Genomic DNA, 55565 nt, shown 5'->3' with positions numbered 1-55565 from the left:
TGGGCATTGAAATGGCCGGGACTTTTCTCGATGCCCATGCCTTCGCGTTTCAGGCAGCCCGCGAAGTTTTCCAGATCGTGATCGGTCTGGAAGCCGAGCAGGTCATAGGAGGAAAGGCCCCGCATGATCTCCTCATGCACCGGCATGGCGAGCACGACGTCCGCCGGCGGCCAGGGAATGTGCAGGAAGAAGCCGATGCGGTTCTTCAAGCCCATCTGCCTAAGTTCCGCCGCCAATGGTATTAGATGATAATCGTGAACCCAGATGATGTCGTCGGGCTCGACAAGCGGTGCAAGCCGATGGGCGAAGAAGCGGTTGACGCGGAAATAGCCGGTCATTTCCTTGCGAGCATATTCGGCGAGATCGAGCCGGTAATGGCAGATTGGCCAGAGCACGCGATTGGCAAAGCCTTGATAATATTCCTCGACATCGGTCTGCGTCAGATCGCTGAGTGCATAGGTGATATTGCCGTCCTGCGTCATCTGCAGCGGCTCGGGCTCGATGTCGCCGCTCGATTTGCCGGACCAGCCCATCCAGATGCCGCCACGTTCGGCAAGAGCAGCTTGCAGCGCCACGGCAAGGCCACCCGCGGCTGCTGCGCCCTTGTGATCGGGTACGGAAACGCGGTTGGAAACGATGATGAGACGACTCAACGGTAACTTCCTTTCGAGAAGGCTAAAGCAATTCCAGGAAAAGTGCGCAGCGGTTTTTCGTTCGGAATTGCGGGAAACTAAGAAGCTGGAGGGCGCCGAAGTGATCGACGGATTACTTGACGAGCGTTCCCAGCACGTCCCTTAAACGCGCAGGTGAGCCAATGGATGCACGCGCCAGCGTTTTTCCGTTGGCATCGCCGATGCGCACGGATTGGCCGCCGAGACGGTTGGCAGCGGCAAACATCGTCTCGTCGGTCACGTCATCGCCGATCGCAACCGGGCGGCGTCCCTCAAAGGGGGCTTCGGCAAGAAACGCCTCGACGGCATGTCCCTTGCTGGCGTGCGCCGGGCAGATTTCGATCACCATCTTGCCGCGTTGAAGGTTCCAGTCGGGACCGGCTTCCTCCAGATGGCGTTGCATGGCTTCGCCGATTTCGGCCTCGTATGCGGGTGCATGGCGGAAGTGAACGGCGACCGCGGCCCCCTTGTCCTCGACGATGGTACCGGGCCAGGCCTGGGCCTCGTATGCAATGGTCTGCTTCATCGCTTGGAAGGCGGGCGGAATATGCGCACGCCGCAGCCGGCCCGCCGCATCGCGCCGTTCCGCGCCATGCAGGCCGGCGACGGGGAAGCGGAAAGGGGCAAAAAGGGGGTCGACGAATTCGATGGCGCGGCCCGTCACCAAGGCCAGCGCGCCGCCGAGCTGGCGGGAGAGCGCATGAAGCGTGCCAGGCAGATAGTCGGGCACGACGATCGCTTCCGGCCTTTCGGCGAGATCGAGCAAGGTTCCGTCGATATCGAGGAACAGCGCCCAGTCCTGAGGATACAATGAGAGTGCGGTAAGGGCCGGCTCGTTCAGCGGCCTCGGCTTGGCTTCACCCTGTTCGGGCTGTTCCTGAGAAGACATGCAGGGTTAGCTAAGGCGCTCTTCCCATTTGGCAAGGAAAAAAACGAACGGCTGGAAATCAAAAGGGGCCGCCTGAAGCGACCCCCCATGAGCTTTGGCCCGTAACTGGCCTGAAGCGACAAACGCTTCGGGAAGGTGGTGGTTAGAGCGAGGGCTGCCTCGCAACGTTCACAACCATTTCCATGCCGTATACAAAGACCGAAATCTCACTAGACATTGGATCACCTTCCTTTCGTTACGTTTCAGACAGGCTAAACGTAGCTTAAATTTGACCCGATGCAAGAGGCATGGTCTTGGAAAGCTTCACACTTGTTGTCGCAGTGAAATGCCCATGCCCGGCACATCCCAGCGAAAAGCCCTATGACATCGGGCTTCACGAAGAAAATGTTTCGATGCGGAATGTGATCGGACGAAGCGTCAAATATCTGTCGTCTTGCGCCGCAGGCGATGGAAAATTAAGACTTTATTACCCATTCCGCATAAACAATCGTCCAAGATTTGCCATTCTCCCGCGGGACAGGAATACAGCGGGAATCGGAGTATAAAGACGCATGTGTCGCTGGGCAGCCTATCGTGGAGACCCCCTCTATCTGGAGGAGCTGGTGTCTTCGCCCGCCCACTCCCTGATCGAACAATCCCATTGCGCCACGCGCGCCAAGACGGCAACCAACGGTGATGGTTTCGGCATCGCCTGGTATGGCGATCGGCCGGAGCCGGGCCGCTATCGGGACATCCTGCCGGCCTGGTCCGATTGTAATCTGAAGAGCCTGGCGCGGCAGATCAGCTCGCCGCTCTTTCTCGCCCATGTCCGCGCCGCAACAGGCGGTGGCACGCGGCGGGACAATTGCCATCCCTTCGTCTTCGAAAACTGGTCGTTCCAGCACAACGGCCAGATTTCCAACTTCGATCGCCTGCGCCGGCCGATGGAAGCCATGCTCGACGACCGGTTGTTTCATGCCCGCAGCGGCACAACCGATTCCGAGCTCTTGTTCCTGCTGGCGATGCAGTTCGGTTTGGCGACCAATCCGATTGCGGCGATCGCTCAGACCATCGGCTTCGTCGAAGGGCTGTCGTTGCATCGGACTGGCTCGGTGCTGGTGCGCTTCACGGCCGCCTTCTCCGACGGAAAGTCGCTCTACGCCATCCGCTATGCGACCGACCGCAAGGCGCCGACGCTCTATGCCTCGCCAGTCGGCGCGGGATACTGCCTCGTGTCGGAGCCGCTGAACGACGACATCGATGCCTGGCGCGAAATTCCAGATGGCAGCGCCGTCATGATCGATGAGACCGGCGTCCATGTCACGCCCTTCCAGCCGGAAGAGCGCGCATCCGCAGAGCGTCCGCCGATAGCCGCTATCCGTGCGTAAACTGAGCCGCTATCAGCGTCGCCAGCCGCACGGCCACTTCATCCTTGTCGAGGTCGGGCCACTGCACGACCCCGTCATGGCTGATGATCTTCACGCGATTCCGCGTGCCGCCCATGATGCCGGTTGCGGGTGAGACATCGTTGGCGACGATGAAGTCGGCGCCCTTGCGCTCCAGCTTGGCGCGGGCATTGCTCTCGACATCCTGCGTTTCGGCGGCAAAGCCGATGACGAGTTTCGGCCGCTGCGTATGGTGGCCGACCGTCTTCAATATGTCGGGATTTTCCGTGAGCGCCAGCGTCGGGATCGACTCGCCCGGATGTTTCTTGATCTTCTGGTCCGATGCGGAGGCGACGCGCCAGTCGGCGACCGCCGCCACCATGACAGCGATGTCAGCGGGAAGGGCTGTGAGCACCGCGTCGCGCATCTCGTCCGCCCGCTCGACATGGATGACGTTGAGGCCGACCGGATCGGGTATGGTGACGGGGCCGGATACGAGGGTGACATCGGCGCCGAGTGCTGCAAGCGCTGCGGCAATTGCATGGCCCTGCCGTCCCGACGAGCGGTTGGCGATATAGCGCACGGGATCGATCGGCTCATGCGTCGGACCGGAGGTGACGACCGCCTTCTTGCCGGCAAGCGGCTTGGCGCCGTCATCCAGCCGCCTCTCGGCCGCCGCGACGATATCGAGCGGTTCCGCCATTCGGCCCGCGCCGCTCTCGCCGCTCTCGGCCATTTCGCCGGTCATCGGCCCGACGAAGGCGATGCCGTCGCTGCGCAGCGTCTCGACATTGCGCTTGGTCGCCGGATGAGCCCACATCTTCGGGTTCATCGCCGGCGCGGCAAGGACGGGCTGGTCCGTGGCAAGCAATATGGTCGAGGCCAGATCGTCCGCCAGCCCGTTTGCCATCTTGGCGAGCAGATCGGCGGTAGCAGGCGCGATCAGCACCAGGTCGCAGTCGCGCGCCAGCCTGATATGGCCGATATCTTGCTCGTCCTGACGTGAAAACAGATCGGTGAAGACATGGTCGGCGGCAAGCGCGCCGACGGCAAGCGGCGTAATGAACTCCTGCGCGCCTGATGTCATCACCGGCCGCACGCTCGCGCCGCGCTCGCGCAGCCGGCGGATGAGATCGAGGCTCTTATAAGCCGCAATGCCGCCGGAGATGATGAGAAGGATGCGCTTTCCTGCGAGAACCATGCCTGAACCCGTCGCCTGTTCTTTTGCCGATAAGCCTAAGCCTTTGGCGTGTCATAGGCAATCGCGGCGTGCTTCGTTCGAGGTCGACGTGTCGGTGATTGCGACGCAAATGATCCGTCTTGTTGGTATTCCAGGCAGGCGATCACACCGGCATCACCTACTTGTCATTTGCGTGGGTCCTCCGGCTCGACAAATCTGAGCGCGTTAACGATCGAAGGAGTAACGCCTTGAAACTGATGAAAGTCGCGATGATCGCCCTGCCAATCATGGCCGCCGCCATGCCGGCTTTTGCCGAACGTGCTTATTCCCCGCAAGAGCAAAAGAACAAGGAGATCGTTCTGGATTTCTACCAGAAGGCGCTGAACGACAAGGACTTCGACGCGGCTTCCAAATACCTGGGCAAATACATCCAGCACAACCCTCTTGCCGCCGATGGCCCCGAAGGCCTGCGTGGCTTCCTCGACTACCTGAAGAAAAACTATCCGCAGTCGAAGAGCGAGATCAAGCGCGTGATGGTCGACGGCGATTACGTGATCCTGCGCGTCCACGCCATTCGCCAGCCGGGCGATCGAGGCAGCGCCATCGTCGATATCTTCCGGGTCGAGGATAACAAGATCCAGGAACATTGGGATTCGGTGCAGCCGATCCCAGAGACATCGAAGAACAGCAATACGATGTTCTGAGTGGAAGGCCGCAAGGAAAACAGATCCACGGCCCGTCCTTCTCTATTCAAATCATTTCTGCGACATGATCCCGCAACCAATTCATGTTTGCGGGATCATGTCCGTGTTCCGAAGTTGCCGATGCCGGGCGGTCAGGTACGCGTGATCGATAGGCCGCCGTCGACGAGCGAAGCCGTGCCGCTGACGAAGCTTGCGTCATCGGAGGCGAGATAGAGGACCGAGCGAGCAATCTCTTCGGGACCGGCGACGCGCTTCAGCGCATGCAGATTGGTTATGAAGGCCTGCTTTTCGGCCGTGTCGTTCATTTCGCGGTACATATCGGTATCAACAGCGCCCGGCAGTACGGCATTGACGCGCACATTCTGCGGCCCAAATTCGGCGGCCAGCGTTTGCGTCAGGCCGATCAGGCCGGATTTGCTGGCGGCATAGGCGGCAACGCCCGGGAAGCTGACGGTGTGGCCGACAAAGGTCGACGTGAAAATCACAGAACCACCGCCGTGCTTGATCATTTCGCCAATCTGGTGCTTGGCCGCCAGGAACGACGCGGTGAGGTTGATCGCCAGCGCTTCGGCAAAGCCTGCCTCTGAAACCTCGGTGCTCGGGCCGGCCTCGCCGAGCGTGCCGGCATTGTTGAAGGCAATATCGAGCTTCCCGTAGCGCTCGACCGCAAGGGCGACCAGCGCCTTGTGGTAATCTTCCGAGCGTACATCGCCGGCCAATACGGCTGCCTCACCGCCGGCGCCTTTGATCTCAGCGGCAAGGCTTTCCAGTTCTGCGATGCGGCGAGCGCCGACGATAACCTTGGCGCCTTCGGTGGCGAAGAGCTTTGCCGTGGTGCGGCCGATGCCGGAGCTGGCACCGGTGACGATTGCGACTTTTCCATTCAAGCGGTTCATTGTTCCATCTCCTGTGTGAGGACGTGTCTTTCGGTTTCTCCGATACGTGGAAGATGGCCTTTTCCGATCGTTCGGATTAGTCTGTAAAAAGAGGAATTCGAATTCGGAGTTTCCGAACGATGCTGAAGATCGATGGGATCGTGACGTTCGTAACCGTAGCCGAGGCCGGCTCGATCAGCGAGGCGGCGCGACGCCTGCGCCTGTCGAAATCCGTCGTCAGTGAACGGCTGTCGGAAATGGAGAAAACGTTGGGGGCAACCCTGCTTCACCGCACGACCCGCAAGCTGACCCTGACGGAGGATGGCGCCGCTTTTCTGCAGCGCGCGACCCGCATCGCGCAGGAGGTGCGCGAGGCTGCGGCCGATCTCGCCGAGCGGCGCGGCACGTTGATGGGGCCGCTGCGCATCGCCGCGCCTGTCGCCTTCGGCCGCCTGCATCTGGGGCCGGCTCTCTATCCGTTTCTTGCCGAGCATCCGAAAATCGAACTGACGCTTGATCTTGACGATCGCCGGGTCGATGCTGCTTCGGATGGCTATGACGCAATTATTCGTAATGGCTTGATTGCCGACTCGCGCCTGATCGCATGGAAGCTCGCCCGCAGCCGCCGCCTTCTCGTGGCTTCGCCGAATTATCTGACACGCCGCGGCAAGCCCGCTTCGCTCTCCGATCTTGAGGACCATCGCGGTATTTTTTACACCAATCGCGGCGTCGCAGACTGGCGTTTCCAGGGACCAGACGGTGCTATGGTCATCCGTGCGAAGCTGGCTCTGGGCGTCAATAACGGCGATGTTCTCCACGACGCCGCGATTGCCGGGCTCGGCATTGCCTTGCTGCCGGCCTTCATCGCGGGGCCTTCGGTGAGGGAGGGGCGGCTCGTCGAAATCGATGTCGGCTATCGGCCGGAGCCGGAATTCATCTTCATGGCCCATCCGGAAGGGCGCAATCCCTCGGCCAAGCTCCGGGCGATCGCGGATCATCTGAAGAAGGCCTTCGGCGATCCGCCCTATTGGGAACGGGAGTAATTCCAGCAAAAGTATGAAGCGGCTTTGCGTCGGGAATTACTTGAAAACAAATAGCTGGCTAATTACGCAATCAGGTTCATGAGATTGGCAATGACCGGCGATCGTTGCGCCTTGAGGCTGGCAAGGCCGAGCCGCGCCACCACCGGCGGCCCGTCGATCTGTCGATAGGCGACGCCATCGAGCTTGATCTGCGCGATCGAAGCGGGAACGATGGAGACGCCGAGATTGGCGGCGACGAGATTGACGACGGAGGGGATTTGCGGTGCCTCCTGCGTCACCACCAGGTCGAAGCCCGCCTCGCGGCAGGCGGCGACAATATCGTCATAGAGGCTGAGCCCCACCATGCGCGGGAAGAGAATGAAGGGTTCACCGGCCAGTGCCGCGATCGGCACGCGCTCCTTTTTCGCCAGCGGATGATGAGCCGGCAGCGCGATCAGCATCGGCTCATCGGCAAAACGCTTCAGCCGCACGTCTCTCGGATCTTCAAGGCCCGGGCGGATGAAGGCGGCGTCGATCTCGCCTCGTATCAGCCGCTCCATCAGCGCATTGGTATTCATCTCGGTCAGCGACAGCCGCACCTCCGGCCAGTGTCCCCGAAACTCGCGAATGGTCGCCGTGACGATGGTGTTGAAGGCGGAAGAGGCGGTGAAACCGAGCGAGAGGCGGCCGATTTCGCCGCGATTGGCGCGCTGGGCGGCAAGCTTTGCCTTTTCAGCCGCATCGACCGCCATTCTCGCTTCGGTGAGAAAGGCTTCGCCGGCCACCGTCAGCTCAGCTCCATGCGGCACGCGGTGGAACAGCTGCGCGCCCACCTCGTTTTCCAGGTCCCGGATCTGCTGGCTGAGCGGCGGCTGGCCGATGCCGAGCTTGGCGGCCGCACGGGTGAAGTTTCCCGCTTCCGCGAGCGCCAGAAAATAGCGGATATGACGCAGCTCCATCGCTATCTCCAAAAGCTATTGAGATCGCCTGTTCCATATATTGGACTAATAAGGCGGACCTGACTAGATTTCAGGGCAAGAAAGGTTGGGTGCCCCATGTTTCGCGCCGCTGGAAAGCAGGCAACCACTGCTTCCGAAGTTCTGTCCAGTCCCGAATTGACGCTCGTCAGGAGCGAGCCGCCTGCCGATCCTCGCCAATTCCTGACGCGCGGCACGCCCGCCTTCCGCCGCGCGACCATCGCGCTGTTTCTCTCGGGGTTTGCCACCTTCTCGCTGCTCTATTGCGTGCAGCCGCTGATGCCGATCTTCTCGGAGGATTTCGGCGTTACGCCGGCTGCAAGCTCGCTGTCGCTGTCGCTTTCGACCGGCTTCCTGGCTTTTGCGATTTTTGGCGCCGCCGCCGTTTCCGAAAGCCTCGGCCGCCGCAGCCTGATGTTCATATCGCTGCTGGGCGCGGCGATCTGTACGCTCGTCTGCGCGGTGTCGCCGAGCTGGCATATGCTGCTCGTCGTCCGTGCGCTCGAGGGCATTTTGCTGGGCGGTGTCCCGGCTGTCGCCATGACCTATCTGGCCGAGGAGATCGAGCCACGCGGCCTTGGTGGCGCCATGGGCCTCTATATTGCCGGCAACGCCTTCGGCGGCATGGCCGGCCGTGTGGTCACCGGCACGATCGCCGAATCCTTGAGCTGGCGGCCGGCGCTCGCAGCCGTCGGCATTCTCGGCCTGATCGCCGCCGTCGGCTTCCTCTATCTCCTGCCACCGTCGCGCAATTTTACTCCGCGCAAGGGCTTCGATGCCGCCTTCCACGCAAAGGCCTGGGGTGGTCATTTCCGCAATGCCGCGTTGCCTCTGCTCTTTGCCATCGGCTTTCTTGTCATGGGCTCCTTCGTCACGGTCTATAATTATGCCGGCTTCCGCCTCGTCGCCGATCCCTATGACCTCAACCAGACCGAGCTTGGCCTTATCTTCACTGCCTATCTCTTCGGTATCGTCGCCTCCTGGGTCGCTGGTCTTCTCGGCGATCGCATCGGCCATTTCGCCGTGCTGCCGGTCGGCGTGCTGATCGCGGCACTCGGGGCGGCGGTGACGCTTTCCAGCTCCTTGCCGCTGATCATTCTCGGCATCGTTCTGGTGACGATCGGCTTCTTCATGACCCATTCCGTCGCCAGCGCATTGGTGGGACGGCTGGCCCATGGTGCTAAGGGGCATGCCTCGTCGCTCTACCTGCTGGCCTATTATCTCGGTTCCAGCATTGCGGGCTCCGTCGGCGGCTATTTCTGGCTTGCCGATGGCTGGAATGCCGTGGTTGCCTTCATCCTCGTGATGCTGGCAATGTGTCTCGTCAGTGCCCTTGCCATCGCTAGGCTAGCGCGCCGTTAAGGCAGGAGGCAGCCATGATCCGCATCGACCATCTCGATCATCTCGTGCTCACGGTTGTGAGCATCGAACAGAGTTGTGATTTCTATGCCCGCGTCCTTGGCATGGGCATCGAAACCTTCGGGGAGGGCCGCAAGGCTCTTACCTTCGGCAACCAGAAGATCAATCTGCATCGCGTTGGACATGAATTCGAGCCCAAGGCGAAGCAGCCGACGCCGGGCTCCGCCGATCTTTGCTTCATCAGCACCACGCCGCTGGATGACATCGTCGCTCATTTGCATGCCGAGGGCGTCGCCATCGAGGAAGGTCCCGTCCGTCGGGCCGGCGCGACCGGCCCCATTCTCTCGGTTTATTTCCGCGATCCGGACAACAACTTGATCGAAGTGTCCAACAGTCTCTCCTGAGATCACACCGCCCCCTATACGGATTGCTCCTTATGAGGTCCGCCTCTGAACGCGGCTGCTTGACTCCCGAATTTTCGACCTATATTAAACCATTAAGTTAATTAACTTTCTGGTTTATCAGGCGGCATGGACACATTAAGCATGACCCTTTCGGCCCTTGCCGATCCGACACGCCGGGCGATCCTGGCGCGCCTGGCGAGTGGCGAGGCGTCCGTCTCTGAACTGGCCGAGCCTTTCGACATGTCGCTGGTCGCCGTGTCCAAGCATCTGAAGGTGCTGGAAAAAGCTGGCCTGATCTCGAAGGGCAGGGAGGCGCAGTGGCGCCCTTGTCGGTTGGAGCCCAAGCCACTCCGGCAGGTGGATGACTGGCTGGAGAGCTATCGCCAGTTCTGGAACGACAATCTCGATCGCCTCGAAGCCTATGCGGCACTATTGCAAAAGGGAGGAGCGGATGACCCCAGCACATGAGGGCGGCAGCATGCGCCCGCCGCGCGAGATCGTGCTGACCCGCGACATTGCCGCGCCGCGCGCCCTGCTGTTTCGCCTCTGGACGGAGCCGGAACATCTGATGCGCTGGTGGGGGCCGCAGAACATGACGGCGTCATCCGTCTCCGTCGATCTGCGGGAAGGTGGTGCCTGGCGGCACTGCATTCTGACGCCGGAGGGCAGGGAATATTGGAGCCGCGGCCGCTATCTGGAGATCGTTCCGCCCGAGCGTCTCGTCTTCACCTTCGCCTGGGAAAATCAGGACGGCAAGCCCGGTCACTCCATGCAGGTTACCTTGGAATTTCATGAGCTTGGCGAGAAGACGCGCCTCGTCTTCCGCAAGGTCGAGCTGCCCGATGATACCGAACTGAAGCTGCAGACCGGCGGCTGGGAGCAGGCTCTCGACAAATATACCGCCTACGCAGAAGCCACCTCAAGGGAAGGATGAGAGTGATGAAGAAGACCTATCATGGAAGTTGCCATTGCGGCGCCGTCAGCTACGAGGCCGATCTCGATCTGCAGGGTGGCACCTTCAAATGCAATTGCTCGATCTGCAAGAAGAAGCGCAATTGGCTGGCGGTGGCAACACCGGCCGATTTCCGCCTGACCTCGGGCGATGACAACATCGGCGAATACCAGTTCGGCCCGCGCATCCTGCATCATCTCTTCTGCAAGACTTGCGGCATCAGCTCCTTCAACTGGGGTGAAAATCCCGCACTCGGCGGCAAGTTCTATGCGATCAGCATAAGCTGTCTCGACGACACCACCGATGAGGAATTAGCCGCCCTTCCTGTGGGATATTTCGACGGCCGCGACGATCGTTTCGATCGCGCGCCGGAGGAAACGCGCTATCTTTAGAGCAATTCCAGGAAAAGTGCGCAGCGGTTTTCCGTCCGGAATTGCGAGACAACAAAGAGCTGGAGCGGTCCTGCGATTCCGTGAAAAGCTGAACCACTCTAGCCGCTCGGCGAGGACTCCCAGTCCTCGAAACGTAGCTTGTGAACGCGCTCAAATTCCCTGACGTTATGCGTTATCAGGATGAGATCGCGGGCGACTGCCTGGCCCGCGATCAAAACGTCATAGGCGCCGATCGGCGTGCCGAGGGAAGCAAGGCTTGCCCGGATTTCGCCGGCTATCCGGGCATCTTCCCTATCGAAATCCAGTGTCTCGAACTGCAAGCCATCGACTCGCGCAAGGTTCTCGGCAACACGCTGACCCTTATAGGCACCATAAAACAGCTCGTGCGCGACGATGGCCGGAATGGCGAAATCCTGCGGCTTATGTCTGCGAAGTTCGCTCACGAAGCCGGGATGCCCTTTCATCAGAGCGATGACGGCATTGCTATCGAGCAGATACTTCACTTGAAGATATCCAGTTCGGGGCGTTGCTGCTCAGCCGGCTCTTCCTCGGTCGCTTCCACGAAATCCTGATCGACCGATCCTGTCACGGCTTCCAGCCAATCCCAATCTTCGGCGATCGGCTCCAGAATGATTGCTTTTCCCTGCCGTCGGATGCGCACTTCTTCGCCGTCGAAGCGGAATTCCTTCGGCAAGCGCACGGCCTGCGAGCGGCCGGACCAGAAGATTTTTGCGGTGTCCATGCCATAACTCCTTTGAGATATGACATTGATATATAGCAACTGCAGTGTGATTTCAATTCGAGGATGTCATGAGGCCGCCTTTGTCGCCAGCCAAATGACGTGGCGCGCGCCGCTCTTGCCATTGGCGCGCGTATTGACCATCTCGGCGGCAAAACCGCTGTCGCGCAGCCGCCTTGTAAAGCGTTCGTCAGGGCCAGAAGACCAGACCGCTAGCACGCCGCCCGGGCGCAACGCATCGCGAGCCGCCTTCAGGCCTGGATAGTCGTAGAGGCCATCGTTGGCTTCGGAGGTGATACCGTCGGGGCCGTTGTCGACATCGAGCAGGATGGCGTCGTAAGTCGCCTTGCTGGCGCGGATCAGCGGCCGCACATCGCCCTCGTGAATGGCGACGCGCGGGTCGTCGAGGCAGCCGTCGAAGACCGCTGCCATCGGCCCGCGTGCCCATGAAACGACTGCCGGAACCAGTTCTGCGACCGTGACTTTGGCGTCTGCATCGAGTTCTCCGAGTGCCGCCCGCAGGGTAAAGCCCATGCCCAGGCCGCCGATCAATATGTGCGGCGCCTTCCGGCCCTTGATCTTCTCGCAGGAAAGCGTGGCTAGTGCCCGCTCGGAGCCGCTCAGGCGGCTGTTCATCAGCTCGTTGGTGCCGAGCATGATCGAGAATTCCTGGCCGCGCTGCTTCAGCCGCAGCTCGCCGCCGCCAGGGATTTTCGCAGTGTCGAGCAGGGTCCAGGGGATCACAGGCAACTCTCCAAAGCAATTCCAGGAAAAATGCGCTGCGGTCTTCCGCCTGGAATTGCATGTAAGATAGATCGTTTCGAATTGCGCGGGACCATAGTCTTTCAAAGCGGGTAAGAACAGATGCGCCTATCCCAGACGGATATAGGGCACATCCTTTTTCGCGACTTCGTCCAGTGCTTCCTCATACCCGGCATCGGCATAGCGCATGACGCCGAGCGCCGTGTCGTTGGTCAGCGCGTGATCGAGCCGCTCGTCGGCGGGGGGCGTGCCGTCGGCGACCACGGTGACGCCGCAGCTCGTCATGTAGCCGGCATAGCCGCCGCCGCCGGAATGGACGACGACGAGATCGGCCATGGACGAGCAGAGCATCATCGCGTCGATCAGCGGCCAGTCGGCGATGGCGTCGGAGCCGTCCTTCATGCCTTCGGTCATGATGTTCGGATGCGCCATCGCGCCGGCGTCGAGATGGTCGCGCGAAAAGGCGATCGGCCCCTTGAGCTCGCCGCTTGCCACAAGTTCGTTGACGCGCCGGGCAAGCGCCGTGCGCTCGCCATGGCCGAGCCATGCGATACGCGCCGGCAGCCCTTCGAAGGGCACATGCTGACGGGCAAGCTTGATCCAGTTGGTGATGATCTTGTTGTCCGGGAACATTTCGAGCAGCAGATCGTCGATGCGGGCGATATCGCTCTCCTCGCCCGAAAGCGCCATCCAGCGGAACGGGCCGATGGCGCGGCAGAAGAGCGGCCGCAGATAGGCTTCGGTGAAGATCGGGATATCGAAGGCGTTGGCAACGCCGCCTTCCTTCGCCTGGGTGCGGATCAGATTGCCGTTGTCAAAGACTTCGGAGCCTTTTTTCTGGAAGTCCAGCATGGCCTTCACATGTTCGACGATCGAAGCGCGGCTTGCCGCCATGAGCTGACCCTGGCCGTCGTCGCGGAGATCCCTAACCTGCTGCACGGTCATGCCCTTCGGCACATAACCATAGACGAGGTCGTGGGCCGAGGTCTGGTCGGTGACGATATCGGGCACAATGCCGCGCCGCGCGATCTCAGGGTAGATCTCGGCCGCATTGCCGACGAGGCCGACGGAAAGCGCCCGCTTTTCCTTGACCGCAGCGTCGATCATCGCCAAAGCGGAATCGAGATCGGGCGCGATTTCCTGCAGATAGCCGATTTCCTGACGCTTTCGGGCGCGCTCCGCATCGATGTCGACGCAGAGGATCGCAGCACCCGCCATGCGGCCGGCGAGCGGTTGCGCGCCGCCCATGCCGCCGAGGCCGGCCGTCAGGACGAAACGGCCGAAGAGATCGCCGTCGAAGCGGCGCTCCGCGATGCGCATGAAGATTTCGTAGGTACCCTGGATGACGCCCTGGCTGCCGATATATTGCCAGGCGCCGGCTGTCAGACCGCCCCAGCAGATCAGGCCCTTGCGCTGCAGCTCGTAGAACACCTCGGCCTTCGCCCATTGCCCGACGATGTTGCAATTCGCCATGATGACGAGCGGTGCCTTGTCATGCGTACGGATGAGGCCGATCGGCTTGCCTGATTGGATGAGCAGGGTTTGGTTCTCATCCATCTCGGTCAGCGCCTTCACGATGCCCTTGTGCGCCGCCCAGTTGCGCGCCGCCTTGCCGAGGGCTGCGTAGACGACGAGATTATCCGGATCTTCGCCGACCGAGAGCACGTTTTCGAGCAGGCGCAACAGGGCCTCCTGCCGCCAGCCCTTGGCACGCAGTTCCGGACCACCGGGAATGGGGAATTTCGGGTGACGTGGATTGGCTTTCGGCATGGATTTCCCTTCCCTGTTTTCATTGTTGTTTCGGCGGCCCGGCTATTTCGGCGGCAGGCCTTCGACGAAGTCCAGCGCGGCCAAAAGCAGGCGCTTGCGCAGCATGTCGTTGCCATAGGCTTCCGGCCCGGCGCGCACCCATCCCTGCATTTCGCGGCCGCGTGACAGCATGGGTTTGATATCAGGCTGCTCCAGCGCCCAGGTATCATTGCCCTTGCCGAGGCGGACCAGCATCCCGTCCTCGCGAGCGCCGCAAAGCAGGTGGCCGTTGAGCAGAAAGGCCCAGCCGCCGAACATCGTTTTCTCGCTGAGCCCGGGCCGGTGCCCGAGCTCTTCTCTCAGCAATTCTTCGAGACCTGCGTCACGCGCCATCTGCGCCTCCCGAACTTCTCAGCCTTTCTTGCCGGCCAGAGCGTATTTCGCGATCTCGATCCCCATGGCCTTTTCGACGGAGGGATAGACTGTGGGGTCGAGCACGCTGGCAGACAACGGAATGATACCCATCGGCACATGCAGGATGAAAACCTTCATGCCCTCGTGCAGCTGGCCGACGCTCAAGGGCTCGCCTTCCGGCGATAGCGTCGTGATGACGGAGGGGAAGGTCGCGAGCCGTTTGCCGTCGGCATCCTCGACGGCCATGTATTCGTTCATCACGTGCATGACCACGGTCTTGTCGCCGCTGCCGACCGTGACGGTGCCGATGTCGAAGGCTTCCTTCGTGTAGACGACATCCTTCCTGGTGATCGTACCCTCGGCCAGGATATGGCCGCCGGTGGTCCTGCAGATGGCGTCGATGACGGCGCTGCCGCCTTTCTTTTCCGCTTCGATGATGGCTTCGCCGAGGGAAAGCGCCATCGAAATGCCGCCGAGCGCCGCATGCGTACGGACATAGGAAGCCCGCAGCGGATTGCGGCAGGAAGCGATGAAGCCGCCGGACTGGTCGGATGCCGCGCGCAGGATCGGCGAGATCTTCGCCGTCGCGCCCTTGACGACCAGCTCGATATAGCGGTTCTCGGCGCGATTGCCGCCGACGGCGGTCTGGATCATCTGCTCGGGTGAGCTCGCCATGCCGATCGAACCCATGTCGCCCGTGGGATGAGCGCGGATATCGCCGACCGCGTCCACGACCTTCGTTCCGAGGATGGCCGATGGCAGCCAGCCGTTCAGCGTCGAGGACTTGCCGTTCTGGCCGATGATCAGGCCGGAAAGCTTCTCCCCGAGTTCGTCCTGCAGCAGTTGTGCGGCCTTGACGTAATCAATGCCCTGCATTTCCCAGGGGGTCGTGGAGGCCGGCGCGCCGATGGCGGCGGCCGTCGCGATCCAGTCGTTGTCGTTAAGCTCGTCGATCGACACCAGCTCCGGCTTGCCGACATTGACGGCCGCATAGCCGAGCATGCGGCCGTGATCGGCCCAGCCGCCACCGCCGGCGGCATAAACCGAGCCGCCCTTGACGGCCGCTTCCACATCCTTGGCAACGAGTACGCGTCCCATCGGCTACTCCCGGTTCTGTTTGAGGTTCTTGTCCATGTCGCGCACCGCTTCGAAAAGAACGGCGGCGCCCATGGCGATGTCGTCATTCTCGGCCCATTCCTCGGCGCAATGGCTGCGGCCTTCCTTGCAGGGCACGAAGATCATGGCGGCAGGCGCAACCTTGGCGATCCAGGCCGTGTCGTGGCCGGCGCCGGAGGCCATGCGGCGATGCTTTGCACCAACCGTATCGCAGGCGCGCTCGAGCGTTTCGAGCAGCGCCGGAGTGCCCGGCGTCGGCATATTGTCGGAGACGCGCAGCGGCGGGTTGATCGTGACGCCATAATCGGCGGCGATGGTCTTCACCTCGCCGTCGATCCAGGCGAGGAAATCTTCCATGTCGCTGCGGATTTCGGCTCGTCCGTCGATCAGCAGCACGACCTTCGAGGGCACGACATTGGCCGCGTTCGGCTCGATACGGAATTCGCCGACCGTCGCGGCAAAATGACCCGGCGTCTTTGCCTGTTCGGCCGCGCGGCTCCTGATATCAAGTACGAGCTGCGAAGCTGCCACGAGCGCATCCGCGCGGCGATCCATCGGCGTCGTGCCGGCATGATCGGCGCGGCCTTCCACAGTGATTTCGATGCGGGTGATGCCGGCGATCGCGGTGACGATGCCGATATCCTTGTTCTCGGCTTCCAGCACCGGACCCTGTTCGATATGCAGCTCCAGGAAACCGGCAAGATCTGGACGCTTCTGGGAGAGCAGCACGGCGGGATCACCGCCGACTTCGGCAATGCCCTGCGATAACGTGCGGTCGCCGCTCACGCGGGAGAGCCACGCCTCGGGGATCTGCCCGGTCATGCCGCGGCTGCCGATGCAGGAAACGCCGAAGATGCTAACTTCCTCGGCCAGGAAATCGACGATCTCCAGATCATGGTCGAGCTCGATGCCGCGATCCTTCAAGGAGCGCGCCACTTCGAGCGCCGCGATCGTACCGGCGATGCCATCAAAGCGGCCGCCGTCGGGAACGGTATCGGAATGCGAGCCGACAAGGATGGTGCCGAGGCCGGGCTTTGTGCCCGCGCGCCGGCCGATCAGATTGCCGGCAGCGTCGATCCGCGTCTCAAGTCCAGCCGCCTTCATCCGTGCGTCGATATAGGCGCGTCCTTCCAGGAAGAGCGGCGAGAAGGCACGGCGCGTCCAGGGGTGGCCGGGGTCGGTGATCCCTGCCAGCGCATCGATATCCTCGGCGATACGGTCGGCGTTGACGGGCAGGTTGTGGCGCTTGGCGTCGGACATCAGGCAGCATCTCCGGCAAGAATTTGGCGAGGCAGGGGGCGGACGAAACTGCCGGAGCCGGGTTCGGCCAGCACCTTCTGTCCCTCGGTAATTTGTTTGCCTCTCAGATAGGCGGCGGACACCGTCCAGGGCAGGCGGATGCCATTATAGGGGCTCCAGCCGACGACGTTATTGCCGCTTGCGGCGGCGTCATAGACCGTTTCGCGCGGTTCCAGCACGACGATATCGGCGTCCTTGCCCGGCGTCAGCGCGCCCTTGACATGATCAAGGCAGAAATGCTTAGCCGGGTTTTCGGCCATCAGCTTTGCCGCCCAGGTCAGCGGCACGCCGCGTTCCAGAGCACCCTTGACGAAGAGCGGCACCATGACCTCCAGTCCCGGTACGCCGGATGCGTTTGCCAGCATATCCGGATTGGTCTTGCGGTTTTCCGACCAGCTGACATGGTCGGTCGAGACCAGCCAGACATTGCCTTCCGCCACCTTGCGCCACAAGGTTTCCACTTCGGCGCGCGGGCGGATGGGCGGATTGATTTTCGCCTTGCCGCCGAGGCGCCGCACATCGCTTTCTTCGTCGAGCGTCAGATAATGGATGCAGCATTCGACCGTGGCTTCGAAGCCGTCGCGGCGATAGGCGCGGGCGATGTCATAGCCGCGGCCGAGCGAGCAATGCACGACGTGCGCCGGACAGCCGGTATCCGCACCCGTCTCGAAGATTGTGTGCATGGCGAGCAGCTCTGATATCGGTGGGCGGGAAAGGCCGTGGGCGCGATAGTCTGTGACGCCGCTCGCCTTCACCTGCTCCATATAGGTGCGGACCGCTTCGTCATCCTCGTTGTGGACGCCGGCGGTGAGGCCAGTCGGGGCGATCGCGGCAAAGCAGGCATCGAGCAGGGCGGGCGGGATGCGTGGAAAGCGTTTCGGATCGGTGCCGAAGGTGGAGAACTTGAAGGCGGAAACGCCGGCCTCGACCATCTCGGCAATGCGCGCCGGGCCTTCTTCCGGATCGACCGTACCATAGAGAGCAAAGTCGACACGCGATTGTGGCGCGGCATGATCGATCTTCCTCTTCACCGCCGCTGCCGAGCAGACGAGATTGCCTTCGTCATAGGGCATATCGACAATGGTGGTGACGCCGCCGGCCGCCGCCGAGCGGGTCGACCAGATGAAATCCTCCTGATCCTTCTGCGAGAGGGAATGGACCTGCGCGTCGATCGCGCCGGGCAGGATCAGTGCCTTGCCGAGCAGATGCCGCTCGCGTGCTTGCGGCGGCACGCCAATGCCGATCTCGGCGATCTTGCCGTCGCGAACGGCGACGTAGCCGGCTTCCACGATACGATCAGGCAAAACCACGGTGCCTTGCAGGACAAGATCGAAATCGGCCATGTGCATTCTCTCCGCCGGTCGGTTGGTTCAGTCGGTTGGTTCAGTCGGTTGGCTCAGATGGCAACGGTGTCGTGATAAAGCCGCTCTTCGACCCGCTCCAGCGAGCCCAGCGCGAAGAAATCATCATAGGCGAGGATCGGCTTGTGGGCGATCATTTCCGAAACGAAGGCCTCGGAGGCCAGTTCCTCCTCGATCGCTTCGACTTCGGCCGAGAGGGGACGGTCGACCACATAGAAATCCGCATGCTTGCGCACGACCTCGTAGAGCATGCGCGCCACGCCCTCCGGCTTATCGCCGAGAATGTCCATCGCCTGTGCCGAAAGCAGCGCTTCCAGAGCGGCCAGGCGCTTTAGCGCCCGCATCTGCCGTTCGAAGCGTTCGATGACCAGCGGCAGGAAGGCAGCCTCGTCCTCCATGCCGGCCGCCACGACGAGCGACTGCGCCGAGACCGGATTGGACATGGAAAGAACGCGTGAGAAGATCTCGCCGGCGAGCTTGATGATCGGGCCGAAGCCTGTCGCGATCCGACCTTCCGGCACGAGATTGACCGGCAGGCCGCGCCGTTGGCCGTTGCCGAGCAGGACACAGCGATTGAAGGCATTGCGCGCGGCATGGGCCATGCAGATGAGCGCGCCTTCGAGCAGGATGGTGACGTCGAGCGGCAGCGAGCCGCCTGACGTCATGACGCGTCCGTCGACGATGACGGGATTGTCGTCGGAACGGCCGGTGGCGGCGAGAATCTTGTGGCCGGCGGTCAGCAGGTTCTCAATGACGGCGCCGAAGACCTGGGCGATCATGCGCAAGCTCAAGGGGTCCTGCACATGGGTGGCGACCGGCCATGGCCATTCGTCCGAGGCGTTGCAGAGCCAGGCGCCGATCAGCGCTTCCCGCGCCGTACCGACATGGCGCACGGATATCCAAGGATCGCGCGATGCCCCAAGCGCACCCGAAGCCATCATGCCGGTGGCGAGCAGCACGCGGATCGAGGAGGCGGCGTTGCGGGTCGTCTCGGCCGCAGCCGCGAAACTGACGGCATTGACGCTGAGCGAGGCCAGGCTGTCGCGTGGCAGCATCCTGACCGGCATAATCCCCGCGGCATCGAAGGCATCGGCCGCCTGCATCCGTCGGCCGCGATAGACCGCTTCGCCGACGCCGGTCAGAACCGCGCCGATCTGGCCCATCAGACCGATATCGGCACAGCCGATCGAGCCGGTGCGCCGAACGACGGGAATGACATCGGCACCGAGCAGCTGCAGATAGGCATCTATCAGCTCCTGCGAGCATCCGACCTTGCCGGTGAGCGCGGTATTGATCCGGATCGCCATCGCATTGCGAACGACCGACATGGAGAAAGGCGCGCCCGTGCCGAAATGATGGGCGCGCACGAGCCCGAGATTGAAGGTATCGAGATCTTCCGGCGACCACTCCACATCCTTCATGGCGCCGACGCCGGTGGTGGAGCCATAGACCGGCATGCCGGATTGGATCGTGCTTTCAAGAACGCCGCGCGCGAGCCGCACCCGGGCCATGCCGCTTTCCGAAGCCGAGGGCACCACGCTGCCCGAGCCGATCCGCACCAGATCGCTGAAGCCTAAGGGTTGGCCGCTGAGTTCGATGCCGGCTTTCCGATGCTCCATGTCCGTTGTTCTCCTTTTTCGCAAGGCTATGCGAGCCTTGTCGCCAATGGGATATCCCAAATGGCGAACACCTCGATAGGTGCGCGTGCCGATGAATTCTCGGACGAGTCAGGCCGACGCGCAACTCTGTGTTTGCACGTATATATAGGCTCGGAGAGGCAAAGAGCGGACAGAGAAGGGAAGGAGTCCTTCGCCGATCAGCTTAGATGCCAGGCGATATAGAGCAGCGTCAGCGCGATCACCCACAATGCGAAACGGCCGGAGCGGCTGTGCTTGGCCTCGGCCTTGCCGATTGCCTCGGCGGTCTGTGGGTCGAAACGCAGGCCGTTTTCGCTCATGGCGAGAAGTTCGTGATGGAACTTCTCGGTCTTGGCGGCGATTTCCGGCACGGCTTCGGCGAGCTTCACGGCTGCCTTCACGCCATCCCGCAGGTCCGTCATGATCCGTTTCGGGCCGAGATTGGTGCGGATCCAGTCGCCGACGACCGGTTCCGAAGCCTTCCACATATTGAAGCGTGGATTGAGCATGCGCGACACGCCTTCGACCACGACCATGGTCTTCTGCAGCATGACGAGTTCAGGCCGTGTTTCCATATCGAAGAGTTCGGTCACTTCGAAGAGCAGCGTCAGAAGCTTGCCCATGGAGATCGTCTCGGCCGGCTGGCCGTGGATCGGCTCGCCGATGGCGCGGATGGCCTGTGCAAAACTCTCGGTATTGTGATGGGCGGGCACATAGCCGGCTTCGAAATGCACCTCGGCCACGCGAATATAGTCGCGGGTGATGAAGCCGTAGAGGATTTCGGCCAGGAAACGCCGCTCCTTCCTGCCGAGACGGCCGACGATGCCCATGTCGACGGCGACGATCGTGCCGGTGGGATCGACGAAAAGATTGCCGGGATGCATGTCGGCATGGAAGAAGCCGTCGCGCAGCGTGTGACGAAGGAAGGACTGGATCAGCGTGTCGGCAAGCACGTTGAGATCGTGGCCGGCGGCCTTCAGCCCCTCGACGTCGGACATTTTCACGCCGTCGATCCACTCCATGGTGATGACGTCGCGCCCAGTCCTTTCCCAGTCGACCTTCGGAACGCGGAAACCCGGATCCTTCCCGGTGTTCTCGGCAATTTCCGAGAGGGCTGCCGCCTCCAGCCGCAGATCCATCTCGACCTTGGTGGTCTGCTCGAGCGTCTTGGTCACCTCCACCGGCCGAAGGCGGCGGCTGGAGGGCATGAAGCGCTCCTGCAGCCGCGAGACGAGATACATCGCCTTGATATCGTTTGAAAAACGCTGACGAACGCCCGGCCGGACCACCTTGACGGCAACGCGTTTGCGGCCCTCGGCTGTCTCGATTTCGGCCGGATGCACCTGTGCAATCGAGGCGGCGGCGATCGGTTCGCCAAAATTCACGTACAGATCGTCGATCCGGCGGCCAAGCGAGGCCTCGATTGCCGCTGTCGCCGTATCATGCGGAAAGAAGGCCATGCGGTCCTGGAGCTGCGACAAGTCATTGGCCATGTCGACGCCGACGACATCGGGGCGGGTCGCCAGGAACTGGCCGATCTTCACATAGGACGGCCCGAGCCGCTCGACCGCCTTGGCAAGCCGGTCGCTGCGGGCCTGGCTCTTCGCCTTCCTGCGGGCAAAGATACTGACGAAGGATTTGGCAAGGCTGATGGAGGGCGGCAATCCCTCCGATGGCAGCGCCATGACCACGCCTTCGCGCACAAGCACCCAGCCGACCCGGACGAGGCCGAAATATGCGCTGAAAGCACTCATAGCGTCTCAAGGTCTCGAAGAGCGGAGGCCGTCAGCCGCATTGCATGGCTCGACATCATGCTTCAGAGCTTCCAGCCGGAGTGCAGCGCGGCGATGCCGCCGGTGTAGTTGGTGAAGCTCACGCGGGAGAAGCCGGCTTCGCGGATCATCGTTGCGAAGTCCTGCTGGTTCGGGAACTTGCGGATCGATTCCACCAGATACTGATAGGGCTCGGCCTCGCCCGTGATCGCCTTGCCGAACTTTGGAATGGCGTTGAAGGACCAGGCGTCGTAGACGCGGTCGAGCAGCGGCAGATCGACTTCGGAGAATTCGAGCACGAGCAGCCGGCCGCCGCGCTTCAGCACGCGATAGGCCTCCTTCAGCGCGACATCGATATGCGGCACGTTGCGGATGCCGAAAGCGATCGTATAGGCGTCAAAGGAGTTCGGCTCGAAAGGCAATTCCTCGGCATTCGCCTCGACGAAGGTGAGGTTGTCTGAAAGCTTCTTCTTTTCCGCGCGCTCGGCGCCGACGGCAAGCATAGAGCCGTTGATGTCGAGCACGGTTGCATGCGCCAGCCGGTTCGAGGCCTCGACGATGCGGAAGGCGATGTCACCCGTGCCGCCTGCAACATCGAGGGTCTTGTAACTCGCGTCCTTTCGCGGATTGAGCGCCGATATCATCGCGTCCTTCCAGGCGCGATGCATGCCCATGGACATGACGTCGTTCATGACGTCGTAGCGCTTGGCGACCTTGTGGAACACCTCGTTGACGAGGCCCTGCTTTTCGCCATCGGCCACTTCGCGGAAGCCATAGGATGTTTCCATGCCGCCATCGGCGGAGGTGCGGCTTTCTGCCATCGGCTCAACTCCGTTACACTGCAGCGCCGCGCGTCATATGCGACGCGCAAAGGTCGCTGCAGCATTTTAAATCTGCTGCATAATTTAATCCTTAAATCGACTCCGATTTAAGGAATTACGCAGTATCCAGCGGCGGGCCATAGCGAAATCGCGTTTGCCACGCTATCTCATCAGCCTGATCACCAGCCGCGATGTCTTGGGCTATAGCTCAGATCATAAGCGGTTGAAACATAAAGATGGATAGCCATGCCGGAATTACCAGAGGTCGAAACCGTCAGGCGGGGGCTCGCGCCTTCGATGGAAGGCGCCGTTCTGAAGGAGCTGGAGCTGCGCCGCAACGATCTGCGCTTTCCGTTCCCGATCGATTTCGCCCGCATGGTTTCGGGGCGCGGCATCACGTCGCTGTCGCGCCGCGCCAAATACCTGCTGATCGATCTCGACGATGGCAAGACGATCATCGCCCATCTCGGCATGTCCGGTTCGTTCCGGGTCGAGGCGGGCGCTGCGGCCGAGGCGCCCGGAGCTTTCCATCATCCCCGTTCGAAGGACGAAAAGCATGATCATGTCGTCTTCCATCTGATGGGCGGCAGCGGCGATGCGCGTGTCATCTATAATGACCCGCGCCGCTTCGGCTTCATGGACATCGTCAGGCGGGCCGACATGGCCGGCCATCCCTTCTTCCGCGATCTCGGCCCGGAACCCACAGGCAATGAATTCGATGCCGATTATCTGGCTAAGCGCTTTGCCGGCAAGGCGCAGCCGCTGAAGAGCGCGCTGCTGGATCAGAAGAATATCGCCGGTCTCGGGAATATATATGTATGCGAGGCGCTTTGGCGTTCGCATCTGTCGCCGCTGCGTGCCGCTGGCACGCTGGTCACCGATAGCGGTAAGCCGGCGAAAGCGCTGCTGACGCTGGTCGAGGCCATCCGCGAGGTCATTGCCGATGCGATCGCCGCGGGCGGCTCGTCGCTGCGCGATCATATCCAGACGGACGGATCGCTCGGCTACTTCCAGCACTCCTTTTCCGTCTATGATCGCGAAGCCCAGCCTTGCGGTACGCCCGGCTGCGGCGGTACGGTCAGTCGCATCGTCCAGGCGGGACGCTCTTCTTTCTATTGCGCCTCCTGCCAAAGCTGATTGAAGGCCAAAGCTGATTAAAGGGAGAGACAGATGGCTTACGAAACCCTCATCGTCGAAACTCATGGGGCTGTCGGCCTTATCAGGCTCAATCGGCCACAGGCGCTGAACGCGCTGAATTCCACCGTGCTCACCGAGCTGAAGCAAGCCTATGCCGCCTTTCACGAGGATGATGCCATCGGCGCGATCGTGCTGACCGGTTCGGAAAAGGCCTTCGCCGCCGGTGCCGATATCAAGGAAATGCAGTCGCTTGGTTTCGTCGACGCCTACAAGAATGATTTCTTCGGCGGCTGGGCTGATATCGCCAACGCCCGCAAGCCAGTCATCGCGGCTGTCGGCGGCTTTGCGCTCGGCGGCGGCTGCGAGCTGGCCATGATGTGCGATTTCATCATTGCCGCCGAGACCGCCAAGTTCGGCCAGCCGGAAATCACCCTCGGCGTTATCCCGGGCATGGGCGGTTCGCAGCGGCTGACCCGCGCCATCGGCAGGGCAAAGGCTATGGATCTGGTGCTGACGGGCCGGATGATGGATGCGGCTGAAGCCGAGCGTTCGGGCCTGGTGGCGCGCGTCGTGCCGGCCGACAAGCTCTTGGACGAGGCAATGGCCGCCGCCGCCAAGATTGCCTCCCATTCCCGTCCGTCCGTGCTCATGGCCAAGGAAGCGGTCAACCGCGCCTTGGAAACCACCCTCGAGGAGGGGTTGCGCTTCGAGCGCCGCCTGTTCCATAGCCTGTTCGCCACGGAGGACCAGAAGGAAGGCATGGCCGCCTTCATCGAGAAGCGCAAGCCGGAGTTCAAGAACCGGTGAGGCCGTGATTTCGGAAATGCGCGGGTTTGGCGAGAATCCGCGTTGACGCCGGGGCTCATTCCGGCTATATGCCCGCCACAGTTTGGAAAGCCGCTCTGGTTTTCCGCAATTGCTCCCGCATTGCTGGATGAGGTGGCCGCAGGGCCCGCGCTGCAACGATGGAGTTTTGTTCGAATTCTAAGAGAGGCATACATGGCCAATACTACCTCGGCGAAAAAAGCGACCCGCAAGATCGCCCGCCGCACCGATGTCAACAAGGCTCGTCGCTCGCGCGTTCGCACGTTCGTTCGCCAGGTCGAAGAAGCCATCGCATCGGGTGACGCAGATCGCGCAAAGACAGCCTTCGTCGCTGCCCAGCCGGAACTGGCTCGCGCGGCAAAGAAGGGCGTGCTTCACGCCAATACGGCTTCCCGCAAGGTTTCGCGTCTTGCTAAGCGTGTGAAGGCCCTTTCGGCCCCGACCGCGTAACTTTCTCTTAACGATTCCGTCGTTAGACTTGAGCCCGGCCTTGTGCCGGGCTTTTTGAGTTTGGCCAAAAAATTGCCGTATTGCCAAAAACGACCGGCCGATCATGTCATTGGCGTGACAGAAATACGCCTTTTAAAACAAGGGCTTACAGCAGGATATCTCAGCGCTGGGTGATCTGCATGACGCATTGCCGGCTCACAAGTGAGTCAAGGGATTTTTTATTTTTTTTGTTTTGAAAGCTGTGGGAATCGCGTTTGTCGGGAATCTCTTTGATTCAACAGCGATTCTTTTTTGAAGGGCTTGTGACAGTCAAAAATGGCCTCCGGAGTCAATGGCCGGCTCTTAATTTTGTGTAAAATTCATCGTTGATATCTGCCCGTGATCCTGCCTAAATGCATTTCAACAAGGGGCGCGGATTTCACCTTAAACGGCTTCGGCAAACACCGTCATTTAGGCGGCGTGGGTGGTTTTGTCTCTTGTGACGGAGCAGTTCAGCTCCGTTTTTTCAAACAGTTGACGAGTTAAAGCTGGAAGCTGCAACGCTTGCGGAACGAGGAAGCTTGTCTGTCCTTTGCAGCCTGAGTTAGTGGCGTGGCTGCGGGGAGGGGAGAAAAATTGACAGCCATCGGGGCAGCCGGTCGGAATACGAGGGCCGATTGACGCTCCATATGCAGATGCCTAGACGAAGGCTGCTTCAAGAGCGGTTTTCGCCACAGTGTTTCTGTAGTGCCCGTTGGTCGGGCATGGCTGATGAACCGGTATGCGGCGCGGCTTGGGACAACGGGCGCGATTGTCATGCTATGGCGAAGAACCTAGGGGCGGCGGTGCATTGCTCTCCCGCCCTATAAGAGACTGTGGAAGGCGGCAATTATAATGCAGATACATACGAGGACGAGGGGCGCATTGGAGAATGGGGACAATGCGCAGACGTTCGGTGCGGTTTGCTTAGAGGCGGCGGGGGAAAAGGGTGACGTGGCGCAAAATAATCTGTTCGAGCGCGTCAGCGCGCGCTTGAAGGCCCAGGTCGGACCCGATGTCTACGCCAGCTGGTTTGCACGACTTAAGCTCCATTCGGTATCGAAGAGCGTCGTTCGTCTCACAGTTCCGACGACCTTTCTGAAGTCGTGGATCAACAATCGTTATCTCGATTTGATCACCGGCCTGTTCAAGGCTGAGGATGCCGAGATCCTGAAAGTCGAAATTCTGGTCCGCACCGCGACGCGGCAGGGCATAAAGCCCATCGCCGACGAGCAGCCCGCGATGCCGGATCAAGCGGCTGTGGCGCCGATCCGCCGTCCCACCGCGCAGCCGGCCGGCCATGCAGTGGCACAGGCGGTGAATGCGGCTGCTGCCGCGCGGCCCGCAATGGCAGGTACGCCGCTGTTTGGCTCTCCGCTCGATTCCCGCTTCACCTTCGACACCTTCGTCGAAGGCAGCTCGAACCGCGTCGGCCTTGCTGCTGCAAAGACCATCGCCGAAGCCGGTACGGGCGCCGTGCGCTTCAACCCGCTCTTCGTCCATGCGACGGTCGGTCTCGGCAAGACGCACCTTCTTCAGGCGATCGCCAATGCCGCCGTGCAGAACCCGCGCGGCCTGCGTGTCGTCTATCTGACGGCGGAATATTTCATGTGGCGCTTCGCCACCGCGATCCGTGACAATGATGCACTGACGCTGAAGGATTCGCTGCGCAATATCGATCTGCTCATCATCGACGACATGCAGTTCTTGCAGGGCAAGATGATCCAGCACGAGTTCTGCCATCTCTTGAACATGCTGCTCGACAGCGCCAAGCAGGTCGTCGTTGCCGCCGATCGCGCGCCCTGGGAGCTGGAATCGCTCGACCCGCGCGTGCGGTCGCGCCTGCAGGGCGGTGTTGCCATCGAAGTCGAGGCACCGGACTATGAAATGCGCCTTGAGATCCTCAAGCGCCGCCTTGATGCTGCCCGTCAGGACGATCCGTCGCTGGAAATCCCGGCCGAGCTTCTTTCGCATGTCGCCCGTAATGTCACGGCAAGCGGCCGCGAGCTGGAAGGAGCCTTCAACCAGCTGATCTTCCGCCGCTCCTTCGAGCCGAACCTGACGGTCGAGCGCGTCGACGAATTGCTGGCACATCTGGTCGGCTCCGGTGAGCCGCGCCGCGTCCGCATCGAGGACATCCAGCGCATCGTGGCCCGCCACTATAATGTCTCGCGCCAGGAGCTGGTTTCGAACCGCCGCACGCGCGTCATCGTCAAGCCGCGCCAGATCGCCATGTATCTGTCGAAGACCCTGACGCCGCGTTCCTTCCCGGAAATCGGCCGCCGTTTCGGTGGTCGCGATCATACGACCGTGCTGCACGCCGTGCGCAAGATCGAGGAACTGATTTCCGGCGACAGCAAGCTGTCGCATGAAATCGAGCTGCTGAAGCGCCTCATCAACGAGTAGGCGCGGGCAGCCTTCACTCCGTGTTTCACGGCCGGCCTAACCGCCGGCCGTTTCTTTTGTAAGTCTTTGTCCTGCCGCTGCGAGCGGCAGGCCGCAATCCAACCGGAATCGCTAGAGCAATTCCAGGAAAAGTGCGCAGCGGTTTTCCGTCCGGAATCGCGGGAAAACAAAGGAATAGAGCGGCTCAGGAGATCCGTGAAAAGCTGAACCGCTCTATGTCCTGCGAAAGCGTGTGCCGTTTCACGCCGGCGGCGCCGTGCGAGACACTTCCGAAAACAGCCAGGATCGCAAGACCGCAATCGCCGGCCGCTCCAGTGCGCCGGTGGGATAGACGAGGTGATAGGCAAGCGCGCTCGCAAGTCCGATCGGGAAGGGCGCAACGAGCGTGCCTTCAGCCAGTTCCTGCTCCACGAAGGACCGGCGCATCAGCGCAATGCCGAGGCCTGCCTTCATGGCGTGATAGGCACCCGCGCCGTCGGTAAAGACCGGTCCATGCATGGCATTGACGCGTGTCGCACCGGCGGCCTGCAGCCAGAGCTCCCAGTCCCGCCGATAGACATCGTGGATCAGCGTCAGATTTGCGAGATCGTCGACCGTGGGAGAAGGACCAAGCGTCGCTGCCGTCTCGGGCGTACAGACCGGCACATATTCGTCATCCAGCAGCCTTTCGCTTGCCAGTCCCTCATACCCGCCGAGACCGTGACGAATGGCGATATCTATTCCATCCCGTTGGAAATCCATCATGCGGTGCGAGGCGCTGATGCGCAGGTCGATATCCGGGTGCGCCTCCTCGAACCGCCGCAGCCGCGGCACCAGCCAGTGCGTGGCAAAGCCGGCGGTACAGGTGACGGTCAGCACCGTATCCTTCGAGCGCATTGTCAGCGTCGCGGTCGCCTCGCGAATGAGGCGGAAGGCTGTGCGCATGGTCGCGAAATATTCCGCGCCGTCGCTCGTCAATGCGAGGCTGCGCGTCCGCCGCTCGAAAAGACGCACGCCGAGTGCGCTTTCGAGATCGCGGATCTGCAGGCTGACGGCTCCCGGCGTCACATGCAGTTCGTTCGCCGCCAGCGTCATGCTGAGATGCCGGGCGGACGCTTCGAAGGCGCGGAGCGCCGAAAGGGATGGCAATTGATCCATGATGATTGAGTTCAGCTAAATCATGATCCGAGAAAGACTCGTTTGCTCAAGCCTCGATACCGCGAGTATTATTGCGATAATACGGATGGTTAGCAATCATGTCGAGACCATCAATCGACAAGTAAAACTCAATTGGAACATGCTGGAGATAATCTCATGCTGCAGAAAACCATGGGCGCAGTCGAATGGAGCATGTTGGTGGGCCTATCCATCCTTTGGGGCGGCTCCTTCCTGTTCAACGGCATTCTGGTGCATGAACTGCCGCCCTTTACCATCGTTGCCGCGCGTGTCGCGCTCGCCGCCATTGCCTTGCATGTCATTGTACGTGCAACCGGACATTCCATGCCGAGAGACCGTGAAACTTGGCTCGCCTTCTTCGGCATGGGCTTCCTCAACAATGTCATCCCATTCCTGCTGATCGTCTGGGGCCAGACTCATATTGCCAGCGGCCTCGCCTCGATCCTCAATGCCACCACGCCGCTCTTTGCTGTCGTCGTCGCCCATTTCCTGACCGAGGATGAGAAGATGACCGGCAATCGCCTGATCGGGGTCATCGTCGGCTTTGCCGGCGTCGCCCTGATGATCGGCCCTTCGGTGCTTGCAAGCCTAGGCTCTAACGTGCTGGCGCAGCTTGCCGTGCTGGGTGCCGCCTTCAGCTACTCGCTGGCCGGCATATTCGGGCGTCGTTTCCGCCGCATGGGGCTGGCGCCCATCATTCCGGCCGCCGGTCAGGTCACCGGCTCGGCCATATTGCTTCTGCCGATCGCGCTCTTTGTCGACCGCCCCTGGACGCTCGCAATTCCATCGACCGAAATCTGGCTGGCGCTCGCCGGCCTGGCGCTCCTGTCGACCGCCATCGCCTATGTATTGTTCTTCCGCATCCTCGCGGCCGCCGGCGCCACCAACCTGATGCTGGTGACTTTCCTCATTCCCGTCAGTGCCATCCTGCTCGGCGCGCTTGTCCTCGGCGAGAGCCTGCAGCCGAAGCATTTCATCGGCATGGCACTGATCGCGGTCGGCCTTGCGGCAATCGATGGGCGCCTGCTTACCCTCCCCTTGAGGAGGAGGGTCGGCACGTAGTGCCGGGTGGGGTGATCTCGGCAAGCGTTGAGACCACTCATTCAAAAGGGACGTAACTAGCAAGCGAGATCGGCGACCACCGAATCGAGAACCAGCATTCCCGCCGGTGTGCAGCGCAGGCGGGAATTGCCGATCCGCTCGATGAAGCCGTGTTCCAGTAAAAACGCCTCGCGCTGCGGATCGGGATCGCGGCCGGAAAGTTGCTGCCAGCGGGCGAGATCGACGCCCTCCCTGAGCCGCAGGCCCATCAGCAGCAATTCGTCGGCCTGTTCGTCGAACCCAAGCATTTCCTGATCGATCATGCCGTGGCCGTCGCGCTCGACCATCTCAAGCCAGCTCTCCGGTTTGCGCTCGGTCGCCGTCGCCAGCTTCTGTGGTCCGCGGGTCAAGCGGCCATGGGCGCCGGGACCGATCCCGGCATAGTCGCCATAGCGCCAATAGGTGAGATTGTGCCTGCTCTCGGCGCCCGGACGGGCATGATTGGAGACCTCGTAGGCCGGCATGCCCTCGCGCTCGGTGATCTCCTGTGTCGCCTCGTAGAGCAGCGCCGATTGATCTCCGTCCGGCACGATCAATTTGCCGGCCTTGTGGAGGCCATAGAAGGGCGTCCCTTCTTCGATGGTCAATTGATAGAGTGAGAGGTGATCGACCGCGTAGGACATCGCCTCCTTCAGCTCGCGCTCCCATTCCTCGACGGTCTGGTTCGGGCGGGCATAGATGAGATCGAAGGACATGCGCGGAAAAATCTCGCGCGCCAACTTGATCGCCTTCAGCGCATCCTCGACATTGTGCAGACGGCCCAGGAATTTCAGGTCGCGGTCGTTCAGTGCCTGCACGCCCATCGACACGCGATTGACGCCGGCGGCGCGATAGCCGCGAAAGCGCTCCGCTTCGACGCTCGACGGATTGGCTTCCATGGTGATCTCGATACCATCGGGCACGTGCCAGGCCTTGGCGATGCCCTCCAGGATCGCGGCAACGGTTTCCGGCTTCATCAGCGAAGGCGTGCCGCCGCCGAGGAAGACGCTGGTGACCGTCTTCGGGCCGCTGATCATCCGCATCGTCGCCATTTCCTTCAGGAAGGCGGCCGCGAAGCGCTCCTGATCCACAGGCTGGTGGCGGACATGGCTATTGAAATCGCAGTAGGGACACTTGGCCGCGCAGAAGGGCCAATGCACATAGACGCCGAAACCGGGTTCACCGGTATCGGGCAGTAATTGCGCCCCGCGCATCAGGTCCTGTGTGTCCACGATTTCCACGGGGTTAGCTTACGCCTCCAGGCAGGTTTCGACAAAGGTCTTGAAAGCGCGGGCGCGATGCGACAGTGCATGCTGATCGCCATGCTTCCAGCCATGTTTCTGGTCGCTGCTCATCTCGCCGAATGTGGTCTCGTATCCCTGCGGCTGGAAGATCGGATCGTAGCCGAAGCCCTGCGTGCCGCGCGGCGGCCAGACGACGTTGCCTTCCACTTCGCCGCGGAAAAGCTCGGTATGCCCATCAGGCCAGGCAAGGCAAAGTACGCTGACGAAACGCGCCGTACGGCTCTCCGGCGATGTGGCACCGACCTTCTCGAGTGCGGTCTCGACTTTTTGCATCGCCATGGCGAAGTCGCGCGTGCCGTCAGGCCTTTCCGCCCAGTTGGCCGTATAGACGCCGGGATCGCCGCCGAGTGCATCGATGACCAGGCCGGAATCGTCCGAGAGCGCCGGCAGACCGGAAGCATTGGCGGAGGCAAGCGCCTTGATCGTCGCATTTTCCTCGAAGGTGGTGCCTGTCTCGTCCGGTTCGATGAAGTTGAGATCGGCGGCGGATTTGGCGGTAAAGCCGAGCGGGCCGATGAGATCGCGAATTTCCTGGATCTTGCCGGCATTGTGGCTGGCGACGACGATGGTCTTGGTATCGAGCTTGCGCATGTGCTGTCCTGTCATAGCCCCCAGATGCGGGGTTCGGCGCATTCCAGGCTGTTGCCGGCCGGATCGCGGAAATAGATCGAACGGCCGCCATTCGGCCAGTGGAAATCGGCTTCGATATCGACACCGGCCGCTTGCAGCTTTCGCGTCATCGCTTCGATCTCGTCGTTGTCGAGGCGGAAACAAACGTGCCCGTGCCCCTTGGTGCCATGCGGCGGCACGGGCAGGGCGCCCGGCTCATGCGGCTTGACGGTCTCTTCGCTATTGAAAATGAGCAGCACGCCCGGCCCGCAGCGATAGAAAACGTGGCGATTGCCGCCACGCGAAATCTTCTGCAGTCCGAGTATGCCGCCATAGAAAGCTTCGGCGGCATCGAGATCGTCCGCGTAAAGCGCGGTTTCCAATATGCCTACGAGTATCGCCTTGCTCAACCGATTAGCCCCTCACCCTAACCCTCTCCCCGCAGGCGGGGAGACGACCTCAATCTCGATCGTCCTCCGATTCCCGCATGATGAAGAGAGGTGACGGAAGGTGCGTCTTGCCTCTTCTCGCCGCCGAGACGGGAAGGAGGTGGCCGCCCTTCGATAAACTCAGGGGCCGGATGAAGGGCAAGCTGCACGCTCCACATTCGTTGATATCCTCAGGCGATGGCCTGCTTCTGCAGCTCCACCAGTTCGGCGATGCCGGTCTTGGCAAGATGCATCAGAGTGGCGAATTCTTCTTCGCTGAAGGGCGCGCCCTCGGCGGTTCCCTGGATCTCGACGATGCCGCCCTTGCCCGTCATGACGAAATTGGCGTCGGTTTCGGCCGAGGAATCCTCGAGATAGTCGAGGTCGATGACAGGTTGACCGGCGAAGATGCCGCAGGAGATGGCGGCGATGTGATCCTTCAGCACACGCTCGACCTTCACCATGTTGCGGCTTTCCATCCACTTCAGGCAGTCGTAAAGCGCGATCCAGCCGCCGGTGATCGACGCCGTGCGCGTGCCGCCATCCGCCTGGATGACGTCGCAGTCGACGGTGATCTGACGTTCGCCCAGTTCCTTGAGATCGACGACGGCGCGTAGCGACCGGCCGATGAGGCGCTGGATTTCCTGCGTGCGGCCGCCCTGCTTGCCGGCAGCGGCTTCGCGCTTCATGCGCTCGCCGGTCGCGCGCGGCAGCATGCCGTATTCGGCCGTGACCCAGCCCTTGCCGCTGTTGCGCAGCCATGGCGGCGTCTTGTCTTCCAGGCTTGCCGTGCAGAGCACATGCGTATCGCCGAACTTGACCAGGCACGAGCCTTCCGCATGCTTGGAAAAATTGCGCTCGAACGACACCTTACGCATCTGGTCGGTTTTTCTGCCTGAAGGCCGCATTCCACTCTCCTGAATGTTCGTTGACCGCTTCTACGACCCACAGGCCGCTTTTGCAAAGGAAAAGCAGGTTGCGACGCCCGTCTGCATTCCCAGTCGCATTTTCCCTTTTGCCATTGCTAACTGAATGATTATATTTTGCATAAGGCTCAACGGAATGGATTTGACAGCGAAATGGTATTCACGACATCATCGGTCTCGGATGTCATTGCCGCACTGGACGAACGCTCCAAGGAAATCTTCCGTCGCATCGTCGAAGGCTATCTGGAAAACGGCGAACCCCTTGGTTCGCGCAATCTGTCTCGCCTGTTGCCCATGTCCCTGTCGCCGGCCTCGGTGCGCAATGTCATGAGCGATCTGGAAGAGCTCGGGCTCATCTATTCGCCGCATGTGAGCGCCGGCCGGTTGCCGACGCAGGTGGGGCTGCGCTTCTTCGTCGATGCCTTCATGCAGGTCGGCGATCTCTCCGCCGAGGATCGGGCCAACATCGACCGGCAGGTGCGCGGCAGCAATCGCGATCAGCCGATGGAATCGATGATGTCGGAGGCAAGCCGGGTGCTGTCGGGCATTTCGCGCGGCGCCGGCCTAGTGATCACCGCCAAGAGCGACCCGGTGCTCAAGCATGTGGAGTTCATTCGGCTTGAACCGACCAAGGCGCTTGCCGTGCTCGTCGGCGATCACGATCAGGTCGAAAACCGCATCATCGAACTGCCGGCCGGCACGACGTCATCGCAACTGACGGAAGCTGCCAACTTCCTCAATGCGCATATGACCGGCCAGACGCTGCCGGAATTGCGGCGGCAATTGCAGAGCCTCAAGCAGAGCGTGCGCCAGGAGCTGGACAGCCTGTCCCATCAGCTGGTCGAGCGCGGCATTGCCGTCTGGTCCGGTGGCGATGACGATGGCAAGCCGACGCAGCTCATCGTGCGAGGGCATTCCAATCTGCTCGCCGAGATCGGCGGCGTCGAGGATCTGGATCGTCTGCGCCTTCTTTTCGACGACCTCGAAAAGAAGGACAGCCTTATCGAGATCCTCAACCTCGCCGAAAGCGGGCCGGGCGTGCGCATCTTCATCGGCTCGGAAAACAAGCTCTTTTCGCTGTCCGGCTCCTCGCTGATCGTTGCGCCCTATCGCGACGACGACGATCGTATCGTCGGCGCGGTCGGCGTCATCGGTCCGACGCGGCTGAACTATGCCCGCATCGTGCCCATGGTCGATTATACGGCGCAACTGATTTCGCGGCTGACGCGGCCAGGGATTTGACGAGACGGATCTGACGGCGGCGCTCAATCGGGAAGCAGCATTCCCGATCCGCCCATCTCAGCCGGAACGTCCTTCTGCTTCGGCAGCCCGTCGCTCAGGTGCAGCACCGTCGTTTCATAATTGACGTGCAGTGCCGGCTGGAAATCGAGGCCGGGCAGGACGCCGGCGTAGACATCGGTTACGCCCCACGGCGGATGTTCGGTCAGCAGATGACCGCCGCAGACCGTGCACCACTTGCGCACGCTCTTCTCGGTTTTCTGGTAGCTGCCGATCTTGTCCGCACCCCTGGTGACGTGAACGGCCTGCGGCGGCCAGAGCGAAAAGGCATTGACCGGTCCCGCCGACCATTCGCGGCAGGAGTCGCAATGACAGTAGCCCATTGCCATTGGCTCGCCGTCGACTGCAATTTCCACTGCCCCACAGAAACACTTGCCTGAAAGGGATTTGCCATTAGACATTGATCTCACCCCACGCTGTGCTCAGCTGCGTTTCAACATACCACCGGGGAGGAGGGCTGAACAGTCGATGTCTCGAACGGCATTCAGGGGCGGGGGAGCACATTGCTGTCGACACATAGCTGCGAATTGGCTGTTCTTCTCGACAAAGCCTTGATTTTTTCCGGCCAAACCTCGATATCGGGCACATCCAAAGACCAAGCAATTCGGAGACCGTCATGACCGACGAAACAACAAAAACCGGACCTGACGCCACGGCGGCCGACACGTCAGCGGATTTCGCGCAGGACGCAGCCGAAGCCGTTGATGCGGCCGAGCCGTCTCAGCCGGATCCGGTTGAGCTGCTGAAGGCCGAGAACGGCGAACTGCGTGATCGCTATCTGCGCCTCGCTGCCGAGATGGACAACCTGCGTCGCCGCACCGAGCGCGATGTAAAGGATGCAAAGTCCTATTCCGTGGCAAGCTTCGCCCGCGACATGCTTTCGGTGGCGGACAATCTGCGCCGTACGCTGGATGCCATTCCGGCTGAAGCACGCGCCGGCGGTGATGCCGGCCTGCAGACGCTGATCGAAGGTGTTGAGATGACCGAGCGTTCCATGCTCTCTGCTCTCGAGCGCCATGGCGTGCGCCAGCTGGAGCCGGTCGGGCAGAAGTTCGACCCCAATTTCCACCAGGCAATGTTCGAAGTGCCCAATCCCGAGGTACCGAACAACACCGTCGTTCAGGTCGTGCAGGCCGGTTTCGCCATCGGCGACCGCGTTCTGCGCCCGGCCATGGTCGGCGTCGCCAAGGGTGGCCCGAAGATCGTGGAAAATGCCGAGCAGGGCGCCAACAGTCCGCTGGATGAAAAAGACGCCTGATTCTTTTCAGGCACTGGCAAATGAAAAGAGCCGGATGATGTCAGATCATCCGGCTCTTATTTTGGCCTTGGTCCGATGCGACGCAGGGCGTCACGCGGCGTTGGACGCCTGCTCCTCGTTGAGGAAGGCGTAGATGGCTGAGGCGGATTCGGTGGCGCGGAGCTTCGCGACGAGATCCTGGTCCCGCAGAACGCGGGCAATGCGCGACAACGCCTTCAGGTGGTCTGCACCTGCGCCTTCCGGCGCAAGCAGCAAAAAGACGAGATCGACGGGCTGGTCGTCCAGAGCCTCGAAATCGACAGGCGCCTCAAGGCGCGCGAAAATGCCGGCGATGGACTTGATGCTGGCAAGCTTGCCATGCGGAATGGCGATGCCGTTGCCGACTCCGGTGGAGCCCAGGCGCTCGCGCTGCAGCACAACGTCGAAAATTTCGCGCTCCGGCAATCCGGTCAGCTTGGAGGCTTTGGCGGCCAGCTCCTGAAGCAGTTGTTTTTTGGAATTTGCCTTCAAGGCGGGGATGATCGCATCTTGCTGTAGCAAATCTGCCAATGCCATTCTCTTTATCCTTCGTGTCGCCGAGAGCCGATGACGGGCAAGCGGCGGCCAGCTGCGATGATGCGCAGCCGCCGCTTATCTTCTATTCTCAGCCTTTAATATTGGCGGCGTCGATCCAGCCAATGTTACCGTCCTGTCGGCGGTAGACGATGTTCAAGTGTTCGTTGCCGGGGCTGCGGAAAAGCAGCAGCGGCTCGTCGGTCATGTCGAGTGCCATCACGGCAGTCGCCACCGACATGGTCTTCAATTGCTTCGTGCTCTCTGCGACGATCGCCGGCGCGAAATCGGCAGCAATCTCCTCGTCGTCATCCGGAACGCCATCCATGACGGTATAGGCGACTTCCGCCTGTCCGTTGACATGATTGCCGGCCTGATGGTCCTTGAGTTTGCGTTTGTAGCGGCGCAGGCGCTTCTCGATGCGCTCGGACGCTGCATCGAAAGCAAGCTGCGGGTCCATAGCTTCACCGGCAGCATGCAGCACGACCCCGCTATCGAGATGAAGCTTGCAATCGGCCGCAAAGCGCGAACTGGACTTATGTACAGTTACCTGACCCGAATACCCCCCGTCGAAGTATTTGGTCACGGCCATACCGATCTGGTCCTCGATCCGCTGCCGGAAGGAGTCACCAATTTCCATATGTTTACCGGAGACACGCACACTCATGGAGTTTCCCTTCTTGTAGTGGTTATTGCGCGTACCAGTTTACGCCAAGCCTCAAGCTCATCCAAGCACTTCACGCAGTCAAAGGCAAATTGCGTATATCGACCGCCTTTGGGATGGTGGGGATAAGTTTCATGGTCTGCTGTCCTGCAGCGATTGCGGCGGGCTTCTAGCCCCGCCGCATGCGAAAGTCAACTGCATCTTAACGGACTGTTAGGAGATATGCATCCTGTGGTTGACGGTCGGCGGTCGTCAGAAACCGGAAACTTTGGCCAGTGCCCGCTTCTCCCGGCGTCGTTGAACGGAGGAGGGGATGTTCATGGCCTCCCGGTACTTTGCAACCGTGCGGCGAGCAAGCTCTATCCCGCCCTTCTTCAGCGTATCGACGATATCGTCGTCGGACAGCACCGCATCCGGGCTCTCGTTCGTGATCATCAGGCGGATCTTGTGGCGCACGGCTTCGGCGGAATGGCTGTCGCCGCCCTCGACGGCGCTGATCGAAACCGTGAAGAAATATTTGAGCTCGAACAGCCCGCGCGGCGTCAGCATGTACTTGTTAGAGGTCACGCGGCTGACCGTAGACTCGTGCATCTTGATGGCGTCGGCTACGGTCTTCAGGTTGAGCGGCCTCAGATGATCGACGCCGTGCAAGAGGAATGCGTCCTGCTGCCGCACGATCTCGCTTGCCACCTTCATGATCGTCTTGGCGCGCTGGTCGAGGCTGCGGGTCAGCCAGTTGGCATTCTGCAGGCATTCCGACAGGAAGGCGTGATCCTGCCCGGTCTTGGAAACGCAGGCGAAGTAGGATTGGTTCACCAGCACGCGCGGCAGCGCATCGGGGTTGAGCTCCACCAGCCAGCTGCCGTCGGCCGAAGAGCGCACGACGATATCGGGCATGATCGCCTCGGATATGTCGGTCTCGAAGCAGCTGCCGGGCTTGGGGTTCAGCTGGCGGATTTCCGCCATCATGTCGAGCAGGTCTTCCTCATCGACGCCGCAGAGCCGTTTCATCGAAGCAAAATCGCGCCTCGCGAGCAGTTCCAGGTTCTGGACGAGGCGTTCCATCGCCGGGTCGAAGCGATCCTTCTGCCGGAGCTGGATTGCCAGGCATTCGCTGAGAGAGCGGGCGAAGACGCCGGGCGGATCGAGTTGCTGCAGGGCCTCCAGCACGCGCTCCACATCTTTCGGGGTAGCGCCGAAGCGCCCCGCCGTTTCCCCGAGATCGGCGCGGAGGTAGCCGGCGTCGTCAAGCTGGTCGACGAGATGCTGGGCGATCAGCCGGTCGCCCACGGCGGGCAGCGAAAAGGGGATCTGTTCGTTGAGATGATCGCGCAACGACACCTGGCCGGCGACGAAGTCGTCGAGGTCGTAGCTTTCGCCGGCCTCGCCACCAGGCATGGATTTCCACTGGCTCAGCAGCTCCGGCGCATCGGCGCGCTGCGGCGGGCCATCATCCGGAAAGACATCGTTGAAATTGGTATCGAGTTCGTCGCTCAGCCGCTTGGCGTTGCCTGTATTGTCGTTTTCGTACCAGTCGCTCGCAAGGTCGCCGGCACCGCCTTCGAAGCCATCTTCTCCGCGCGGTTCTTCCTGGGCTTCGAAAGGATCGTCCTTGGGTTCGCGTTCGCCGTTGCTGCCCAGATCTTCGTCATTTGACGCAAATTCCAGCAGCGGATTTTTCTCGACCTCCTGGGCGATGAACTGGCTCAGCTCGAAATGGGTCATCTGCAGCAACTGAATGGATTGCATCAGTTGCGGAGTCATCACCAGGCTCTGGCTTTGGCGCAGGAAAAGATTGGCCGATAATGCCATGGCGGACGCGGGACTCCCCTTGAACTCCTCGGGATTCCGCGTCTTCGATTAATAAAATCTTCGCGAAATTCCAACTGGCCCAAAAATTGCTTTTTTATGGGATTTGGTCAAGTGGAACTGTGAAGCGAAAGTAAATTTACGGGGCGCGCCGGCGCCCGGTAATATTAGTGCGTGAAGGAATTGAATTTCAGCCTATCAGAGGCTGAAATTATCACCAAGATAAAGCTTGCGTACTTCAGGATTGCTGACGATGTCGTTCGCCCTGCCGTGTGTCAGCACCTCACCCGCATGGATGATATAGGCGCGGTCTATCAGGCCGAGCGTTTCGCGGACATTGTGGTCAGTGATCAACACGCCGATGCCGCGCGCCGTCAGGTGGTGCACCAGGTTTTGGATGTCGGCGACCGAAATCGGGTCGACGCCGGCGAAAGGCTCGTCGAGGAGCATGAAGGTTGGATCGGTCGCCAATGCGCGGGCAATTTCCAGTCGCCGCCGCTCACCGCCCGAAAGCGCGATCGCCGGCACCGTGCGCAGATTGCGAATGTGGAATTCCTCCAGCAGTTCGTCGATCTTGCGCTCCCGCTTCGTCTTGTCCTTTTCATGGACCTCGAGCACGGCGCGGATGTTTTGCTCCACCGTCAGGCCGCGAAAGATCGAAGCTTCCTGCGGCAGGTAGCCAACGCCGAGCCGCGCGCGGCGGTACATCGGCATCGACGTGACATTGTTGCCGTCGATCTCGATCGTACCCTCATCGACCGGCACCAGACCGGTGATCATGTAGAAACAGGTCGTCTTGCCAGCGCCGTTCGGCCCGAGCAGGCCAACGGCTTCGCCGCGCCGTACCACCAGCGAAACGCCATTGACGACGCGCCGCCTACCGTAGGTTTTGGTGAGGCCGCGCGCTATCAGGGTGCCCTTATAGCGTGCTTTGTCCGCGGCCGGTGCGCCCGATGCCGCGGAAGACGGCCCGGGCACGCCGGGCAAAGTGGAAGTGGTCGATGTGGTCACGGGAGGGCCGGTATCAATTTTTCTTTTGTTGCTGCTGCTGCACTTGCTGCGACTTCGGATCGAGCTGGATCTGAACGCGGCCTCCGCAGGAATCCAGCTGTGCTTCGCCCGTCGCCATGTGCACGGTGAGCTGGCAGCCGGTGAAAACGTTCGGGCCGTCGGTCAAAACCACTTTCTTGCCCTTGAGGATAGCAAGCTGGTTGGCCATGTCGAAGGAGCCGTCCTCCGCCGTTGCCGTCTGCGTGCCGGAAACGAGGTAAACCTTGTCGGTGACCAGAATATGGTCGATGTTGGCATCGCCTGACACCAGCGACTGGTTCTGCTCCTTGGCGACCTTGGCGACGGGATTGTCAGCCTGCTTGGCATCTGTCGGCTGCTTCTTCTTGTAGAAGACCGTCATCTTGCCAGCCTGCATGGTCGTGGTGCCCTGAACGACCTTGACGTTGCCGGTGAACACGGCCTGGCTTTCCTGGTCGTGGATTTCCAGCTTGTCGCTTTCGATCTGGATCGGCTGATCGCTGGAAAGGGCAAGGCCCGGCATGGAGCTGGTCGTCGACTGCGCACCTGCCTCTGCTGCTGCGAAGAAGGCGAGCGCGCTGAAAGCGCCAAGAAGGCCCGCTTTGCGCAGGCCGGAGTTGAAAATTGAGTTTGGCCAATACTTTATCATGAACCGCCCGGCTTCTGTTCGCTAGCTGAATTGTGGAGTGCGGACGGTTCGATATGCATCTGAACCTGTCCGTCGAATTCGATTACGCTCCCCTTATCCGTCATCTTGAGCGAACGCGCAACAACCGACATGCCGCCTCGCTGGATTGCAACCTGATCCTGGCTGGACAGGTCGCCCTTCTTGACATCGAGGAACGCGGTCTTGAACTCCGCGCGCAGGCCATTGTCCATCTGGACGACGAAGGGCTCCGTCAGCTTCAGCGTGTCGGCCTGGCGATCGAAATCCGCGCTCTGGGCCGTCACGTGGGCGATCACGTCGGTATTGACCGGCATGGATGCCTTGATGGTCTTGAGCGTGATCATGTTCGGGTTCTTGATATCCTGCAGCGCTTTCTCCGCGAGCAGGGAATAATTGATGCCGTCCTTGTTGCGGCCGGCGATGGCGGGACGCTCCATGACCACCTTGCCGTCCTCGATCCTGGCACCCTCGATCTGTATGTCCGCCGGCAAATAAGCGCGGATCAACGAGACGGTGATGAAGATGAGCGAGACGATGAGGGCGGCAAGCGGCAGCAATACCCTCAGCCGCTTCACGCGCGCAGAGTGGAAGATTGCGTCCTTATACACATTCCGTTCCGGCACCGGGCGGATTGCCTCGCCGGGGGTCTCGATCGTATTGAGCATGCAACAGGTCCGTCTTTTTTGATCCGGGAACCGCATTCACGCTATGCGAGGCTGCGCTAAAAAGCCCATCGGATCGTTTCGCATTATTGCACTGGCTTGCCAATATGGATTTTTTCCCGCAGCCGACGAATTTCGGCAGAAAAATATCCCGTTGGCCCGTTTCATCAGGTCGGGCAATGTCCTATCTGATGAACAGCAGAGCGGCCGCCCGCCGACGACATCGAGAACGGGAAACGCTTTTCTCTGAGGATTGTGCCCGTTTCAAGGTGTCATTATCCGGTTGGCAGTGCATTCGATTTGTTGCAGGGAGAAATAAGGCGTGATGGACAGTTCTGCAATCGCGGATCGGCGACAATTGCGCCGCAAGGTTGGTTTTTGGCGCGTTGTTGCCGTTTTGCTCCTTATTGGGCTCGGCTTCGCGCTCTATCGCTTCGTTGCCGGAGACCTCCCCGACAGCCGCGGTCCGCAAATAGCCCGTGTCAAGATTTCCGGGCTCATCCAGGACGATCCGGAACTCCTGGAACGGCTGAAGAAGATCCGCGACAATGACCAGGTCAAGGCGCTGATCGTCTCGATTTCGTCGACCGGCGGGACCACCTATGGCGGCGAGCGCATCTTCAAGGCGATCCGCGCCGTCGCCGCCAAGAAGCCCGTCGTATCGGACATTCGCACGGTTGCCGCCTCGGCCGGCTACATGATCGCGACCGCCGGCGACGATATCGTTGCCGGCGATACCTCGATCACCGGGTCGATCGGCGTCATCTTCCAGTATCCGCAACTCAAGGATCTGTTCGACAAGCTCGGCGTTTCTCTCGACGAAATCAAGTCGGCGCCGCTGAAAGCCGAGCCGTCGCCCTTTCATCCGGCAAGCGAGGAGGCCAAGAGCATGATCCGCAGCATGGTCATGGACAGCTATGGCTGGTTTGTGGACCTCGTGGCGGATCGTCGCAAGCTGCCGCGTGAAGACGTATTGAAGCTTGCCGACGGCAGCATCTTCACCGGCCGGCAGGCGCTGCAGAACAAGCTGATCGATACGCTCGGCGGCGAAGACGAAATTCTTGCCTATCTCGAGACGCGCAAGGTCAAGAAGGACCTGCCGATCGTCGATTGGAAGCCGGAAGACAAAACTTCGTCCTTCTTTTGGCCGGGTGCCGCTTCCTGGTTGCTAAATCGTCTCGGTTATGATGATTTTATTAAAGGAGAGAGTCTCCAGAAAATCATGACCGATAAGTTGTTTCTTGACGGCCTGCTTTCTGTTTGGCAGGGTGCAGCCAATTGATAAATCAATGATTTAAGGGGATAGCTGTGATCAAGTCGGAACTGGTGCAGATTGTTGCCGCCCGCAACCCGCATCTCTATCACCGCGACGTCGAAAATATTGTCAATGCCGTCTTGGATGAGATCACCGATGCGCTCGCCGCGGGAAACCGGGTTGAACTTCGCGGCTTCGGCGCTTTTTCCGTCAAGAACCGGCCTTCGCGCTCCGGTCGCAACCCGCGCACGGGCGACACGGTTTTCGTCGAGGAAAAATGGGTCCCTTTCTTCAAGACTGGCAAGGAGCTGCGCGAGCGCCTGAATCCGGGCGCCGGCGACGACGAAGACGACAACTGATCGGCCCGATCGCGCCGAGCTCTCCCGAAAATGCCGTGCCCGAAAATCTTGCGATGGAATGCCGTTGGACATGATTGTGCCGCGACGCGGTGGCACTTGAATTCAGCCGCCTCTTTTCTATTCTGCGGCTGGAGGCGTCATGGGTGTGGGCATCCATGACTGCGGATAAAGGAGCAGCGCAATGGCCAAAAAGATCGTCAATCTGCTGATATTGCTGCCGCTCGGCATCATCCTCGTAATATTCTGCGTTGCCAACAGGCAAACCGTGACGCTGGCTCTCAACCCGTTCAGGCCAGACGATCAGGTTCTGTCGCTGAATGCTCCTCTGTTCGTGCTGATGTTTGTCGCTCTGATCCTCGGCATGGTCGTCGGAGCAGCGGTTACCTGGTTCAATCAGGGAAAACACCGCAAGCGTGCCCGCAACCAGTCTCGGGAGGCGGTACGCTGGCAGGCAGAGGCCGACAAGCATCGCACGCGAGCGGAAGAAATCGCCGGCCAGCTTCCGTCAAAATGACGGGCTGCCGTCAAGCCGCATCTCTTTATAGTCGCCCTCGGGCGACGCGCCGTCGCCAATGATCTCGAAGCCGATTTTTCGATAGAAGGTCATGGCGTGCGTGTTTTTGACCAGGCACTTCAGCCGATAGCGGCGCGCTGGCCAATCCGGCAGGGCGGTGAGCAGGGCCTTGCCGGCACCGCGTCCCTGGAAAGCCGGCAGGATATAGAGCATATGGATGAAGTCGTCCGGCTCCCACACAGCGGCAAAGCCTGCAACCATGCCATCCTTGTCTTCGCAGACGAATAGGCGCTCGCCGTTCGTATGAACGGCGAAATCCTCGAGGCTGAAGCGGCCGGGATCGACCCATCGGAATGTCCCGCGGCGGACGTGGAGATAGATCTCCGCGAGGGTTTGCATGTCTTGTTCGCGTGCCGGCCGGACAGCCCACGTCTCGGATTTCGATGTCATGATCGTTTATATGGGCGCCAAATATGCCCACGGCAATCAGGCGTTGGCCTGACCGTTGATCGCAGCGGTGAAATCGGCAAAAAATTGCTGAGCAAGCTTCTTGGCGCTGGAATCGACCAGTCGTGAGCCGAGCTGGGCGATCTTGCCGCCGACCTGCGCCTTCGCCTCATATTGCAGGATCGTCTCGTTGCCGTCCTGCTTGAGGACGACGTCGGCGCCGCCCTTGGCGAAACCGGCGATGCCGCCCTTTCCCTCGCCCGATATCGTGTAGCTTTCCGGCGCATTGATGTTGGAAAGCTTGACCTCGCCATTGAAGGAGGCGGAAACCGGGCCGATCTTCAGCTTCACGGTCGCTGTCAGCTCCGTCGGAGAAATCCTCTCCAGGCTTTGACAGCCCGGAATACATTGCTTGAGGATTTCCGGATCGTTCAACGCCGCCCACACCGCGTCCCTGGGTGCTGCGATCCGCTCCTCGCCGGTCATGTCCATGCGCAATCCTCCCAATGTGACATTTTGTGCATGGATCATCGCAGATCGGAAAGCGCTTTGCCAAGTGGCGGTCAGATGCTATTTGCACGAACATATCAATTTTGAGACAAGCATGGTGAAACACAGGGAAAGCCGCCCCGGCCATAAGGCCGCCGGCGGTCTTGGGGCAAGACCCCGGCGCGACATGTCCGGCAAACCGCCGGCAAAGCCCGCGCATGCTTCAAAGCCAGCCAAGCCTTCACGCGATCACGGCGAGCGGGTGACAGAGCCGCGCGATGTGGCGCCCGAGCGCCCGCTGATGACGCGAAGCGGCGAGCGACCGGCCGAACGTGTGCCGGTTATCCTCGAGTCGCTGGGTGCCGGGGATTTTCACCTCATCGACAGCGGCAATGGGCTGAAGCTCGAGCAGTACGGTCCCTACCGCATCGTCCGGCCGGAAGCACAGGCACTGTGGCCGCCGTCGCTTGCCCCGCATGTCTGGGACAATGCCGACGCCATCTTCACCGGCGATACGGATGAGGACGGCATGGGCCGGTGGCGTTTCCAGCGCGAAGCGCTCGGCGAGACCTGGCCGCTGCAATTGCTCGGCGTCGATTTTCTCGGCCGCTTCACCGCCTTCCGCCATGTCGGCGTCTTCCCGGAGCAGATCGTGCACTGGGCCTGGATGAAGGAACAGGTCGAGGCGGCGAAACGGCCGCTCAAGGTCCTGAATCTCTTCGGTTATACCGGTGTCGCGTCGCTGGTGGCGGCTGCGGCGGGCGCGGAAGTGACCCACGTCGACGCCTCGAAGAAGGCGATCGGCTGGGCGCGTGAAAACCAGGCCTTGGGCCGCATGGAAAAGCTGCCGATCCGCTGGATCTGCGAGGATGCGATGAAATTCATCCTGCGCGAGGAGCGGCGCGGCAGCAAATACGACATCATCTTGACCGACCCGCCCAAGTTCGGCCGCGGCCCGAATGGCGAGGTCTGGCATCTGTTCGAGCATTTGCCGCTGATGCTCGATGTCTGCCGCGAGATCCTGTCGCCGAAGGCGCTCGGCCTCGTGCTGACGGCCTATTCCATCCGCGCCAGCTTCTATTCGATCCACGAGCTGATGCGCGAAACGATGCGCGGCGCCGGCGGTGCCGTCGAATCCGGCGAGCTCGTCATTCGCGAGGCAGGCCCTGACGGGCGCACGCCGGGCCGGGCGCTTTCCACCTCTCTCTTCAGCCGCTGGGTGCCGAAATGAACCAGGATTTCCGTAACGACGGCCCGCGCAAGGTCGGACAGGTCAAGGAGGTTACCTCGCTTGCCAATCCGATCGTCAAGGATATCAAGGCGCTGACGGTCAAGAAGTCCCGCGAGGAAAGCGGCGCGTTCCTGGCCGAGGGCCTGAAGCTCGTCATCGACGCGCTCGAGCTCGGCTGGACGATCCGCACGCTGGTCTATGCCAAGGCCGCCAAGGGCAAGCCTCTCGTCGAACAGGTGGCCGCCAAGACGGTCGCGGCCGGCGGGCTGGTGCTGGAGGTCAGCGAAAAGGTCATCGGCTCGATCACCCGCCGCGACAATCCGCAGATGGTAGTCGGCGTCTTCGAGCAGCGCTGGCAGCAGCTTCGGGACGTCAAGCCGAAGGCCGGCGAAACCTGGGTAGCGCTCGACCGCGTCCGCGATCCCGGCAATCTCGGCACGATCATCCGCACCGCCGATGCGGCCGGCGCTTCCGGCGTCATCCTCGTCGGTGAGACGACCGATCCCTTTTCGCTGGAAACCGTACGCGCCACCATGGGCTCGGTCTTCGCCGTTCCTGTCGTCAAGGCGACACCGGAAGATTTCCTGGCCTGGAAAAAGAAGGCTGAGGTTTCCGTTGTTGCCACCCATCTGGCTGGCGCGGTGGACTATCGTACCATCGATTACAAGAAGAAGCCCGTCGTCATCCTGATGGGCAACGAGCAGTCCGGCCTGCCGGATGCCCTGGCGAAAGAGGCCGATGCGCTTGCCCGCATCCCGCAGGCCGGCCGCGCCGACAGCCTCAATCTGGCGGTTGCGACGGCGGTCATGCTGTTCGAGGCCCGCCGCCATATCCTGACACTTAACTAGCGAGACCCGATGACCGAAAGCGAGACCCACGGACAGTCGACCGCGAAGCCGGCCCTGTTTTCACGGCCCCTGCCCATCCTGATCTTCATCGTGGTTGCGGTCGTCCTCGACCAGGCCATCAAGATCATGGTCGATCACTGGCTGCCGCTGCAGGAGATGGTGCCGGTCATTCCGATGCTGGCGCTCTACCGCACCTACAATCTCGGCGTCGCGTTCTCCATGCTCTCAGGCATGGACGGCTGGTTCATCGTCGGTATGCGGCTCGTCATCGTCGCCTTCGTGCTGTGGCTCTGGTGGCGCACGCCCGATCATCGCTGGCTTGCCCATTTGGGCTTTGCCCTGATCATTGCCGGGGCGCTCGGCAATCTGATCGACCGCTTTCTCTATGGCCATGTGATCGACTATATCCTCTTCCACACGCAGACATGGTCTTTTGCGGTGTTCAATCTCGCCGACAGTTTCATCACCGTCGGGGCGGGCTGCGTCATTCTCGATGAGCTTTTGATGCCGAAAAAGCCGAAAACCTAAAATTCTAGCGAATCCCTGAAGGCATCGGGAAGGTTGCATGTGTTAGCCAGATTGCATGAGCACTCTGGCAAATCTGCGGGAAAAGCTTGCCGCAGCCGAAATCCGCGGCCATGCGGGACCGATCGAAGGACCGGCCGAGAGCGAGCTGTCGCCTGCGAAACCGATCGAGCCATCGCAGGATGCACTCCGCCAGCCGCCATCGCCGGCAAAGGCATGGTGGCTGGAAGGCCATTGGCTGAATGGCGGTGGTCTCGTGACCGGCGCCGCTCTTCTTGCGATCGGCTTTGCCGGCGGTCCGCTGACGCTCGCAGGCGTTCTTGGCCTTGTTGCCCTTGTCCTTGCCGCCGTTGGCATTTTCAATGCCCGCACTGCATCGCAAAAGCCTGCAATTGTCGCAGCCGATTTCAGCGAAAGCGAACACGACCGTCTTTGGGAACACAGGGAAAGCACCAGCCTGCTTGCCACCGTCCACGATGCGCTTGGCGACATCGCAGTCACGCGCAGCATCGATCGCCGGATTCTGCACGCCAACGCCACCTTCCGCAAACTGACCGGCAAGCCGCATCCGGAAGGCTTGACGCTGGAAGAGGCCGGCCTCGTATTCCGTGCCGTCACCGACGCAAAACATCAGGACGCGGAAATCGCCACACCCGAGGGCCGACGCATCTTTGCTTGGCACGATGTCATGTTTCGCGACCCGACGACCGGGCAATTGTGCATACAGAGCATCGCGCGCGACGTGACGGAAGAGCGGCAGATCGCCCGCCTGCGCGAGGATGCGCGGCTGAAGGCCGAATATAACAGCGCGGCCAAGTCTCGGCTTCTGGCCACCGTCAGCCATGAGATCCGCACGCCGCTGTCGGGCATTCTCGGCATGAACCATCTGCTTGCCCAGACGCCGTTGAACTTGGAACAGGCAAATTACCTGACGGGCATTCGCCAATCGGGTCATGCGCTGGTGCAATTGGTCGAAGACCTGCTTGATTTCTCCACGATCGAGGTCGGCCGCTTCCAGTTGCATCCGCGCAAGGAGGCTTTGCGCCCGCTGCTGGAAGGCGTCATCGAGATGCTCGCCCATCGAGCCCATGAAAAGGGCATCGAAATCGCTGCGAGCGTTGCGGCCAAGGTCCCCGAGAGCATGGAATTCGATCCGGCCCGTCTGCGCCAGATCCTGTTCAACGTCATCGGCAACGCCGTGAAGTTCACCCAGGCCGGTGGCGTGCTTGTCCGTGTCGATCTCCGGGAACAGGATTTGACGATATCGGTGCGGGATAGCGGCCCCGGCATGACCGAGGAAGAACAGGCGCGTGTCTTCGGCGAGTTCGAACAGGCCGGCACGATCGTGGAAAAAAGCGCCGGCACCGGCCTGGGCCTGGCCATTTCCGCCCGCATCCTGCGCGAATTCGGCGGCAGGCTCAGCGTCGCCAGCGAGCGCGGCAAGGGCAGCGAGTTCATCATTTCCTTTCCGGTCGGCCTGGATGCCGGGGAGAGCGGACATGAGTGGCGCGACATCATGCTCAAGGGATCGCGCGTGCTGCTGCTGGCACCCGAAGGGGCCGCAAGCGAGGCAATCACGCAAACCATCCGGACCCTTGGCGGCCATTGCAGGCTGATCGACGCCGGCGACATGGACGATCTCCTTCGCTCGTTTCCGATGGGCGAGGAGGGGATATGGACGGATCTCGTTGTCGACCACCGCATGGCGCCCTGGTACTTCAGTGAGGGAACTGCGATTGCCGTGCCAGGCCTGCGCAAGATCTTCCTGGTCAATCCGGAGGAGCGCAACACCCATCCGCTCGATCTCTTCGATGCCTGGCTCATCCGGCCGCTGCGCGAGCAGTCGCTGATCGATGTGCTGAGGGGCCGCATGCGGGGCATGGAAAAGCGCGATGCCTTTATCGAAGCGGTCTCCGAGATCGGCATAACGACACCGGAGGCGGAAGATCGCACGCTGGATATCCTGCTTGGCGAGGATGATCCGGTCAATGCGATGCTGGTGCGGGCCATGCTCTCCAAGGCAGGCCACAGGGTTCGCCTCGTCGAGGATTTCGACGGCCTTCGCGTTCGCGTCGAAAACGTCGAGGCGCGGCCGGAGGTGTTGGTGACCGATCTCAATATGCCCGGCGGCTCGGGTGCCGCCGTGCTCGCGCAATTGCGGGCCTACGAGCGTCGGCACGGTTTGCCGCCGCTTCCGATCGTCGTATTGACCGCGGACAGCCGCGATTCGGTCCGCCGTCAGGCTTTGCTGGCCGGGGCCGATGCCGTGATCGTCAAGCCGGTCGATCCTGAAAAGCTGTCGGCAACGCTGCAGGGCTTGTCGAGGTCGGTTTTCGAGCGCGCCCAGACATCATCGCGCGTCTTCGGATAAAGCTTACGAAAGCCGGCTCATCAATGCTCGACAGCGGCCGGCAATATGGCTCAACCTAAGGCAATTGCCGTTGCTAAGTTGGGGACGGTGCCTCCATTCCAAAATTGAAATGGGCACACTTCTTGCTTTTAGGAATGCTGCGTGTCACTTTCCTGTCGCACGAATTTGGTTTATGGCGCTATATCGGCCCGCAGGGGGAGAATCGCCATGTCCATCGAAATCTTGAATCGCGAAGCTCAGGGCGAAATGGTTCAGTCTTCAAAGGCAACGGTTGAACCGGTTGCCAGCGATGTGCTCGGACGCATCGGAAATTTAGAAACGCGCCTTGCCCGCACGGCGCGTGAAATCGATGCCGCTCAGGCCGTCCGCTATCGCGTTTTCGTCGAGGAGATGAACGCGCAACTGCCGGCCGACGCCATGCGTCGTCAGCGCGACGTCGACAGCTGGGACGCCATTTGCGACCACCTTCTGGTGTTGGACCGTTCGATCGAGGGCGATTCGGAAGATCAGATCGTAGGCACCTATCGCCTGCTGCGCCAGGAAGTAGCCATGGCCAATGGCGGCTTCTATTCCTCTTCGGAATTCGACATCGACGCGCTGCTTGCGCGCCATGCGGACAAACGCTTCATGGAGCTCGGCCGCTCCTGCGTACTGCCGGCATATCGCAACAAGCGCACGGTCGAGCTGCTGTGGCAGGGCAATTGGGCCTATGCGCTGAAGCATGGCATGGGCGCGATGATCGGTTGCGCCTCTTTCCCGGGCGTCCTTCCTGAGCAGCATGCGCTGGCTTTGTCCTTCCTTTATCACAATGTTGTCGCCAAGGACGAATGGACTGTCGGCGCTTTGCCGTCGCTTGCCCGCAACATGGACTTGATGCCGGTCGAAGCCGTCAATCCAAAGAAGGCGCTGATGGCGCTGCCGCCGCTGATCAAGGGTTATCTGCGCCTCGGCGCGATGGTCGGTTCGAACGCGGTGGTCGATCAGGCCTTCAATACAACCGACGTGCTGATCGTCCTGCCGATCGCCAGCATCTCGGATCGCTACGTGAATTACTACGGCGCGGACGCCGGCCGCTTCGCGAGCTGATAGGTATTAAGGGATAGCAAAGATATCGATCGCATCCGTGATGCCGCGAAGCGCGACATGATGCGATTGCGGCTTTACGCCTCGCATTGTCAGCAATTCGGCGGCGCGGGCATTCTCCAGCACCGCACCCGTGGCAAATATCTCGCTCGACGTCGCCAGATGCTGCACGCGCGAGGCGATATTGACCGTTTGTCCGAAATAATCCTGCCGCTCGTTCAGGCTGACCGCAATGCACGGTCCCTCGTGGATGCCGATCTTCAGAAGGAGGTCGTCGTTGCCGCGTTCCCTGTTGAGGCTGGACATGGCCTCGCGCATCCGCATCGCCGCGGCGAGCGCCCGGTCTGGCGTCGGGAAAGTGGCCATGACCGCGTCGCCGATGGTCTTGACGACCGCACCGGCCTCCGCGCCCACGATTTCGTGCAGGATGCTGAAATGTGTCTTGACCAGATCGAAGGCCGCCAGATCGCCGACCCTCTCATAGAGCTCCGTCGAACCGCGCAGATCGGTGAAGAGAAAGGTGAGGCTCGCGATTTTCAGCCGCTGGTTGATGTCGATCGTGTCAGTCCGGTATATGTCCCGGAAGGTCTGGTTGGAGAGCAGCCGCTTGGCGGTCAGGAATGGCCGGCGTTGGCCGAGCAGCGTGTGAAGTGCGTCGTTGGCGATGCACACCGACGGCAGGGTGCGGACCTCCGTATGGTTTTCTATGACGATGCGCAGCGGGCCGGGTCGAAGCCCGATCGTGTCGTGGTGCCGATGCATGCGATCGAAGACGAGCGATATGCTCTGCCGCTCCCTGGTTGGTTCGCCCTTTATGTCGAGGAACTGCGCGCTATGGGTAACCGGTTCAAAAATAATGACGAATTCGGCTGGCAGCTGCAGCGATACGACAGCCTTTTCCCCCGCCGGCAGCTCCAGGGCTTCCAACAGGAATTCGTCGACCTTTTCCTCATAGCCGTCCTCCGGAAGGTCGACGCCCGAACTCCAGTATATCTGGCGAAAATATTCATGAGGCGGCAAATCATGCGGATTGTGGGCGCCGATGTGGCGCAAGCGCGGGCTGACGGTGAAGGTGACTTCGACCATCTCGTCGAGCGTCGGCTCGTAGCCGGCTGCGCACAAGGTACAGCTGTAGGTTTCGCTCTGGACCGACTTCAGCGATGTATTGGCATCCAGCACGCCGCCGCATCCGGGACACAGCACATTCCAGGACATCTCGAACAGGCCAAGGCGCGCGGCATGGAGAAAGGCACTGATGGTTTGTTCTTCGTCGAAGCCATGTTCACCGGCAAAGGCGAGCGCATTCATGCGGTTGAGCTTGCGGTCGGGCGCCTCAAGGACCATCCGCTCGATTGCGTCGACGATATCCGGCCGCGCTGAATGGCGCAGCACTTCGAATAGGGGCTGAGCTTCAGTCATCCCCTATTCTACACCTATTTCAGAGGGCAGCCATCATCTTTGTTCGGCTGCCCCACCAGTGGCAAAAGTCACGTGCCCGCGCCATAGGCTGCGATTGCAGCCATGTTGACGATGTCGGAATCCTTGGCACCCATGGAAGTGATCTGCACCGGCTTGTCGAGGCCGACGAGCAACGGCCCGATCACCGTGGAGCCGCCGAGTTCCTGCAGCATCTTGGTGGAGATCGCCGCCGAATGGAACGCGGGCATGACGAGCACATTTGCCGGCCCGGAAAGCCGCGAGAAGGGATAGAGGCTCTCCATGATCTTGCGGTCCAGCGCCACGTCGGCGGACATTTCGCCGTCGAATTCGAAGTTCACATGGCGATGATCGAGGATGCTGACAGCTTCGCGCACCCGCTCGGAGCGCTCGCCCGAGGGATGGCCGAAGGTGGAATAGGCGAGCATGGCGACACGCGGCTCATAGCCCATGCGACGGGCAAAGCCGGCTGCTTCCTCGGCGATATCGGCGAGCTCCACGGCCGTCGGCATATCGTGCACCGCGGTATCGGCGACGAAGACGGTGCGGCCGCGGGCGAGCACGATCGATATGCCGATCACCCGGTGCCCCGGCTTGGCGTCGATGCAGCGGCGCACGTCGCCGAGCGCCGTCGAATAGTTGCGCGTCACGCCGGTTACCATGCCGTCGGCGTCGCCCAGCGCCACCATGCAGGCGGCGAAGTGATTGCGGTCGTTGTGGATCAGGCGCGTCACATCGCGATGCAGGTAGCCCTGGCGCTGCAGCCGGGCATAGAGATAGTCGATATAGGAATCGCCACGCTTGGAAATACGCGCGTTGACGATTTCAAGGCCGGGGCGATTGAGATCGATGCCAGCGCGCTCGGCGGTGGCCTCGATCAGATCCTCGCGGCCGAGCAGGATTGCGGTGCCGAGCCCCTGATTGGCATAGGAAAGGGCGGCACGCATGACCTGTTCTTCTTCCGCCTCGGCAAAGACGATGCGCTTCTGATACCGGCGGACACGCTCGTAGAGCTGAGCGAGCGTCGAGGCGATCGGATCGCGCCGGGCCGAGAGTTCGCGCGCATAGGCCGCCATATCCGATATTTCGCGGCGGGCGACGCCGCTTTCGATCGCCGCCTTGGCGACGGCCACCGGAATTGCCGAGATCAGACGCGGATCGAACGGCACGGGGATGATGTATTGCGCGCCGAAGCGCGGCCTTGCGCCCTGATAGGCGGCGACCACATCATCAGGCACGTCTTCTCGCGCAAGGCTTGCCAACGCGTTGACGGCGGCGATCTTCATCTCGTCATTGATGGTGGTGGCACGCACGTCGAGCGCTCCGCGGAAGATATAGGGAAAGCCGAGGACGTTGTTGACCTGGTTCGGATAGTCCGAGCGTCCGGTCGCCATGATGGCGTCGTCGCGGATGCGGGCGACTTCCTCCGGCGTGATTTCCGGATCGGGATTGGCCATGGCGAAGATGATCGGTCTGTCCGCCAGGGAGCGGATCATGTCTTCGGAAAAGGCATCCTTCTGCGAAAGGCCGAGAACCACGTCGGCACCCGCCATCGCTTCAGCCAGCGTGCGCTTGTCGGTCTTGACGGCATGGGCCGACTTCCACTGATTCATGCCTTCGCTGCGGCCCTGATAGATCACGCCCTTCGTATCGCAAAGGACGATGTTTTCCGGGTTGAAGCCCATGGCCTTGATCAGCTCGATGCAGGCGATGGCTGCAGCGCCGGCGCCGTTGCAGACGAGCTTGGTGTTCTTCAGGTCTCGCCCGGTCAGCTCAAGCGCGTTGATCAGCCCGGCGGCGGCGATGATGGCGGTGCCATGCTGGTCGTCATGGAATACCGGGATGTCCATGAGCTCGCGCAGCCGCTGCTCGATGATGAAGCAGTCCGGCGCCTTGATGTCCTCGAGATTGATGCCGCCGAAAGAGGGGCCGAGATAGCGCACGCAATTGATGAACTCGTCGACATTCTCCGTGTCGATTTCAAGGTCGATCGAATCGACGTCGGCGAAGCGCTTGAAGAGAACCGCCTTGCCTTCCATGACCGGCTTGGAGGCCAGAGCCCCGAGATTGCCGAGGCCGAGAATGGCCGTACCGTTCGAGATGACGGCGACCATGTTGCCGCGCGAGGTATAGTCGTAGGCGGTGGCCGGATCGGCGGCGATCGCCTTCACGGGAACGGCCACTCCGGGCGAATAGGCAAGGGAAAGATCGCGCTGGGTCGCCATCGGCTTGGTCGGGTTGATCTCAAGCTTGCCGGGGCGGCCGTTCCTGTGGAAATCGAGTGCTTCCTGATCGGTGATCCCCGTCCCCGGACGCGACTTGCTCTTGCTGTCAGCCATTGTTCCTCCAAACCTCCTGTGGGCGACCGGTCCCTCTTGCCCGATAGCTGTTGTCTTCTATAGCGGCGCGCGGATAGGGTGGCACCTCATTTTTTTGGAAAAACTGCACCTCCGTGAACGAACGTATTACCGCCAGCATCGATGCTTTCTCGGCCGCCGAGCTTGCCTCGGAGGAGAGCCGCGCTTCGGCCACTCCGATGATGGAGCAGTATATCGAGATCAAGGCGAACAATCCCGGTTCGCTGCTGTTCTATCGCATGGGCGACTTCTACGAATTGTTCTTCGAAGACGCCGTCGATGCCTCGCGCGCGCTCGGCATCACGCTGACGAAGCGCGGCCAGCACATGGGGCAGGATATCCCGATGTGCGGCGTGCCGGTTCACGCCGCCGACGACTATCTGCAGAAGCTGATCGCTCTTGGCTTCCGCGTCGCCGTCTGCGAGCAGGTGGAAGATCCGGCCGAGGCAAAGAAACGCGGTGGCAAGTCGGTGGTGCGGCGCGATGTCGTGCGCCTGGTTACGCCAGGCACGATCACCGAGGAAAAGCTGCTCTCGCCTTCCGAATCCAACTATCTGATGGCGCTCACCCGTATTCGCGGTAGCGCCGAACCGCAGCTGGCGCTCGCCTGGATCGATATTTCGACGGGTGTGTTCCGGCTGGCGGAGACGGAGGGCTCGCGGCTGCTCGCCGATATCCTGCGCATCGATCCGAGAGAGCTGATCCTGCCGGATACGATGTTCCACGATCCGGAATTGAAGCCGGTCTTTGACATCCTCGGTCGCACCGCCGTTCCGCAGCCGGCGGTGCTCTTCGACAGCGCCAGTGCCGAGGGGCGCATCACCCGTTACTTCGGCGTGTCGACGCTCGATGGTTTCGGCACCTTCAGCCGCGCCGAAATGGCCGCTGCCGCCGCCGCCATCGCCTATGTCGAGAAGACCCAGCTTGCCGAGCGGCCGCCGCTCGGGCTTCCGGAGCGGGAAAGCGGCGCATCGACGCTGTTCATCGATCCCGCCACGCGCGCCAATCTCGAGCTGGTGCGCACGCTCTCCGGCGACCGCAATGGTTCGCTCCTGAAGGCGATCGATCGCACCGTCACCGGCGGCGGCGCCCGTCTTCTCGCCGAGCGGCTGATGTCGCCGCTGACTGACCCCCAGCGCATCAACGAGCGGCTGGATTCGATCGGCTTTCTGGCGGAGGAGCCGTCTCTCTGCAGCGAACTGCGCTCAGCACTGAAGCATGTGCCTGACATGCCGCGCGCCCTGTCGCGCCTCGCGCTCGATCGCGGCGGCCCGCGTGACCTCTGGGCGATCCGCCAGGGATTGGCCGCTGCCGCCGATCTCGCCCGTCTGCTCTGTAGTGCCTTGCTGCCGGAAGAGCTTGCCGCCGCGCTCGCCGGCCTGCGCGCCCTGCCTGCCGATCTCGAAGACATGCTTGCCGCAACGCTTGCCGAAGAACTACCCCTGCTGAAGCGGGACGGCGGCTTTCTGCGGGATGGGGCGAATGCCGAGCTGGACGAAGTGCGGGCACTGCGCGATCAATCACGCCGCGTCATTGCCGGCCTGCAGCTGCAATATGCCGAGGAAACCGGCATCAAGTCGCTGAAGATCAAGCATAACAATGTGCTTGGCTATTTTATCGAGGTCACGGCCGGCAATGCCGGTCCGATGACCGACACGAGCGAAGCGAAGGCGCGCTTCATTCATCGTCAGACCATGGCGAACGCCATGCGCTTCACCACGACCGAGCTTGCCGATCTCGAAAGCCGCATCGCCAACGCCGCCGACAAAGCGCTGGCGATCGAACTCGAGGCCTTCGATCGCATGGTCGCGGCCGTAGTGGCCAATGCAGAGGCGATCAAAGCCGGCGCCCGCGCTCTGTCGGTGATCGATGTCGCGGCCGGGCTTGCGCTGCTTGCCGAGGAGCAGGCCTA

56 protein-coding genes (2 of these 56 only partly in view) are annotated in these 55565 nt (G+C 61.3%); 24 read left to right on the top strand and 32 right to left on the bottom strand.

The window, feature by feature from the left end; genetic code table 11:
• Positions 1-653, bottom strand: partial view of an alpha,alpha-trehalose-phosphate synthase (UDP-forming) gene (gene otsA, locus HGP16_RS17370; RefSeq protein ID WP_168841263.1) — the 5' end (the start) only. The gene continues 724 nt to the left of window position 1, outside the view; only the first 653 of its 1377 coding nucleotides appear in the window; its start codon is at positions 651-653; its stop codon lies beyond the left edge, outside the window.
• Between the two features lie 112 nt (positions 654-765).
• Positions 766-1560, bottom strand: coding sequence for a trehalose-phosphatase (otsB, locus tag HGP16_RS17365; protein ID WP_168841262.1), 795 nt, complete (start codon positions 1558-1560; stop codon positions 766-768).
• A 551-nt stretch (positions 1561-2111) separates the two neighbouring features.
• On the opposite strand from otsB, the gene HGP16_RS17360 reads away from it, so the two are divergent.
• Positions 2112-2927 (top strand): class II glutamine amidotransferase, encoded by an 816-nt coding sequence (locus HGP16_RS17360; RefSeq protein ID WP_168841261.1) that lies wholly within the window; start codon positions 2112-2114, stop codon positions 2925-2927.
• Here the strand turns inward: HGP16_RS17360 and coaBC are convergent.
• The gene (gene coaBC / locus HGP16_RS17355) at positions 2914-4125 is read right to left on the bottom strand and encodes a bifunctional phosphopantothenoylcysteine decarboxylase/phosphopantothenate--cysteine ligase CoaBC (protein WP_168841260.1); all 1212 of its coding nucleotides are present in this window, start codon (positions 4123-4125) and stop codon (positions 2914-2916) included. The genes HGP16_RS17360 and coaBC overlap by 14 nt on opposite strands.
• A 236-nt stretch (positions 4126-4361) precedes the next feature.
• Between coaBC and HGP16_RS17350 the strand changes: the two genes are divergently transcribed.
• Positions 4362-4808 (top strand): ester cyclase, encoded by a 447-nt coding sequence (locus HGP16_RS17350; protein WP_205926617.1) that lies wholly within the window; start codon positions 4362-4364, stop codon positions 4806-4808.
• 131 nt (positions 4809-4939) lie between these two features.
• On the opposite strand, the gene HGP16_RS17345 is transcribed toward HGP16_RS17350, so the two are convergent.
• On the bottom strand, positions 4940-5704 hold the full coding sequence (locus HGP16_RS17345; RefSeq protein WP_168841258.1) for an SDR family oxidoreductase: 765 nt from the start codon (positions 5702-5704) through the stop codon (positions 4940-4942).
• A 119-nt stretch (positions 5705-5823) separates the two neighbouring features.
• On the opposite strand from HGP16_RS17345, the gene HGP16_RS17340 reads away from it, so the two are divergent.
• On the top strand, positions 5824-6726 hold the full coding sequence (locus tag HGP16_RS17340; protein ID WP_168841257.1) for a LysR family transcriptional regulator: 903 nt from the start codon (positions 5824-5826) through the stop codon (positions 6724-6726).
• Positions 6727-6788: 62 nt separating this feature from the next.
• Here the strand turns inward: HGP16_RS17340 and HGP16_RS17335 are convergent, their stop codons facing one another.
• A complete protein-coding gene (locus tag HGP16_RS17335) occupies positions 6789-7664 on the bottom strand; it encodes a LysR family transcriptional regulator (protein ID WP_168841256.1) in 876 nt (291 codons plus the stop codon).
• A gap of 96 nt (positions 7665-7760) precedes the next feature.
• Here HGP16_RS17335 and HGP16_RS17330 point away from each other — a divergent pair, with 96 nt between their 5' ends.
• From HGP16_RS17330 to HGP16_RS17310, 5 genes are all read left to right on the top strand, one after another.
• Entirely contained in the window at positions 7761-9044 is a 1284-nt protein-coding gene (locus HGP16_RS17330; RefSeq protein WP_168841255.1) for an MFS transporter, read from the top strand.
• 14 nt (positions 9045-9058) lie between these two features.
• Complete coding sequence (locus HGP16_RS17325; RefSeq protein ID WP_168841254.1) at positions 9059-9445, top strand: VOC family protein; 387 nt, start codon at positions 9059-9061, stop codon at positions 9443-9445.
• A 126-nt stretch (positions 9446-9571) separates the two neighbouring features.
• Positions 9572-9913: an ArsR/SmtB family transcription factor gene (locus HGP16_RS17320; RefSeq protein ID WP_168841253.1), complete on the top strand. Its 342-nt coding sequence runs from the start codon at positions 9572-9574 to the stop codon at positions 9911-9913.
• Complete coding sequence (locus HGP16_RS17315; protein WP_168841252.1) at positions 9897-10379, top strand: SRPBCC domain-containing protein; 483 nt, start codon at positions 9897-9899, stop codon at positions 10377-10379. Before HGP16_RS17320 ends, HGP16_RS17315 begins: the two co-directional genes overlap by 17 nt.
• A 5-nt stretch (positions 10380-10384) precedes the next feature.
• Positions 10385-10789, top strand: a complete 405-nt coding sequence (locus tag HGP16_RS17310) for a GFA family protein (protein ID WP_168841251.1) — start codon at positions 10385-10387, stop codon at positions 10787-10789.
• Positions 10790-10887: 98 nt separating this feature from the next.
• Here HGP16_RS17310 and HGP16_RS17305 read toward each other — a convergent pair whose 3' ends face one another.
• The 11 genes from HGP16_RS17305 to ubiE form a co-directional block, all read right to left on the bottom strand.
• Positions 10888-11292: a type II toxin-antitoxin system VapC family toxin gene (locus HGP16_RS17305; protein WP_168841250.1), complete on the bottom strand. Its 405-nt coding sequence runs from the start codon at positions 11290-11292 to the stop codon at positions 10888-10890.
• Positions 11289-11531, bottom strand: coding sequence for a type II toxin-antitoxin system antitoxin VapB (locus tag HGP16_RS17300; RefSeq protein ID WP_168841249.1), 243 nt, complete (start codon positions 11529-11531; stop codon positions 11289-11291). The genes HGP16_RS17305 and HGP16_RS17300 overlap by 4 nt, the downstream gene beginning before the upstream one ends.
• 66 nt (positions 11532-11597) lie before the next feature.
• Positions 11598-12272 (bottom strand): spermidine synthase, encoded by a 675-nt coding sequence (locus HGP16_RS17295; RefSeq protein WP_168841248.1) that lies wholly within the window; start codon positions 12270-12272, stop codon positions 11598-11600.
• A gap of 126 nt (positions 12273-12398) precedes the next feature.
• A complete protein-coding gene (locus tag HGP16_RS17290) occupies positions 12399-14060 on the bottom strand; it encodes a urocanate hydratase (protein ID WP_168841247.1) in 1662 nt (553 codons plus the stop codon).
• A 42-nt stretch (positions 14061-14102) separates the two neighbouring features.
• Positions 14103-14432 carry a TfoX/Sxy family protein gene (locus HGP16_RS17285; protein WP_168841246.1) on the bottom strand — a complete coding sequence of 110 codons (330 nt, stop codon included), beginning with the start codon at positions 14430-14432 and terminating at the stop codon, positions 14103-14105.
• Positions 14433-14450: 18 nt separating this feature from the next.
• The gene (locus tag HGP16_RS17280) at positions 14451-15551 is read right to left on the bottom strand and encodes a DUF917 domain-containing protein (protein ID WP_168841245.1); all 1101 of its coding nucleotides are present in this window, start codon (positions 15549-15551) and stop codon (positions 14451-14453) included.
• Between the two features lie 3 nt (positions 15552-15554).
• Positions 15555-16829, bottom strand: a complete 1275-nt coding sequence (locus HGP16_RS17275; RefSeq protein ID WP_168841244.1) for a Zn-dependent hydrolase — start codon at positions 16827-16829, stop codon at positions 15555-15557.
• Positions 16829-18211: a dihydroorotase gene (locus tag HGP16_RS17270; protein WP_168841243.1), complete on the bottom strand. Its 1383-nt coding sequence runs from the start codon at positions 18209-18211 to the stop codon at positions 16829-16831. The genes HGP16_RS17275 and HGP16_RS17270 overlap by 1 nt, the downstream gene beginning before the upstream one ends.
• A gap of 53 nt (positions 18212-18264) precedes the next feature.
• Positions 18265-19848 (bottom strand): aromatic amino acid lyase, encoded by a 1584-nt coding sequence (locus HGP16_RS17265; protein WP_168841242.1) that lies wholly within the window; start codon positions 19846-19848, stop codon positions 18265-18267.
• A 197-nt stretch (positions 19849-20045) separates the two neighbouring features.
• Entirely contained in the window at positions 20046-21620 is a 1575-nt protein-coding gene (gene ubiB, locus HGP16_RS17260) for a 2-polyprenylphenol 6-hydroxylase (RefSeq protein ID WP_168841241.1), read from the bottom strand.
• Positions 21621-21682: 62 nt separating this feature from the next.
• Positions 21683-22459 (bottom strand): bifunctional demethylmenaquinone methyltransferase/2-methoxy-6-polyprenyl-1,4-benzoquinol methylase UbiE, encoded by a 777-nt coding sequence (gene ubiE, locus HGP16_RS17255; protein WP_168841240.1) that lies wholly within the window; start codon positions 22457-22459, stop codon positions 21683-21685.
• Between the two features lie 246 nt (positions 22460-22705).
• Between ubiE and mutM the strand changes: the two genes are divergently transcribed.
• The 4 genes from mutM (at position 22706) to dnaA (ending at position 27295) form a co-directional block, all read left to right on the top strand.
• Positions 22706-23596, top strand: coding sequence for a bifunctional DNA-formamidopyrimidine glycosylase/DNA-(apurinic or apyrimidinic site) lyase (mutM, locus tag HGP16_RS17250; protein ID WP_168841239.1), 891 nt, complete (start codon positions 22706-22708; stop codon positions 23594-23596).
• Positions 23597-23629: 33 nt separating this feature from the next.
• Entirely contained in the window at positions 23630-24403 is a 774-nt protein-coding gene (locus tag HGP16_RS17245) for an enoyl-CoA hydratase (RefSeq protein ID WP_168841238.1), read from the top strand.
• Positions 24404-24595: 192 nt separating this feature from the next.
• Complete coding sequence (gene rpsT / locus HGP16_RS17240; protein ID WP_132715658.1) at positions 24596-24871, top strand: 30S ribosomal protein S20; 276 nt, start codon at positions 24596-24598, stop codon at positions 24869-24871.
• A gap of 873 nt (positions 24872-25744) precedes the next feature.
• Complete coding sequence (dnaA, locus tag HGP16_RS17235) at positions 25745-27295, top strand: chromosomal replication initiator protein DnaA (protein ID WP_168841237.1); 1551 nt, start codon at positions 25745-25747, stop codon at positions 27293-27295.
• A 240-nt stretch (positions 27296-27535) separates the two neighbouring features.
• Here the strand turns inward: dnaA and gcvA are convergent, their stop codons facing one another.
• Positions 27536-28432, bottom strand: a complete 897-nt coding sequence (gene gcvA, locus HGP16_RS17230; RefSeq protein ID WP_205926601.1) for a transcriptional regulator GcvA — start codon at positions 28430-28432, stop codon at positions 27536-27538.
• Between the two features lie 156 nt (positions 28433-28588).
• Here gcvA and HGP16_RS17225 point away from each other — a divergent pair, with 156 nt between their 5' ends.
• Positions 28589-29512, top strand: a complete 924-nt coding sequence (locus tag HGP16_RS17225) for a DMT family transporter (protein WP_168841236.1) — start codon at positions 28589-28591, stop codon at positions 29510-29512.
• A 56-nt stretch (positions 29513-29568) separates the two neighbouring features.
• Here HGP16_RS17225 and hemW read toward each other — a convergent pair whose 3' ends face one another.
• From hemW to rph, 4 genes are all read right to left on the bottom strand, one after another.
• Positions 29569-30744, bottom strand: a complete 1176-nt coding sequence (hemW, locus tag HGP16_RS17220) for a radical SAM family heme chaperone HemW (RefSeq protein ID WP_168841438.1) — start codon at positions 30742-30744, stop codon at positions 29569-29571.
• A 36-nt stretch (positions 30745-30780) separates the two neighbouring features.
• Positions 30781-31425: an RdgB/HAM1 family non-canonical purine NTP pyrophosphatase gene (gene rdgB / locus HGP16_RS17215; protein ID WP_168841235.1), complete on the bottom strand. Its 645-nt coding sequence runs from the start codon at positions 31423-31425 to the stop codon at positions 30781-30783.
• A gap of 11 nt (positions 31426-31436) precedes the next feature.
• On the bottom strand, positions 31437-31853 hold the full coding sequence (locus HGP16_RS17210) for a VOC family protein (protein WP_205926600.1): 417 nt from the start codon (positions 31851-31853) through the stop codon (positions 31437-31439).
• A gap of 209 nt (positions 31854-32062) precedes the next feature.
• Complete coding sequence (rph, locus tag HGP16_RS17205; RefSeq protein ID WP_168841234.1) at positions 32063-32779, bottom strand: ribonuclease PH; 717 nt, start codon at positions 32777-32779, stop codon at positions 32063-32065.
• A gap of 171 nt (positions 32780-32950) precedes the next feature.
• Here rph and hrcA point away from each other — a divergent pair, with 171 nt between their 5' ends.
• Positions 32951-34039 (top strand): heat-inducible transcriptional repressor HrcA, encoded by a 1089-nt coding sequence (gene hrcA, locus HGP16_RS17200; protein WP_168841233.1) that lies wholly within the window; start codon positions 32951-32953, stop codon positions 34037-34039.
• Between the two features lie 23 nt (positions 34040-34062).
• On the opposite strand, the gene HGP16_RS17195 is transcribed toward hrcA, so the two are convergent.
• Entirely contained in the window at positions 34063-34497 is a 435-nt protein-coding gene (locus HGP16_RS17195) for a GFA family protein (protein ID WP_168841232.1), read from the bottom strand.
• A 215-nt stretch (positions 34498-34712) separates the two neighbouring features.
• On the opposite strand from HGP16_RS17195, the gene grpE reads away from it, so the two are divergent.
• Complete coding sequence (gene grpE / locus HGP16_RS17190) at positions 34713-35354, top strand: nucleotide exchange factor GrpE (RefSeq protein ID WP_168841231.1); 642 nt, start codon at positions 34713-34715, stop codon at positions 35352-35354.
• Positions 35355-35444: 90 nt separating this feature from the next.
• On the opposite strand, the gene ptsN is transcribed toward grpE, so the two are convergent.
• The 6 genes from ptsN to lptC all read right to left on the bottom strand — a co-directional run bounded on the left by ptsN (position 35445) and on the right by lptC (position 40740).
• Entirely contained in the window at positions 35445-35909 is a 465-nt protein-coding gene (gene ptsN / locus HGP16_RS17185; RefSeq protein ID WP_113348039.1) for a PTS IIA-like nitrogen regulatory protein PtsN, read from the bottom strand.
• Positions 35910-35997: 88 nt separating this feature from the next.
• On the bottom strand, positions 35998-36573 hold the full coding sequence (gene hpf / locus HGP16_RS17180) for a ribosome hibernation-promoting factor, HPF/YfiA family (protein ID WP_168841230.1): 576 nt from the start codon (positions 36571-36573) through the stop codon (positions 35998-36000).
• 249 nt (positions 36574-36822) lie between these two features.
• Entirely contained in the window at positions 36823-38382 is a 1560-nt protein-coding gene (gene rpoN / locus HGP16_RS17175; protein WP_168841229.1) for an RNA polymerase factor sigma-54, read from the bottom strand.
• A gap of 195 nt (positions 38383-38577) precedes the next feature.
• Entirely contained in the window at positions 38578-39366 is a 789-nt protein-coding gene (gene lptB / locus HGP16_RS17170; protein WP_205926615.1) for an LPS export ABC transporter ATP-binding protein, read from the bottom strand.
• A 37-nt stretch (positions 39367-39403) separates the two neighbouring features.
• Complete coding sequence (locus HGP16_RS17165; RefSeq protein WP_168841228.1) at positions 39404-40057, bottom strand: LptA/OstA family protein; 654 nt, start codon at positions 40055-40057, stop codon at positions 39404-39406.
• Positions 40054-40740, bottom strand: coding sequence for an LPS export ABC transporter periplasmic protein LptC (gene lptC / locus HGP16_RS17160; RefSeq protein WP_168841227.1), 687 nt, complete (start codon positions 40738-40740; stop codon positions 40054-40056). The genes HGP16_RS17165 and lptC overlap by 4 nt, the downstream gene beginning before the upstream one ends.
• Before the next feature lie 322 nt (positions 40741-41062).
• On the opposite strand from lptC, the gene sppA reads away from it, so the two are divergent.
• The 3 genes from sppA to HGP16_RS17145 all read left to right on the top strand — a co-directional run bounded on the left by sppA (position 41063) and on the right by HGP16_RS17145 (position 42865).
• On the top strand, positions 41063-42019 hold the full coding sequence (sppA, locus tag HGP16_RS17155; RefSeq protein WP_168841226.1) for a signal peptide peptidase SppA: 957 nt from the start codon (positions 41063-41065) through the stop codon (positions 42017-42019).
• A 26-nt stretch (positions 42020-42045) separates the two neighbouring features.
• Positions 42046-42351, top strand: a complete 306-nt coding sequence (locus tag HGP16_RS17150; protein WP_168841225.1) for an integration host factor subunit beta — start codon at positions 42046-42048, stop codon at positions 42349-42351.
• A gap of 181 nt (positions 42352-42532) precedes the next feature.
• Entirely contained in the window at positions 42533-42865 is a 333-nt protein-coding gene (locus tag HGP16_RS17145) for a LapA family protein (RefSeq protein WP_168841224.1), read from the top strand.
• Here HGP16_RS17145 and HGP16_RS17140 read toward each other — a convergent pair.
• The gene (locus HGP16_RS17140) at positions 42857-43315 is read right to left on the bottom strand and encodes a GNAT family N-acetyltransferase (RefSeq protein WP_168841223.1); all 459 of its coding nucleotides are present in this window, start codon (positions 43313-43315) and stop codon (positions 42857-42859) included. The two genes, HGP16_RS17145 and HGP16_RS17140, sit on opposite strands and share 9 nt — an antisense overlap.
• Positions 43316-43351: 36 nt before the next feature.
• The gene (locus HGP16_RS17135) at positions 43352-43804 is read right to left on the bottom strand and encodes a carbon monoxide dehydrogenase subunit G (protein ID WP_168841222.1); all 453 of its coding nucleotides are present in this window, start codon (positions 43802-43804) and stop codon (positions 43352-43354) included.
• A gap of 112 nt (positions 43805-43916) precedes the next feature.
• Between HGP16_RS17135 and HGP16_RS17130 the strand changes: the two genes are divergently transcribed.
• From HGP16_RS17130 to HGP16_RS17110, 5 genes are all read left to right on the top strand, one after another.
• Positions 43917-45032, top strand: coding sequence for a class I SAM-dependent methyltransferase (locus tag HGP16_RS17130; protein WP_168841221.1), 1116 nt, complete (start codon positions 43917-43919; stop codon positions 45030-45032).
• Entirely contained in the window at positions 45029-45880 is an 852-nt protein-coding gene (locus HGP16_RS17125; protein ID WP_168841220.1) for a TrmH family RNA methyltransferase, read from the top strand. The genes HGP16_RS17130 and HGP16_RS17125 overlap by 4 nt, the downstream gene beginning before the upstream one ends.
• A 9-nt stretch (positions 45881-45889) precedes the next feature.
• Positions 45890-46408 (top strand): signal peptidase II, encoded by a 519-nt coding sequence (lspA, locus tag HGP16_RS17120; protein ID WP_168841219.1) that lies wholly within the window; start codon positions 45890-45892, stop codon positions 46406-46408.
• Between the two features lie 55 nt (positions 46409-46463).
• Positions 46464-48776: a hybrid sensor histidine kinase/response regulator gene (locus HGP16_RS17115; RefSeq protein WP_168841218.1), complete on the top strand. Its 2313-nt coding sequence runs from the start codon at positions 46464-46466 to the stop codon at positions 48774-48776.
• Between the two features lie 207 nt (positions 48777-48983).
• Entirely contained in the window at positions 48984-49862 is an 879-nt protein-coding gene (locus HGP16_RS17110; RefSeq protein WP_168841217.1) for a GNAT family N-acetyltransferase, read from the top strand.
• Between the two features lie 6 nt (positions 49863-49868).
• On the opposite strand, the gene HGP16_RS17105 is transcribed toward HGP16_RS17110, so the two are convergent.
• Positions 49869-51278, bottom strand: a complete 1410-nt coding sequence (locus HGP16_RS17105; RefSeq protein ID WP_168841216.1) for an adenylate/guanylate cyclase domain-containing protein — start codon at positions 51276-51278, stop codon at positions 49869-49871.
• A 68-nt stretch (positions 51279-51346) separates the two neighbouring features.
• Positions 51347-53635: an NADP-dependent malic enzyme gene (locus tag HGP16_RS17100; protein WP_168841215.1), complete on the bottom strand. Its 2289-nt coding sequence runs from the start codon at positions 53633-53635 to the stop codon at positions 51347-51349.
• A gap of 197 nt (positions 53636-53832) precedes the next feature.
• On the opposite strand from HGP16_RS17100, the gene mutS reads away from it, so the two are divergent.
• Positions 53833-55565, top strand: the 5' portion of a protein-coding gene (gene mutS, locus HGP16_RS17095) for a DNA mismatch repair protein MutS (RefSeq protein ID WP_205926613.1). It continues 925 nt past the right edge of the window; 1733 of the gene's 2658 nt are visible here — the first part of the coding sequence; the start codon lies at positions 53833-53835; the stop codon falls past the right edge of the window.

This window comes from Rhizobium sp. P40RR-XXII (assembly GCF_012641405.1).
Taxonomy (GTDB): Bacteria; Pseudomonadota; Alphaproteobacteria; order Rhizobiales; family Rhizobiaceae; genus Rhizobium.
The sequence above is the reverse complement of the archived record's forward strand: the minus strand, read 5'-3'. Positions and strand labels throughout refer to the sequence as shown.

Bases quoted from the DNA above. Each gene is read 5' to 3' on its own strand.
- otsB (WP_168841262.1), bottom strand. From the start codon at position 1,560: ATGTCTTCTCAGGAACAGCCCGAACAGGGTGAAGCCAAGCCGAGGCCG.
- HGP16_RS17360 (WP_168841261.1), top strand. From the start codon at position 2,112: ATGTGTCGCTGGGCAGCCTATCGTGGAGACCCCCTCTATCTGGAGGAG.
- coaBC (WP_168841260.1), bottom strand. From the start codon at position 4,125: ATGGTTCTCGCAGGAAAGCGCATCCTTCTCATCATCTCCGGCGGCATT.
- HGP16_RS17350 (WP_205926617.1), top strand. From the start codon at position 4,362: ATGAAAGTCGCGATGATCGCCCTGCCAATCATGGCCGCCGCCATGCCG.
- HGP16_RS17345 (WP_168841258.1), bottom strand. From the start codon at position 5,704: ATGAACCGCTTGAATGGAAAAGTCGCAATCGTCACCGGTGCCAGCTCC.
- HGP16_RS17340 (WP_168841257.1), top strand. From the start codon at position 5,824: ATGCTGAAGATCGATGGGATCGTGACGTTCGTAACCGTAGCCGAGGCC.
- HGP16_RS17335 (WP_168841256.1), bottom strand. From the start codon at position 7,664: ATGGAGCTGCGTCATATCCGCTATTTTCTGGCGCTCGCGGAAGCGGGA.
- HGP16_RS17330 (WP_168841255.1), top strand. From the start codon at position 7,761: ATGTTTCGCGCCGCTGGAAAGCAGGCAACCACTGCTTCCGAAGTTCTG.
- HGP16_RS17325 (WP_168841254.1), top strand. From the start codon at position 9,059: ATGATCCGCATCGACCATCTCGATCATCTCGTGCTCACGGTTGTGAGC.
- HGP16_RS17320 (WP_168841253.1), top strand. From the start codon at position 9,572: ATGGACACATTAAGCATGACCCTTTCGGCCCTTGCCGATCCGACACGC.
- HGP16_RS17315 (WP_168841252.1), top strand. From the start codon at position 9,897: ATGACCCCAGCACATGAGGGCGGCAGCATGCGCCCGCCGCGCGAGATC.
- HGP16_RS17310 (WP_168841251.1), top strand. From the start codon at position 10,385: ATGAAGAAGACCTATCATGGAAGTTGCCATTGCGGCGCCGTCAGCTAC.
- HGP16_RS17300 (WP_168841249.1), bottom strand. From the start codon at position 11,531: ATGGACACCGCAAAAATCTTCTGGTCCGGCCGCTCGCAGGCCGTGCGC.
- HGP16_RS17290 (WP_168841247.1), bottom strand. From the start codon at position 14,060: ATGCCGAAAGCCAATCCACGTCACCCGAAATTCCCCATTCCCGGTGGT.
- HGP16_RS17285 (WP_168841246.1), bottom strand. From the start codon at position 14,432: ATGGCGCGTGACGCAGGTCTCGAAGAATTGCTGAGAGAAGAGCTCGGG.
- HGP16_RS17280 (WP_168841245.1), bottom strand. From the start codon at position 15,551: ATGGGACGCGTACTCGTTGCCAAGGATGTGGAAGCGGCCGTCAAGGGC.
- HGP16_RS17275 (WP_168841244.1), bottom strand. From the start codon at position 16,829: ATGTCCGACGCCAAGCGCCACAACCTGCCCGTCAACGCCGACCGTATC.
- HGP16_RS17270 (WP_168841243.1), bottom strand. From the start codon at position 18,211: ATGGCCGATTTCGATCTTGTCCTGCAAGGCACCGTGGTTTTGCCTGAT.
- HGP16_RS17265 (WP_168841242.1), bottom strand. From the start codon at position 19,848: ATGGAGCATCGGAAAGCCGGCATCGAACTCAGCGGCCAACCCTTAGGC.
- ubiB (WP_168841241.1), bottom strand. From the start codon at position 21,620: ATGAGTGCTTTCAGCGCATATTTCGGCCTCGTCCGGGTCGGCTGGGTG.
- ubiE (WP_168841240.1), bottom strand. From the start codon at position 22,459: ATGGCAGAAAGCCGCACCTCCGCCGATGGCGGCATGGAAACATCCTAT.
- mutM (WP_168841239.1), top strand. From the start codon at position 22,706: ATGCCGGAATTACCAGAGGTCGAAACCGTCAGGCGGGGGCTCGCGCCT.
- HGP16_RS17245 (WP_168841238.1), top strand. From the start codon at position 23,630: ATGGCTTACGAAACCCTCATCGTCGAAACTCATGGGGCTGTCGGCCTT.
- rpsT (WP_132715658.1), top strand. From the start codon at position 24,596: ATGGCCAATACTACCTCGGCGAAAAAAGCGACCCGCAAGATCGCCCGC.
- dnaA (WP_168841237.1), top strand. From the start codon at position 25,745: ATGCAGATACATACGAGGACGAGGGGCGCATTGGAGAATGGGGACAAT.
- gcvA (WP_205926601.1), bottom strand. From the start codon at position 28,432: ATGGATCAATTGCCATCCCTTTCGGCGCTCCGCGCCTTCGAAGCGTCC.
- HGP16_RS17225 (WP_168841236.1), top strand. From the start codon at position 28,589: ATGCTGCAGAAAACCATGGGCGCAGTCGAATGGAGCATGTTGGTGGGC.
- hemW (WP_168841438.1), bottom strand. From the start codon at position 30,744: ATGCGCGGGGCGCAATTACTGCCCGATACCGGTGAACCCGGTTTCGGC.
- rdgB (WP_168841235.1), bottom strand. From the start codon at position 31,425: ATGCGCAAGCTCGATACCAAGACCATCGTCGTCGCCAGCCACAATGCC.
- rph (WP_168841234.1), bottom strand. From the start codon at position 32,779: ATGCGGCCTTCAGGCAGAAAAACCGACCAGATGCGTAAGGTGTCGTTC.
- hrcA (WP_168841233.1), top strand. From the start codon at position 32,951: ATGGTATTCACGACATCATCGGTCTCGGATGTCATTGCCGCACTGGAC.
- HGP16_RS17195 (WP_168841232.1), bottom strand. From the start codon at position 34,497: ATGTCTAATGGCAAATCCCTTTCAGGCAAGTGTTTCTGTGGGGCAGTG.
- grpE (WP_168841231.1), top strand. From the start codon at position 34,713: ATGACCGACGAAACAACAAAAACCGGACCTGACGCCACGGCGGCCGAC.
- ptsN (WP_113348039.1), bottom strand. From the start codon at position 35,909: ATGGCATTGGCAGATTTGCTACAGCAAGATGCGATCATCCCCGCCTTG.
- hpf (WP_168841230.1), bottom strand. From the start codon at position 36,573: ATGAGTGTGCGTGTCTCCGGTAAACATATGGAAATTGGTGACTCCTTC.
- rpoN (WP_168841229.1), bottom strand. From the start codon at position 38,382: ATGGCATTATCGGCCAATCTTTTCCTGCGCCAAAGCCAGAGCCTGGTG.
- HGP16_RS17165 (WP_168841228.1), bottom strand. From the start codon at position 40,057: ATGATAAAGTATTGGCCAAACTCAATTTTCAACTCCGGCCTGCGCAAA.
- lptC (WP_168841227.1), bottom strand. From the start codon at position 40,740: ATGCTCAATACGATCGAGACCCCCGGCGAGGCAATCCGCCCGGTGCCG.
- sppA (WP_168841226.1), top strand. From the start codon at position 41,063: ATGGACAGTTCTGCAATCGCGGATCGGCGACAATTGCGCCGCAAGGTT.
- HGP16_RS17145 (WP_168841224.1), top strand. From the start codon at position 42,533: ATGGCCAAAAAGATCGTCAATCTGCTGATATTGCTGCCGCTCGGCATC.
- HGP16_RS17140 (WP_168841223.1), bottom strand. From the start codon at position 43,315: ATGACATCGAAATCCGAGACGTGGGCTGTCCGGCCGGCACGCGAACAA.
- HGP16_RS17135 (WP_168841222.1), bottom strand. From the start codon at position 43,804: ATGGACATGACCGGCGAGGAGCGGATCGCAGCACCCAGGGACGCGGTG.
- HGP16_RS17130 (WP_168841221.1), top strand. From the start codon at position 43,917: ATGGTGAAACACAGGGAAAGCCGCCCCGGCCATAAGGCCGCCGGCGGT.
- HGP16_RS17125 (WP_168841220.1), top strand. From the start codon at position 45,029: ATGAACCAGGATTTCCGTAACGACGGCCCGCGCAAGGTCGGACAGGTC.
- lspA (WP_168841219.1), top strand. From the start codon at position 45,890: ATGACCGAAAGCGAGACCCACGGACAGTCGACCGCGAAGCCGGCCCTG.
- HGP16_RS17115 (WP_168841218.1), top strand. From the start codon at position 46,464: ATGAGCACTCTGGCAAATCTGCGGGAAAAGCTTGCCGCAGCCGAAATC.
- HGP16_RS17110 (WP_168841217.1), top strand. From the start codon at position 48,984: ATGTCCATCGAAATCTTGAATCGCGAAGCTCAGGGCGAAATGGTTCAG.
- HGP16_RS17105 (WP_168841216.1), bottom strand. From the start codon at position 51,278: ATGACTGAAGCTCAGCCCCTATTCGAAGTGCTGCGCCATTCAGCGCGG.
- HGP16_RS17100 (WP_168841215.1), bottom strand. From the start codon at position 53,635: ATGGCTGACAGCAAGAGCAAGTCGCGTCCGGGGACGGGGATCACCGAT.